The organism is Serratia montpellierensis (assembly GCF_020858655.1).
In the GTDB taxonomy this organism is placed as follows: Bacteria; Pseudomonadota; Gammaproteobacteria; order Enterobacterales; family Enterobacteriaceae; genus Serratia; species Serratia montpellierensis.
In genome coordinates this window covers 113255-168461 of sequence record NZ_VOSN01000018.1, presented here as the reverse complement: position 1 = coordinate 168461, position 55207 = coordinate 113255, and the positions used below count along the sequence as shown (strand labels likewise).

Annotated in this window: 57 protein-coding genes and 1 pseudogene (2 of these 58 cut by a window edge); 15 read left to right on the top strand and 43 right to left on the bottom strand. The window is 61.5% G+C overall.

Annotated features, from left to right (window positions below):
* The 3 genes from FUU19_RS19170 to FUU19_RS19160 form a co-directional block, all read right to left on the bottom strand.
* Positions 1-907 carry the 5' portion of a PTS ascorbate transporter subunit IIC gene (locus FUU19_RS19170; protein WP_004936074.1) on the bottom strand. Its footprint begins 473 nt before the window's first position, so only the first 907 of its 1380 coding nucleotides appear in the window; its start codon is at positions 905-907; its stop codon lies beyond the left edge, outside the window.
* A gap of 23 nt (positions 908-930) precedes the next feature.
* A complete protein-coding gene (locus tag FUU19_RS19165; protein ID WP_025303676.1) occupies positions 931-1212 on the bottom strand; it encodes a PTS sugar transporter subunit IIB in 282 nt (93 codons plus the stop codon).
* Positions 1213-1304: 92 nt separating this feature from the next.
* A complete protein-coding gene (locus tag FUU19_RS19160) occupies positions 1305-1748 on the bottom strand; it encodes a PTS sugar transporter subunit IIA (RefSeq protein ID WP_230490646.1) in 444 nt (147 codons plus the stop codon).
* Positions 1749-2058: 310 nt separating this feature from the next.
* Here FUU19_RS19160 and FUU19_RS19155 point away from each other — a divergent pair, with 310 nt between their 5' ends.
* Complete coding sequence (locus tag FUU19_RS19155) at positions 2059-3078, top strand: LacI family DNA-binding transcriptional regulator (protein WP_202669901.1); 1020 nt, start codon at positions 2059-2061, stop codon at positions 3076-3078.
* Positions 3079-3132: 54 nt separating this feature from the next.
* Here FUU19_RS19155 and yfcD read toward each other — a convergent pair whose 3' ends face one another.
* Both yfcD and yfcE read right to left on the bottom strand, forming a co-directional pair.
* The gene (gene yfcD, locus FUU19_RS19150) at positions 3133-3678 is read right to left on the bottom strand and encodes an NUDIX hydrolase YfcD (protein WP_025303679.1); all 546 of its coding nucleotides are present in this window, start codon (positions 3676-3678) and stop codon (positions 3133-3135) included.
* Positions 3679-3777: 99 nt separating this feature from the next.
* Positions 3778-4329, bottom strand: coding sequence for a phosphodiesterase (gene yfcE, locus FUU19_RS19145; RefSeq protein WP_033653755.1), 552 nt, complete (start codon positions 4327-4329; stop codon positions 3778-3780).
* 233 nt (positions 4330-4562) lie between these two features.
* Between yfcE and yfcG the strand changes: the two genes are divergently transcribed.
* The 3 genes from yfcG (at position 4563) to FUU19_RS19130 (ending at position 6606) form a co-directional block, all read left to right on the top strand.
* Entirely contained in the window at positions 4563-5192 is a 630-nt protein-coding gene (yfcG, locus tag FUU19_RS19140) for a GSH-dependent disulfide bond oxidoreductase (protein ID WP_141967573.1), read from the top strand.
* A gap of 111 nt (positions 5193-5303) precedes the next feature.
* Positions 5304-5675: a dihydroneopterin triphosphate 2'-epimerase gene (folX, locus tag FUU19_RS19135; protein ID WP_063988979.1), complete on the top strand. Its 372-nt coding sequence runs from the start codon at positions 5304-5306 to the stop codon at positions 5673-5675.
* A gap of 16 nt (positions 5676-5691) precedes the next feature.
* Entirely contained in the window at positions 5692-6606 is a 915-nt protein-coding gene (locus tag FUU19_RS19130) for a TIGR01777 family oxidoreductase (protein ID WP_202669903.1), read from the top strand.
* 7 nt (positions 6607-6613) lie between these two features.
* On the opposite strand, the gene hisP is transcribed toward FUU19_RS19130, so the two are convergent.
* The 15 genes from hisP to FUU19_RS19055 form a co-directional block, all read right to left on the bottom strand.
* Positions 6614-7387 carry a histidine ABC transporter ATP-binding protein HisP gene (gene hisP, locus FUU19_RS19125; RefSeq protein WP_004936098.1) on the bottom strand — a complete coding sequence of 258 codons (774 nt, stop codon included), beginning with the start codon at positions 7385-7387 and terminating at the stop codon, positions 6614-6616.
* Between the two features lie 21 nt (positions 7388-7408).
* Positions 7409-8113 (bottom strand): ABC transporter permease, encoded by a 705-nt coding sequence (locus tag FUU19_RS19120; protein WP_087763411.1) that lies wholly within the window; start codon positions 8111-8113, stop codon positions 7409-7411.
* Positions 8110-8796 (bottom strand): histidine ABC transporter permease HisQ, encoded by a 687-nt coding sequence (locus tag FUU19_RS19115; RefSeq protein WP_141967570.1) that lies wholly within the window; start codon positions 8794-8796, stop codon positions 8110-8112. The genes FUU19_RS19120 and FUU19_RS19115 overlap by 4 nt, the downstream gene beginning before the upstream one ends.
* Before the next feature lie 82 nt (positions 8797-8878).
* Positions 8879-9661 (bottom strand): histidine ABC transporter substrate-binding protein HisJ, encoded by a 783-nt coding sequence (hisJ, locus tag FUU19_RS19110; RefSeq protein ID WP_141967568.1) that lies wholly within the window; start codon positions 9659-9661, stop codon positions 8879-8881.
* Between the two features lie 303 nt (positions 9662-9964).
* On the bottom strand, positions 9965-10537 hold the full coding sequence (locus FUU19_RS19105; RefSeq protein WP_019453741.1) for a UbiX family flavin prenyltransferase: 573 nt from the start codon (positions 10535-10537) through the stop codon (positions 9965-9967).
* 131 nt (positions 10538-10668) lie between these two features.
* Complete coding sequence (gene purF / locus FUU19_RS19100) at positions 10669-12186, bottom strand: amidophosphoribosyltransferase (RefSeq protein ID WP_141967566.1); 1518 nt, start codon at positions 12184-12186, stop codon at positions 10669-10671.
* Positions 12187-12207: 21 nt separating this feature from the next.
* Entirely contained in the window at positions 12208-12708 is a 501-nt protein-coding gene (cvpA, locus tag FUU19_RS19095) for a colicin V production protein (protein ID WP_004936119.1), read from the bottom strand.
* Positions 12709-12942: 234 nt separating this feature from the next.
* On the bottom strand, positions 12943-13692 hold the full coding sequence (dedD, locus tag FUU19_RS19090; protein WP_197834064.1) for a cell division protein DedD: 750 nt from the start codon (positions 13690-13692) through the stop codon (positions 12943-12945).
* Complete coding sequence (gene folC, locus FUU19_RS19085; RefSeq protein WP_197834063.1) at positions 13693-14958, bottom strand: bifunctional tetrahydrofolate synthase/dihydrofolate synthase; 1266 nt, start codon at positions 14956-14958, stop codon at positions 13693-13695.
* A 191-nt stretch (positions 14959-15149) separates the two neighbouring features.
* Positions 15150-16058 (bottom strand): acetyl-CoA carboxylase, carboxyltransferase subunit beta, encoded by a 909-nt coding sequence (gene accD, locus FUU19_RS19080; protein ID WP_141967560.1) that lies wholly within the window; start codon positions 16056-16058, stop codon positions 15150-15152.
* Positions 16059-16290: 232 nt separating this feature from the next.
* A complete protein-coding gene (locus tag FUU19_RS19075) occupies positions 16291-16953 on the bottom strand; it encodes a DedA family protein (RefSeq protein ID WP_019453745.1) in 663 nt (220 codons plus the stop codon).
* Between the two features lie 78 nt (positions 16954-17031).
* Positions 17032-17853 (bottom strand): tRNA pseudouridine(38-40) synthase TruA, encoded by an 822-nt coding sequence (gene truA / locus FUU19_RS19070; protein ID WP_197834062.1) that lies wholly within the window; start codon positions 17851-17853, stop codon positions 17032-17034.
* Positions 17853-18863, bottom strand: a complete 1011-nt coding sequence (locus FUU19_RS19065) for an aspartate-semialdehyde dehydrogenase (protein ID WP_197834061.1) — start codon at positions 18861-18863, stop codon at positions 17853-17855. Before FUU19_RS19065 ends, truA begins: the two co-directional genes overlap by 1 nt.
* 110 nt (positions 18864-18973) lie before the next feature.
* Entirely contained in the window at positions 18974-20095 is a 1122-nt protein-coding gene (gene pdxB, locus FUU19_RS19060) for a 4-phosphoerythronate dehydrogenase PdxB (RefSeq protein ID WP_230507305.1), read from the bottom strand.
* A gap of 53 nt (positions 20096-20148) precedes the next feature.
* Positions 20149-20922 (bottom strand): AraC family transcriptional regulator, encoded by a 774-nt coding sequence (locus FUU19_RS19055; protein WP_230490641.1) that lies wholly within the window; start codon positions 20920-20922, stop codon positions 20149-20151.
* Positions 20923-21039: 117 nt separating this feature from the next.
* Here FUU19_RS19055 and FUU19_RS19050 point away from each other — a divergent pair, with 117 nt between their 5' ends.
* Positions 21040-21960: a DMT family transporter gene (locus tag FUU19_RS19050; RefSeq protein ID WP_049207333.1), complete on the top strand. Its 921-nt coding sequence runs from the start codon at positions 21040-21042 to the stop codon at positions 21958-21960.
* On the opposite strand, the gene FUU19_RS19045 is transcribed toward FUU19_RS19050, so the two are convergent.
* The 3 genes from FUU19_RS19045 to FUU19_RS19035 all read right to left on the bottom strand — a co-directional run bounded on the left by FUU19_RS19045 (position 21957) and on the right by FUU19_RS19035 (position 24449).
* Complete coding sequence (locus FUU19_RS19045; protein ID WP_230490640.1) at positions 21957-23375, bottom strand: sensor histidine kinase; 1419 nt, start codon at positions 23373-23375, stop codon at positions 21957-21959. The two genes, FUU19_RS19050 and FUU19_RS19045, sit on opposite strands and share 4 nt — an antisense overlap.
* Entirely contained in the window at positions 23362-24036 is a 675-nt protein-coding gene (tctD, locus tag FUU19_RS19040; RefSeq protein WP_123892214.1) for a transcriptional regulator TctD, read from the bottom strand. Before tctD ends, FUU19_RS19045 begins: the two co-directional genes overlap by 14 nt.
* Positions 24037-24203: 167 nt before the next feature.
* Positions 24204-24449, bottom strand: a complete 246-nt coding sequence (locus FUU19_RS19035; RefSeq protein ID WP_230490639.1) for a hypothetical protein — start codon at positions 24447-24449, stop codon at positions 24204-24206.
* Positions 24450-24809: 360 nt separating this feature from the next.
* Here FUU19_RS19035 and FUU19_RS19030 point away from each other — a divergent pair.
* The 3 genes and pseudogenes from FUU19_RS19030 to FUU19_RS19020 all read left to right on the top strand — a co-directional run bounded on the left by FUU19_RS19030 (position 24810) and on the right by FUU19_RS19020 (position 27767).
* Positions 24810-25791 (top strand): annotated as a pseudogene (locus FUU19_RS19030) (Bug family tripartite tricarboxylate transporter substrate binding protein).
* Between the two features lie 15 nt (positions 25792-25806).
* On the top strand, positions 25807-26238 hold the full coding sequence (locus FUU19_RS19025; protein WP_230490638.1) for a tripartite tricarboxylate transporter TctB family protein: 432 nt from the start codon (positions 25807-25809) through the stop codon (positions 26236-26238).
* An 11-nt stretch (positions 26239-26249) separates the two neighbouring features.
* Positions 26250-27767, top strand: a complete 1518-nt coding sequence (locus FUU19_RS19020) for a tripartite tricarboxylate transporter permease (RefSeq protein ID WP_016926872.1) — start codon at positions 26250-26252, stop codon at positions 27765-27767.
* Between the two features lie 35 nt (positions 27768-27802).
* On the opposite strand, the gene FUU19_RS19015 is transcribed toward FUU19_RS19020, so the two are convergent.
* Entirely contained in the window at positions 27803-28432 is a 630-nt protein-coding gene (locus FUU19_RS19015) for a CatB-related O-acetyltransferase (protein ID WP_141967546.1), read from the bottom strand.
* 156 nt (positions 28433-28588) lie between these two features.
* A complete protein-coding gene (locus tag FUU19_RS19010; protein WP_230490637.1) occupies positions 28589-29584 on the bottom strand; it encodes a DMT family transporter in 996 nt (331 codons plus the stop codon).
* A gap of 172 nt (positions 29585-29756) precedes the next feature.
* Between FUU19_RS19010 and pdxR (FUU19_RS19005) the strand changes: the two genes are divergently transcribed.
* Complete coding sequence (gene pdxR / locus FUU19_RS19005) at positions 29757-31223, top strand: MocR-like pyridoxine biosynthesis transcription factor PdxR (RefSeq protein WP_197834057.1); 1467 nt, start codon at positions 29757-29759, stop codon at positions 31221-31223.
* Here the strand turns inward: pdxR (FUU19_RS19005) and FUU19_RS19000 are convergent.
* Genes FUU19_RS19000 through FUU19_RS18985 form a run of 4 tightly spaced genes read right to left on the bottom strand, consistent with a single transcriptional unit; the run spans position 31220 to position 34874 of the window.
* A complete protein-coding gene (locus FUU19_RS19000) occupies positions 31220-31720 on the bottom strand; it encodes a protein disulfide oxidoreductase (RefSeq protein ID WP_047730177.1) in 501 nt (166 codons plus the stop codon). The two genes, pdxR (FUU19_RS19005) and FUU19_RS19000, sit on opposite strands and share 4 nt — an antisense overlap.
* Complete coding sequence (locus FUU19_RS18995) at positions 31713-32429, bottom strand: DsbA family protein (RefSeq protein WP_230490635.1); 717 nt, start codon at positions 32427-32429, stop codon at positions 31713-31715. The genes FUU19_RS19000 and FUU19_RS18995 overlap by 8 nt, the downstream gene beginning before the upstream one ends.
* Entirely contained in the window at positions 32426-34462 is a 2037-nt protein-coding gene (locus tag FUU19_RS18990; protein WP_230490634.1) for a protein-disulfide reductase DsbD family protein, read from the bottom strand. Before FUU19_RS18990 ends, FUU19_RS18995 begins: the two co-directional genes overlap by 4 nt.
* 49 nt (positions 34463-34511) lie before the next feature.
* On the bottom strand, positions 34512-34874 hold the full coding sequence (locus FUU19_RS18985; RefSeq protein ID WP_141967532.1) for a copper resistance protein: 363 nt from the start codon (positions 34872-34874) through the stop codon (positions 34512-34514).
* A 205-nt stretch (positions 34875-35079) separates the two neighbouring features.
* On the opposite strand from FUU19_RS18985, the gene flk reads away from it, so the two are divergent.
* Positions 35080-36108, top strand: a complete 1029-nt coding sequence (gene flk / locus FUU19_RS18980; RefSeq protein ID WP_197759457.1) for a flagella biosynthesis regulator Flk — start codon at positions 35080-35082, stop codon at positions 36106-36108.
* Positions 36109-36112: 4 nt separating this feature from the next.
* Here flk and FUU19_RS18975 read toward each other — a convergent pair whose 3' ends face one another.
* The gene (locus FUU19_RS18975; RefSeq protein WP_141967528.1) at positions 36113-36568 is read right to left on the bottom strand and encodes a rhodanese-like domain-containing protein; all 456 of its coding nucleotides are present in this window, start codon (positions 36566-36568) and stop codon (positions 36113-36115) included.
* 93 nt (positions 36569-36661) lie between these two features.
* Between FUU19_RS18975 and pdxR (FUU19_RS18970) the strand changes: the two genes are divergently transcribed.
* Complete coding sequence (gene pdxR / locus FUU19_RS18970; protein ID WP_230490633.1) at positions 36662-38095, top strand: MocR-like pyridoxine biosynthesis transcription factor PdxR; 1434 nt, start codon at positions 36662-36664, stop codon at positions 38093-38095.
* Positions 38096-38122: 27 nt separating this feature from the next.
* Here pdxR (FUU19_RS18970) and FUU19_RS18965 read toward each other — a convergent pair whose 3' ends face one another.
* Positions 38123-39019: an endonuclease/exonuclease/phosphatase family protein gene (locus tag FUU19_RS18965; protein WP_230490632.1), complete on the bottom strand. Its 897-nt coding sequence runs from the start codon at positions 39017-39019 to the stop codon at positions 38123-38125.
* 217 nt (positions 39020-39236) lie between these two features.
* On the opposite strand from FUU19_RS18965, the gene pepT reads away from it, so the two are divergent.
* Positions 39237-40484 (top strand): peptidase T, encoded by a 1248-nt coding sequence (gene pepT, locus FUU19_RS18960; protein ID WP_230490631.1) that lies wholly within the window; start codon positions 39237-39239, stop codon positions 40482-40484.
* On the opposite strand, the gene FUU19_RS18955 is transcribed toward pepT, so the two are convergent.
* Positions 40481-41593: an SLC13 family permease gene (locus FUU19_RS18955; protein ID WP_230490630.1), complete on the bottom strand. Its 1113-nt coding sequence runs from the start codon at positions 41591-41593 to the stop codon at positions 40481-40483. The genes pepT and FUU19_RS18955 overlap by 4 nt on opposite strands.
* Positions 41594-41747: 154 nt before the next feature.
* Between FUU19_RS18955 and apbE the strand changes: the two genes are divergently transcribed.
* Entirely contained in the window at positions 41748-42779 is a 1032-nt protein-coding gene (gene apbE / locus FUU19_RS18950; RefSeq protein ID WP_230490629.1) for an FAD:protein FMN transferase ApbE, read from the top strand.
* Between the two features lie 62 nt (positions 42780-42841).
* Here the strand turns inward: apbE and FUU19_RS18945 are convergent, their stop codons facing one another.
* Together FUU19_RS18945 and fabB are read right to left on the bottom strand one after the other, a co-directional pair.
* On the bottom strand, positions 42842-43063 hold the full coding sequence (locus tag FUU19_RS18945) for a putative periplasmic lipoprotein (RefSeq protein WP_004936201.1): 222 nt from the start codon (positions 43061-43063) through the stop codon (positions 42842-42844).
* A 212-nt stretch (positions 43064-43275) separates the two neighbouring features.
* The gene (fabB, locus tag FUU19_RS18940) at positions 43276-44496 is read right to left on the bottom strand and encodes a beta-ketoacyl-ACP synthase I (RefSeq protein ID WP_060447962.1); all 1221 of its coding nucleotides are present in this window, start codon (positions 44494-44496) and stop codon (positions 43276-43278) included.
* Between the two features lie 170 nt (positions 44497-44666).
* Between fabB and mnmC the strand changes: the two genes are divergently transcribed.
* On the top strand, positions 44667-46688 hold the full coding sequence (mnmC, locus tag FUU19_RS18935; RefSeq protein ID WP_202669918.1) for a bifunctional tRNA (5-methylaminomethyl-2-thiouridine)(34)-methyltransferase MnmC2/FAD-dependent 5-carboxymethylaminomethyl-2-thiouridine(34) oxidoreductase MnmC1: 2022 nt from the start codon (positions 44667-44669) through the stop codon (positions 46686-46688).
* Positions 46689-46729: 41 nt separating this feature from the next.
* Here the strand turns inward: mnmC and FUU19_RS18930 are convergent, their stop codons facing one another.
* From FUU19_RS18930 to prmB, 6 genes are all read right to left on the bottom strand, one after another.
* Complete coding sequence (locus tag FUU19_RS18930; protein ID WP_016926855.1) at positions 46730-47011, bottom strand: YfcL family protein; 282 nt, start codon at positions 47009-47011, stop codon at positions 46730-46732.
* A 32-nt stretch (positions 47012-47043) separates the two neighbouring features.
* Positions 47044-47601 (bottom strand): elongation factor P hydroxylase, encoded by a 558-nt coding sequence (locus FUU19_RS18925; protein WP_202669919.1) that lies wholly within the window; start codon positions 47599-47601, stop codon positions 47044-47046.
* 74 nt (positions 47602-47675) lie between these two features.
* Entirely contained in the window at positions 47676-48482 is an 807-nt protein-coding gene (locus FUU19_RS18920) for a sulfite exporter TauE/SafE family protein (RefSeq protein ID WP_141967513.1), read from the bottom strand.
* Positions 48483-48485: 3 nt separating this feature from the next.
* Entirely contained in the window at positions 48486-49313 is an 828-nt protein-coding gene (mepA, locus tag FUU19_RS18915) for a penicillin-insensitive murein endopeptidase (protein ID WP_141967511.1), read from the bottom strand.
* Positions 49314-49318: 5 nt separating this feature from the next.
* The gene (gene aroC, locus FUU19_RS18910) at positions 49319-50404 is read right to left on the bottom strand and encodes a chorismate synthase (RefSeq protein WP_004936219.1); all 1086 of its coding nucleotides are present in this window, start codon (positions 50402-50404) and stop codon (positions 49319-49321) included.
* A gap of 65 nt (positions 50405-50469) precedes the next feature.
* Positions 50470-51402, bottom strand: coding sequence for a 50S ribosomal protein L3 N(5)-glutamine methyltransferase (gene prmB, locus FUU19_RS18905; protein ID WP_028127753.1), 933 nt, complete (start codon positions 51400-51402; stop codon positions 50470-50472).
* A gap of 170 nt (positions 51403-51572) precedes the next feature.
* Here prmB and smrB point away from each other — a divergent pair, with 170 nt between their 5' ends.
* Positions 51573-52097 carry an endonuclease SmrB gene (gene smrB, locus FUU19_RS18900; protein ID WP_230490628.1) on the top strand — a complete coding sequence of 175 codons (525 nt, stop codon included), beginning with the start codon at positions 51573-51575 and terminating at the stop codon, positions 52095-52097.
* A 68-nt stretch (positions 52098-52165) separates the two neighbouring features.
* Here the strand turns inward: smrB and sixA are convergent, their stop codons facing one another.
* From sixA to fadI, 3 genes are all read right to left on the bottom strand, one after another.
* Positions 52166-52648: a phosphohistidine phosphatase SixA gene (gene sixA, locus FUU19_RS18895; RefSeq protein ID WP_004936230.1), complete on the bottom strand. Its 483-nt coding sequence runs from the start codon at positions 52646-52648 to the stop codon at positions 52166-52168.
* Between the two features lie 388 nt (positions 52649-53036).
* Positions 53037-55202 (bottom strand): fatty acid oxidation complex subunit alpha FadJ, encoded by a 2166-nt coding sequence (fadJ, locus tag FUU19_RS18890; RefSeq protein WP_197825227.1) that lies wholly within the window; start codon positions 55200-55202, stop codon positions 53037-53039.
* On the bottom strand, positions 55202-55207 hold the final stretch of the coding sequence (gene fadI / locus FUU19_RS18885) for an acetyl-CoA C-acyltransferase FadI (RefSeq protein ID WP_141967509.1). The gene runs 1305 nt beyond the window's last position; only the last 6 of its 1311 coding nucleotides appear in the window; its start codon lies beyond the right edge, outside the window; it ends in the stop codon at positions 55202-55204. The genes fadJ and fadI overlap by 1 nt, the downstream gene beginning before the upstream one ends.

Sequence of the window (55207 nt, the reverse complement as noted above, 5' to 3'; positions counted from 1 at the left end):
GCGCGTTAGGCACCAGTTTTTCCGAGAAGCCGGTGAACGCCGGCACGATTTCCGCCAGAATCAAGCGCACGCCCTGCAGGATGATGAACACCCCGGCGGCGAAGGTGATGGCCTGAATGATCGAATACACCAGGTAATTCTGGCCGCCGCTGAGCTCGCTCTCCACATAGGCCCGCCCGGCGCAGATCGCCAGGATCAGGTAGATGACGATCATGGTCATCGAGATCGAAATGGAACTGTCGCGCAGGAAGCTGAGGTTTTTCGGCAGGTTCATCTCCTCGGTCGAGCGCGAATTTTTACCCACCTTCGAGCCGATCCAGCCGGACAGCACGTAGCCCAGGGTGCCAAAGTGGCCGAAGGCGATATCGTCGTTGCCGGTGATGCGACGCATATAACGCTGGGCGATCGCCGGGAAGAACGCCATCACCAGCCCCAGGGTCAGCGCACCGGTAAACACCAGCTGCACGCCCTCAAAGCCCGCCACCGTCAGGATGATGCCAATCATGCAGGCCATGTAGAAGGTGTGGTGGCCGGTGAGAAAGATGTATTTCAGCCGGGTAAAGCGCGCCACCACGATATTCGCCACCATGCCGAACGCCATGATCAGCGCAGTGGAGGCGCCGTATTTCTCCAGCGCGATGGAGACGATCGCCTCGTTGTTCGGAATGATGCCTTGAATATTAAACGCATGTTCGAACATGCCGCCCAGCGGATTGAGCGACCCGACCAATACCGTGGCGCCACCGCCCAAGACGATAAAGCCGAGAATGGTTTTTACCGTGCCTTTCACCACGTCGGAAAACGATTTCTTTTGCGCCAGCAAACCGATCAGCGCAATAAGCCCGACCAGTACCGAAGGCACCTTTAATATATCCACCACAAACTTAAGCGTTTCCTGGATAAACATATCCACCTCGCCAATCGTTTTATTCAGATGATTGAGTGGGCTTCGAAGTAAGCGCGCAGCTTGGCTTCCAGCTCATTGATGTCGATGATGTTGCTGATCACTACCAGCTGCTCGGCCGGTACGCTGGCGCTGTCGGCGATGTCTTTCGCCATTACGAACACGTCAGCAGCGCCGGGGGTAGCAGACGACAGATCGGAGTGTTCGACCTCGGCCTCCACCCCCATCTTTTTCAGCACTTTTTTAATGTTCATTTCCACCATAAAACTGCTGCCGAGACCGGAACCGCAAATCGCCATGATTTTCATAATATCCACCTGTTGAATTTAGCGTGTAGGGTAGCGCCGCCGGTCCTATTCCCGGCGTTGTTAGCATTAATCGTGTTCCTGGTGATTAAACGTTAATAGCGGGCGATAATATCCTCAATTTGCCGTTTATCTGTGGCGTGAAATAACGCCTCCATCGCCGAGTTATCTGAAAATAATTCCGCCAATTGCGAAATCATTTCAATGTGGCTGTTGCCGTCGGGCGCCGAAAGCATCACCACCACCTGAACCGGATCGTTATCCGCGGAATGGAAGTTCACGCCCTGGTGGATCTTCAACAGCGACAGCCCCAGCGCATTGGCGCCCTCCTCCGGCCTGGCGTGCGGCATCGCGATGCCCGGCGCCAGGACGAAATAGGGGCCGAGCTTCTCCTGCTGATGAAAGATGGCCGTCAGGTAATTCGGCGTAATCACGCCACGTTGCAGCAGTGGCTGTGCGCTCAACGTTACCGCCTGGCGCCAGTCCTCCACCCGTTCGCACAGCTGTATATGATCGGCGGTCAGCCACTCTTTCAGCACGTTCCCCTCCCAAGCGTTGATGGTTTCGGCCGGTGATTAATTCACCGACGACGGTAAAACTTTAATCAACCCCTCTCGGCGACACAGTGACTGACATCACAAAGATAGCGCTACCAAAGCGCTATCATGCAGATCTGTGATATCGCTATCAAAACACCGCGCTGCAGTATGGCGTTAACCACAATTTTTTCTCGCTCTTTCGGGTAACGGGGTAGAATGTGCCGCATACTGGGATCGTCGAAGCCGCGCCGTCGGCTTCCCACCCTCACCATTTTTATGCGCCGCTCGCGCATTTCAGTCGGGATTAGGCATGTCGATCGGTAAAAAACGACGCAGCACAGGCAGGGTGACGTTGGCTGACGTAGCGCAGCTGGCGGGCGTCGGCACCATGACGGTGTCGCGCGCGCTGCGCACGCCGGAGCAGGTTTCAGACAAACTGCGCGAGAAGATCGACGCGGCGGTAAACGAACTGGGCTACCTGCCCAATCTGGCCGCCAGCTCGCTGGCGTCAGCGTCCTCTTACACCATCGCCATGGTGGTGCCCAGCCTGTCCGAATCCGGCTGCGCCGAGATGTTCGCCGGCCTGCAGAAAGTGCTGCAGCCGGCCGGTTATCACATCATGCTGGCGGAATCGCAGCATCACCTCGAACGCGAAGAAAAACTGCTGGAGACTCTGCTTTCTTACAACCTGGCGGCGGCGGTGCTGCTCAGCGTCGAGCATTCGCAAAATGCCCGCAACGCGCTCATCGCCGCCAACATTCCGGTGGTGGAGATCGGTGCCGTGCGCGCCGATCCGATCGACATGAGCATCGGCATCGATTACGTGGCGGCGATGTATCAGCTGACGCAAACGGTGATCGCCAGCGGCTACCAGAATATCGGGCTGCTGTGCGCCAACCAGGAACAGTGGATTTTCCAGCAGCACCTGCAGGGCTGGCACAAGGCGCTGCTGCGCAACCATATGTCGCCGCATCGGGTCATCAACGCCGCGCAGACCGCCAGCTTCAGCACCGGCGCGCAGCAGCTGCCGGAATTCTTGCTCGCCTGGCCGGAGCTGGACGCGCTGGTGTGCGCCTCGGACGAACTGGCCGGCGGCGCGCTGTATGAATGCCAGCGGCGGCGCATCAAGGTGCCGGACAATCTGGCGGTGGTGGGGTTCGGCAACAGCGAGTTCAGCCGGGTGTGCCAGCCGCCGCTGACCACCATGACCATTCCGCATCGCGATATCGGCATTCAGGCCGGCCAGGCGCTGCTGGCGCGGCTGAACGAGCAGCCCTGGCTGCCGGAAGGCATCCTGCCCGCCACGCTGTGCCGCCGCGACAGCTGCTGAATCAGCCCCAAAAAAAAAGCCGGTCGATGACCGGCTTTCTCACGCGTTGGCGTCTCAGTGGTTATCGAGCGGCTTACCGTAATCCTGTTCGTTGTTGCGCGTCAGCCACAGCGACAGCGCCTTCAGCGAATCCGGGGTAAACTCGTCGCAACGCGCAGTGATCTCTTCCGGCGTCAGCCAGCATACCTCGGCCACTTCTTCTTCCTGCAGCGCGAACGGGCCGTGCGATACGCAGCTGAACAGCGCGCCCCACACCCGGCACTGATCTTCTTCGAAGTAGAACAGACCGTGCTCGGCGAAAGGCACGCCGGCGATGCCCAGCTCTTCTTCCGCTTCGCGACGCGCTGAATCCAGCACGTTTTCACCGCTTTGCACTACGCCACCCGCCGTCGCGTCCAACCAGCCCGGGTAGAAGTCCTTGATCTCGGTGCGACGCTGCACCAGAATTTTTCCCATCCCATCATGCACCACAATATAGGTAGCACGATGGCGCAGCCGCTCCGCCCGCATCTGTTGACGACTGGATTGAGCAATCACCTCGTTTTGCTCGTCGACGATATCAACCCATTCGGTATCTGCAGCCTGACCCTGTTCCGCCATCCTCTAAAACCTTCTATTTTGGCGCGATGCATCCCGCGCGCTGGTTAATCAATGAGTGTTTTTCAAAGATTTTTATTGTGTGTGTATAAATTAGTGCGTTTAGCGTGTTAACGCCACCTCCGCGACGACCTTGCCGTCGTCGAGCGTCAGCACGCTCAAAGTGCCCCGATCCAACATGCCGTAGCTGGCCGGAAAGCCCCCTTTGGGGATGCTGACCGAGCCCGGATTGAAGCAATAGATCTCACCCTGCCGCTCCGCCTGCGGCAGATGCGTATGGCCGTAGGCCAGGACGTCACCGCGGGATAACGGCGGCAGTGCCGAGGGATGATAAAGGTGACCGTGGGTCAAAAACAATCGTCTTTTTTGCAGTAAAACCTGTTGCCAGGGCGCCTCGATGGGAAACGTCAACAGCATCTGATCGACCTCGCTGTCGCAATTGCCGCGAACGGCGATGATCTTGTCGCTATAGCGATTCAATCGTTCGGCAACCTGAGCGGGCTGATACCCGGCGGGCAGCGCGTTGCGCGGGCCGTGATTCAGCAAATCACCCAGAAGAATCAACCAGTCGGCGCCGTTTTGTGCGAACAATTCCAGCACGCGTTCTGTAGCAGGCAGCGATCCGTGAATATCTGAGGCGAACATCAGCTTCATAACCTTGTCCTATAGAGGGAAATAAGCGCCATTTTACCGCGCTGGCGCCGTGCGGCAAACCGCCGCCCGCCCCGGTGGAGAATTGTGATCCAACCGAGCAGATAGCATCGGACGAATCCCACATAGCCTGCTATCCTTAGCTGCTATTGTTGGATCTCTGATATACCTTTGTGCGCGGCGAAGACCGCAGCAACGTGTAATGAATTACAGATCACCTTACCGCAGGAGGCAACATGATTGACCTGTATTACGCGCCTACTCCCAATGGTCACAAGATCACCTTGTTTTTGGAAGAGGTCGGCTTACCCTACCGTATCCATCGCGTAAACATCAGCGCCGGCGAGCAGTTCAAACCGGACTTTCTGAGCATTTCTCCCAACAACAAAATCCCGGCGATCGTCGATCAGCAACCGGTGGACGGCGGCGCGCCAATCAGCCTGTTCGAGTCCGGGGAAATTCTGCTGTATCTGGCGGAGAAAACCGGCAAGCTGTTGAGCAAGGGCCTGCGCGAACGCGCCGCCACCCTGCAGTGGCTGTTCTGGCAGGTGGCCGGTTTCGGGCCGATGCTCGGGCAGAATCACCACTTTAACCACTACGCGCCGCAGCCGGTGCCTTACGCCATCGAGCGTTACCATCTGGAAACCAAGCGGCTGTACGGCGTGCTGGAAGCTGAACTGCAAAAACACCCGTACCTGGGCGGCGACAACTACAGCATCGCCGATATCGCCACCTACCCGTGGGTGGTGTCACATCCGCGCCAACGCATCGATCTGGCAGATTACCCGGCGGTGCGCAACTGGTTCGAGCGTATCAGCAACCGCCCGGCGACCGAGCGCGCCTACAAAGTGGCCGAACAAGGCTAAGCGCCTTCCCCGACTCCCCGTCGGCCGGGGAGTCACATCGTCCCCACGTTATCTTTTCCTTACTTTCCGTGTATTCTGAACGCTAATAATCAGACCTATGGAGAATCTCTGATGTCTTTCAGTCAACCCGACGCCGTTATTCGCATTAAAAATCTGCGGCTGCGCACGTTCATCGGTATCAAGGAAGAAGAAATCAACAACCGACAGGACGTTCTGATCAACGTGGCGATCCATTACCCGGCGGACAAGGCGCGCAACAGCGAAGACATCGCCGATGCCCTCAACTACCGCACTATCACCAAAGCGATCATCCGCCATGTGGAAGATAACCGTTTCGCGTTGCTGGAAAAATTAACGCAGGATGTGCTCGACATCGTAAAAGAACACGCCTGGGTGACCTATGCTGAAGTGGAGATAGATAAACTTCTGGCCCTGCGCTACGCCGACTCGGTCTCCATGACCATGAGCTACCGCCGGGACTAACTCAGGGAGGTCGACCATGCGGATCCTGATCACCGGCGCAACGGGATTGATAGGCAGCAGCCTGACGGCCAGGCTGCTGGCGCTTTCTCACCACATTACGGTGCTGACGCGAGACGAACGGCGAGCCCGGGCCAGGCTGGGCGACCAGCCAAGCTATTGGCAAACCCTGGACGACCGGCAGTCGCTGGATGACTTCGATGCGGTGATCAATTTGGCCGGCGAACCTATCGCCGACAAGCGCTGGAGCGCGCAGCAGAAAGAGCGCCTGTGCCGCAGCCGTTGGGATCTGACCGAACGGTTGGCGCAGCTTATCAAGGCCGGCAGTACGCCGCCCGGCGTGCTGATTTCCGGTTCCGCCGTCGGCTACTACGGCGATCAGGGGCAGGCGGTGGTCACCGAAGAGGAGCCACCGCATGACGAATTCACCCACCAGCTGTGCCAACGCTGGGAAACGTTGGCGCTGCAGGCGCAGAGCGATGCCACCCGCGTCTGCCTGCTGCGCACCGGCGTGGTGCTGGCGCCACAAGGCGGCGCACTGGCCAAAATGCTGCCGCCGTTCCGCTTCGGGCTGGGCGGCCCGATCGGCGACGGCCGCCAATATCTGCCGTGGATCCATCTCGACGACATGGTCAACGGCATTATTTATCTGCTGGATCACGCCACGCTGACCGGCCCGTTCAACATGGTCGCTCCCTACCCGGTGCATAACGAGCAGTTCGCCGCCCAATTGGCCAACGTGCTCGATCGCCCGGCGTTTCTGCGGGTGCCGGCGTTCGTCATGCGTTTGTTGATGGGGGAAGCGGCGGTGCTGGTGCTCGGCGGCCAGCGGGCGGTGCCGAAGCGGCTGGAAGAAGCCGGCTTCCACTTCCGCTATCTGGAATTGGAACAGGCGCTGGATGACGTGATTAATCAGCGGGCCGAAGCCCGCTGATCTGACGTTACTTCAACGCGCCGGACAGGAACTGCTGCAGGCGCGGGCTTTTGGGGTTGCCGAACAGCTCGGCCGGCGGCCCCTGCTCTTCGATCAACCCTTTGTGCAGGAAGATCACGTGGTTGGAAACGTGGCGCGCAAATTCCATTTCGTGCGTCACCACCACCATGGTTTTTCCCTCTTCCGCCAGCTTCTGCATGATGCGCAGCACCTCGCCCACCAGCTCGGGATCCAGCGCCGACGTCGGTTCGTCAAACAGCAGCACTTCCGGCTCCATCGCCAGCGCGCGGGCAATGGAGACGCGCTGCTGCTGGCCACCCGACAGGTGCACCGGGTACTTGCCGCGCGCCCGCTCGTCGATGCCCACTTTATCCAGGTAACGCACCGCGCGCTCATGCGCGTCGGCCTTGCTCAGCCCCAGCACCTGCACCGGCGCCTCCATCACGTTCTCCAGCACCGTCATGTGGCTCCACAGGTTGAAATGCTGGAACACCATGGTCAGGCGGGTGCGCAGCAGCTGCAGCTGCTTCTTGTCGAACACCTTCAGCTGGCCGTCTTTGTCACGCACCATGCGAATGTCTTCGTTGTTCAGGCTGATCGAACCTTCGCTCGGCTTCTCGAGGAAGTTGATGCAGCGCAGAAAGGTGCTTTTGCCGGAGCCGGAGGAGCCGATGATGCTGATCACATCCCCGGCGTTGGCCGCCAGCGAGACGCCCTTCAGCACTTCGTGGTCGCCATAGCGTTTGTGCAGTTCCGTGACGGCTAATTTATTCTCAGACATGGTTTTTCTTCCCGTCATTTATCAGTGACTAACGTGTGCCATCCAGCGTCTTTCAGCCTTGCGGAACAGGCTGATTAACACGTAGGAGATGATCAGGTACAGCACCGCCGCGATGCCGAAGGCGTAGAAAGGCTGATAGGTCGCGGCGTTGATGTCGCGCGCGATTTTCAGCAGATCCGGCACGGTGGCGGTAAACGCCAGCGCGGTGGAGTGCAACATCAGGATCACTTCGTTGCTGTAAGCCGGCAGCGCGGTGCGCAGCGCCGAAGGTAAAATGATGCAGCGATACATCTTGAAGCGCGAGAAACCGTAGGCGTTGGCGGCCTCAATTTCACCGTGCGGCACCGAGCGGATGGCTCCGGCGAAGATCTCGGTGGTGTAGGCGCAGGTGTTGAGCGTCAGCGCCAGGATGGTGCAGTTGAGCCCGCTGCGGAAAAACGCGTTGAGAAACTCGCTGCCGCGCACGATCTCAAGGCTGTACATGCCGGAGTAGAACACCAGCAGCTGCACGTACAGCGGCGTACCGCGAAACACGTAGGTATAGAGCCACACCGGGAAACGCACCCAACGAATGGAAGAGACGCGTGCCACCGCCATCGGGATCGCCAGCAGCCCGCCCATCACCACCGAGGCGATCAGCAGCCACAGCGTGACCGCCACGCCGGTGAAACGGTAGCCGTCGCTCCACAGCAGCGACTGCCAATACTGTTGCAGGATATCGATCATAACTCAGCCCTCTTGACGCCCAGCGAGTAACGCCGTTCGAGCCACAGCAGCACGCCATTGGAAACGGTAGTGAAGATCAGGTACACCACGCCGGCCACAATGGCGAAGAAGAACGGCTGATAGGTGCCTTTCCCCGCCAACTGCGTGGCTTTCACCACGTCGTTCAGGCCAAGGATCGACACCAGCGCCGTCGCCTTCAGGATCACCTGCCAATTATTGCCGATACCCGGCAAGGCAAAGCGCATCATCGCCGGGAACAGAATGCGCCGGAAGATCTGCGCGCCGCTGAAGCCGTAGGCCGTTGCCGCTTCGATCTGCCCTTTCGGCACCGCCAGATAGGCGCCGCGGAAGGTCTCAGTGAAGTAAGCGCCGTAGATAAAGCCAAGGGTCATGATACCGGCGCCGAGCGGATCGATATCAATCTGCGAGAAGCCCAGCAGCGTGGTGATGTTGTTCAGCGCGATTTGCAGGCCGTAAAAGATGAGCAGCATCAGCACCAGATCGGGCACGCCGCGGATCAGCGTGGTATAAGCGCCGAACAGACCGGAGATAAAGGGGTTATGAGACAGTTTGCCACCGGCGCCGATCAAACCGATCACCACCGCCAGCACCACGGAACTGAGGGCCAGCTCCAGCGTCACCAGAGCCCCCTCGAAAATCAGTTGGGAATAGCCTTGCAGCATCTACTTCACCCTGTGGTCTAGGATCCGAACCATCGGGGCCGGCGCACCGGCCCCGCAGTCACAACATGGAACGGGAAGCGGATTACCCGCCGTAGACGTCAAAGTCGAAGTACTTTTTCGCGTATTTATCGTAGGTGCCGTCTTTACGCATCTCGGCGAAGGCCTTGTCCAGCGCCGCTTTCAGCTCGGTATCGGTCTTGCGCAGCCCCATGCCGGTGCCGACGCCGAAGAACTTGTCATCCTTCACCGATTCGCCGGCGAACGCATAGTCTTTGCCCGGCGGCTGTTTCAGGAAGCCGTCGCTGCCCGCCACTTCATCCTGGAAAGCGGCGTCGATGCGGCCGGAGGCCAGGTCAGCATAGGCCAGATCCTGGTTCTGGTAAGGCACGACGGTGACCCCCTTCGGCTGCCACATAGCGTTGGCATAGGCTTCCTGAGTGGTGCCCTGCAGCACACCCACGCTCTTGCCTTTCAGCGCTTCGGCGGTCGGCAACAGCTTGGAGCCCTTCGGTGCGATCAGACGCGCGTTGGCGGCATACAGCTTGTCGGTAAAAGCAATTTCCTGCTGGCGTTTGTCAGTGATGGACAGCGAAGAGATGATGGCGTCGATTTTCTTCGCCTTGAGGGATGGGATCAGCGCGTCGAAGTCGCTCTCCACGAAGGTGCATTGGGTATTGATGCGTTTGCACAGCTCTTTGGCCAAATCAATGTCAAAGCCGACCAATTCGCCTTTGGCATTTTTAGATTCAAACGGTGCGTATGTCGGATCGGTGCCAATCTTCAGCGTGGAAGGAATGGCGGCAAAGGCGCTGCTGGCGGCGCTCAAAGCCAGAACTAACGGCAAAATCAAAACCCGCTTTTTCATAAATTACCCTCAAATTGATTTTTTTGATGCCACTACGGGCATTACTTTCCCCACCAAATCAATTTGCAGTAATCGTGCCACATTAGGTGCTACGGGCGGAGGGAACGGCTCCGGCCTTCACAATACTGTTTCCTGGGACGATAACCGCAAAATTAAATCGGCCGATCGGGGCCGCGCCACTGGCTGCCGCAACAGGACGGCGCCATGAAACAGTGAACGTGATGAAGTGGGATCATTATGGTGCATACGCCGCCCCAATTCAGTGCGGTGTTGCACAAATGTACCAATTTAGGGATAAAATTGTTAATTAGCACCCTGCCAACGGGTGAACAGATCGGTAGGCAGCTCGATATCAAACTGGTCGATCACCCGATTGACGGTTTGATCGATGATGTCTTCCACGCTTTTCGGCTGGTGGTAAAACGCCGGCACCGGCGGCATGATCACCGCGCCCATCTCCGCCGCCTGCGTCATCAGCCGCAAATGACCAAGATGCAACGGCGTTTCACGCACGCATAAGACCAAACGGCGGCGCTCTTTGAGCACCACATCGGCGGCGCGGGTCAGCAATCCGTCACTGTAGCTGTTAACGATGCCGGACAGGGTTTTGATCGAACAAGGCAGGATCGCCATGCCCAACGTTTTGAAGGAGCCCGAGGAGATGCCGGCGGCGATGTCGCGCGCATCGTGCACCACGTCGGCCAGCGCCTGCACTTCCCGTAGGCTGTACGGCGTTTCCAGCGCCAGCGTCTGTCTTGCAGCATTACTCATCACCAGATGGGTTTCCACCTCTGCGACGTCGCGCAAAACCTGTAACAGGCGCACACCGTAGATGGCGCCGCTGGCGCCGGAAATGCCGATGATGAGTCGTTTCATGAAGAATGGCCTCTGCCGTAAAAAGTAAGATCAGGCAGACTTTGCCGCAATGGCGAGGGATAAGCAAGTCAGAGGAACAAGGTGCACCGCCGCAGACGCGGCGATGCACCTTGAGGGATCAACGCAGACCGTTAGCCTTCGTTGTGCAGTTCCAGATTTTCCGCTTCGGTTTGCACCCGCATCGCCTTGGCATCGTCGCTGCGCAACGACTCCAGGTATTCCAGATAGCTTTGGTCGACGTCTTTGGTCACGTAGATGCCGTTGAATACCGAGCATTCGAACTGGACGATGTCCGGGTTCTCTTCGCGCACCGCCTCGATCAGATCGTCCAGGTCCTGGAAAATCAGCCCGTCGGCGCCGATGATCTGACGGATTTCATCCACTTCACGCCCGTGGGCGATCAGTTCGTTGGCGCTCGGCATGTCGATGCCGTAGACGTTAGGGAAACGCACTTCCGGCGCGGCAGAAGCCAGATACACACGTTTGGCGCCCGCTTCGCGCGCCATCTCGACGATTTGCTCAGAGGTCGTGCCGCGCACGATGGAGTCATCCACCAGCAACACGTTCTTGTCGCGGAACTCGGCACGGTTGGCGTTCAGCTTGCGACGTACCGACTGACGACGCGCCTGCTGGCCCGGCATGATAAAGGTGCGGCCAACGTAGCGGTTTTTCACGAAGCCCTGGCGGTATGGCTTCTCGAGAATACGCGCGATCTCCAGCGCGATATCGCAGGAGGTTTCAGGAATCGGGATCACCACGTCGATGTCCAGATCTTCCCACTCGCGGGCGATCTTCTCGCCCAGCTTCTGGCCCATGCGCACGCGGGCGCTGTAGACCGAGATTTTGTCCATAAAGGAGTCCGGGCGCGCGAAATAAACGTATTCGAACAGGCACGGGTTGGTTTTCGGGTTCTCTGCGCACTGGCGGGTGAACAGCTGGCCCTTGGTGGTGATGTACACCGCTTCGCCCGGCGCCACGTCGCGCAGGAACTCAAAGCCCAGGGTATCCAGCGCCACGCTCTCGGAAGCCACCATGTACTCGCTGCGGCCATCCTCCAGCGTGCGCTTGCCGATCACCAGCGGGCGAATGCCGTTCGGGTCGCGGAACGCCAGCAGGCCGTGGCCGATGATCATCGCCACGCAGGCGTAAGCGCCGCGCAGTTGCTGATGCATGGCAGCGACCGCGGTAAAGATGTTGTCGGCCTCCAGCGGATAGTGCGGGAAGCGATCCAGTTCGCTGGCCAGCACGTTCAGCAGGATTTCCGAGTCGGAGGTGGTGTTGACATGACGACGGCCGCTTTCGAACAGATTTTGGCGCAGCTCATGGGCGTTGGTCAGGTTACCGTTGTGGGCCAGCGTAATGCCGAACGGCGAGTTGACGTAGAACGGCTGGGCCTCTGAGGCGCTCGAGCTGCCGGCCGTCGGGTAACGCACATGGCCAATGCCCATGTTGCCCTGCAAGCGTTGCATATGGCGCGCCTCAAACACATCTTTCACCAGGCCGTTGGCTTTACGCAAACGGAACCCGTTGTGGGCGTCAATGGTGACGATGCCTGCGGCATCCTGGCCACGGTGCTGAAGCACCGTCAGCGCATCATAAATCGACTGGTTTACCGGCATGAAACCGGCGATACCGACAATACCGCACATGTTGTCTTTTCCTCATCAGCGCTACCGCCCCGGCAATTGGGTCGGCAAGAAACTCGACGTGCTCTGCAGGTAGTCAAAGAACCACCTGATGACGTAACTGAACTGGGGAATGAGCTGCGACTGTTTCCAGTCGGCGCTTTGTGAGAAGCCGGTAAAGGTGTCCAGGAAGAACAGGATCGCCGCGACGATCAACACGCCGCGCAGCGCGCCGAAGCAGATGCCCAACACGCGGTCGGTACCCGACAACCCGGTTTTCTCTACCAGTGAGCTAATCACATAGTTAACAATAGCCCCTACGATCAAGGTCGCGATGAACAAAATCGCGATCGCGATGCCGTTTCGCACCAGTTCATCTTCAAAACGAGTGAAATAGACCGCAAGGTAAGAGTAGAAATGGCTGGCAACAAAAAACGCACATCCCCATGTCACAAGTGACAATGCTTCGCGAACAAACCCTCGGATCAGGCTCACCAGAGCCGAAAATCCAATCACCGCTATAATGACGTAATCAATCCAGACCATGAACTATTCCAATGATGAATCGCCCCTGCATCCAATTCGCGGCGAATTCTAACAGAAAAAGAAAACGTTTGCGTAGGGGATTTCCTACCACGTTACAAATAAAAAGCGGCGATTAAAAAATTCCCAATCGCCGCGCCTACATAGGTGATTTAGCCTGTAAAAGGCGCGGTTTTTCTCGCTTTCTCTCCACCACTCCTTAATTCAGGGGCGCATCCTGCTGCGCCCCTGCGGGGTTTAACGGCCGTACGGCTTCACCTGCCCGCTCAGCCCGCTGATCGAGTTCAGCGACGGCAGCGCCGCCTGCAGCTTCTGCTTGGACGCGTCCGGGCCGACGTAGATGCGGGTGATCTGCCCCTGCACCGGCGTTGACGGCACGGTAAAGGCGCGATAGCCCGAGAGGCGCAGCGAGGCGACAATCTCATTCGCCTTGGCGGCGTTTTTCAACGCCCCGAGCTGCACGACATAAGCTTGCCCGGCCGGCGCTTTTTCTTCCGCCGGTTTCGGCTGCGGTGCCGGTTCAGGTTTCGGCGTCGGTTCCGGTTTCGGCTCCGGCTTCGGCGCCGGTTTCACTTCCACCGGCTTCGGCTGCGGTGCCGGTTTCGGTTTTACTTCTGCCGGTTTGGTTTCCACCGGTTTCGACTTGGGCTGCGGCACCGGCTGAGGACGCGTTTCAACCGGCGGCGGTGCCACCTGCGTCGGTTGCTGAGCAGTCTGCCGCACCGCCTGTTGCGCTGCCGCTTCGTTGGCCGCCTGCTGCTCGACCAGCGCGCCCGCCCCTTCCGGCGGCTGCGCCGGCAACGGCTGCGTCACCGGTGGCAGCACGTCGTTTTCTTCGACATCGCCCGCCTTCGGCACCAAAGGAATGGCCGCGAATTCATCCTCGTAATGCTTCTTTTTGCCGTCCAGCAGCCCTGGCAGGATGATTACCCCCAGCGCCACCAGAATCACGGTTCCGACCAGTCGGTTCTGAAATTTACTCGCCACTCACACTCCCCGCATCTCGTCTAACGCCGCCATCACCTGCGCCACGGTGTGGAACGATCCACAGACGATCACAATATCCTGTTTATCAGCATCCTGCATAGCCTGCCGCCAGGCAGTTTCGACATCATTAAAGCGGCGCGGTTCCGTCAGATGCTGCGCCAGCTGTTCGACGCTGGCACCGCGCGGCCCATCAAGCGGCGCACAGTACCATTCATCCACCTGCTCGCTGAGGCAGGCCAGCGTGCCGGCGATGTCCTTGTCCGACAGCATGCCCACCACCGCGCGCACCTTACCGCCGTCGCGCGGCAGCCTGGCCAGACGCCCGGCCAGATAGCCGGCGGCGTGTGGGTTGTGCGCTACGTCGAGGATCAGCGTCGGCTCCCGCCGCACGATCTGGAAGCGCCCCGGCAGCGTCGCCTGCTGTAGCCCGGTGAAGATCGCGCGTTCGTCAATCTCCAGCGGGGAGCAGTTCAGCGCCGCCAGCGCGGTAGCGGCATTGGCCAGCGGTACGTTCGGCGTCGGCAGATCGGTCAGCAGCGTGTCGCCGCCCTGCCACTGCCAGCGATCGCCCTGCTCGCTGAAGCTCCAGGCTTCACCGCGGCGATACAGCGGCGCGCCCAGCGTTTCGGCGACCTGGCGAATGCTGTCCGGCATGTCGGGCTCACCCACCACCGCCGGCTTGCCGCTGCGGAAAATGCCGGCCTTTTCGCGGCCGATGCTTTCACGATCGTTGCCCAGCCAGTCGGTGTGATCGAGCGCGATGCTGGTGATCACCGCCACGCTCGGATCGACAATGTTGGTAGCGTCGAGACGCCCGCCCAGGCCCACTTCCAGGATCACCACGTCGAGCCGTGCCTGTTTGAACAGCTGCAACGCCGACAGGGTGCCGAACTCGAAATAGGTCAGCGACGTTTCGCCGCGGCCGGCTTCAATGGCAGCGAACGAGCGGCTGTGTTCCGCTTCGCTCAGCTCTTCCCCCTGAATGCGCACGCGTTCGGTATAGCGCACCAGATGTGGCGAACTGTAGACGCCGACGCGCAGGCCGGCAGCCAGCAGAATGGCTTCGAGGGTGCGACAGGTGGTGCCTTTGCCGTTGGTGCCGGCAACGGTGAACACCGTGGGAGCGGGGGTCAGTAAATCCAGATGCGCCGCGACGCGCTGTACGCGCTCAAGGCCGAGTTCGATCGCCTGGCTGTGCAGACGTTCCAGATAGTAAAGCCACGAGCTCAATGGCGACGTGGCTTGGGGAATTTGGTGGTTTTGCATGAGTCCCATCACTGAACTTGGGTTCATTAATCCATCAGGGCACCACCCTCACCGCGGTAAAGGCGATGCGCTTCGTTACCGCCGCCAGCCTGCAAACCGCAGCGAGATAGGCTACGGCTGGCAGGGAACGGGCATCAGCCGTCACTTAGCCACAAAGTGGCGGCTGAACCCGGGCGGGATCTGTCTTTGCCTCAGGCGTCGGCCTGCTGCTCCGGCTCAATGACCGGCGCGACCTCATCGAAATGCGGCTGCGGCTGGTTGGTCAGCTTGGACAGAATGCTCGCCAACGTCTGGCGCATTTCCGGACGGCGAACGATCATGTCGATCGCGCCTTTTTCGATCAGGAACTCGCTGCGCTGGAAGCCCGGTGGCAATTTCTCGCGCACGGTCTGCTCGATGACGCGCGGGCCGGCAAAGCCGATCAGCGCTTTCGGCTCGGCGATGTTGATGTCGCCCAGCATCGCCAGGCTGGCGGAGACGCCGCCCATGGTCGGATCGGTCAGCACGGAGATGTACGGCAAGCCGCGCTCCTGCATCTTAGCCAACGCCGCGCTGGTTTTCGCCATCTGCATCAGCGACATCAGCGCTTCCTGCATGCGTGCGCCGCCGCTGGCGGAGAAGCACACCAGCGGACAGTTGTCCTCCAGCGCCTGCTCAACCGCACGCACGAAACGTGCGCCGACCACGGAAGACATCGAGCCGCCGATGAAAGCGAATTCGAAGGAGGCCGCGACGATCGGCATGCCGTACAGCGTGCCCTTCATCACCACCAGCGCATCTTTCTCGCCGGTCGCTTTCTGTGCGGCGACCAGGCGATCTTTATAGCGCTTGGAATCCTTGAATTTCAGAACGTCCTTCGGCTCCAGATCGCTGCCCAGCTCCACTTCGCTGCCTTCGTCCAGCAGGGTATGCAGACGCGCGCGCGCGCCCATACGCATGTGGTGGTCGCACTTCGGACACACTTCCAGATTACGCTCCAGCTCGGCGCGGTAGAGAACCTGGCCGCAGCTGTCGCATTTGGTCCAGACCCCTTCAGGAATGCTCGCCTTACGGGTTTGTGTGATATTGCTCTTGTTAAGAATTCGTTCAATCCAGCTCATCGATGACCTTTCTGTTTGAACCTGGCACACGCCAGTCCGCTGTTCATGCTTTAACAATCCCCCCGAAAACACCCCAATGAAAAAATGCCCGTTCGCGGCGCGGCAAGCGCGGCGACTGAGGCATCGGCTTCAGGGTTGTTCGCAGGAACAGACCATAATGTCGCTCATTAAACCATATCGGCCCGACGCTGTGGACAAAAAACTGGTCGAACCGACAGGTTAAGCGATGTTTTTACTGTTTTTGCTGGCGGGCAGCCGCGCGCTTGTGGCGCCAAATTTCAATCACACCCGGCAGAATCGAAACGATGATGATCCCGACGATCAGCAGTTTCAGGTTCTCCTGCACTACCGGCAGATCGCCGAACAGGTAGCCAGCATAAGTGAAGAGCAGCACCCAAACCAGTGCGCCAATCACGTTGTAGGCGGCGAAATGGCGATAGGACATATGCCCCATACCGGCGACGAACGGCGCAAAAGTACGCACGATCGGCACGAATCGCGCCAGAATAATCGTTTTCCCACCGTGTTTCTCATAGAACTGGTGCGTCTTGTCCAGATAGCTGCGGCGGAAAATTTTCGAATTCGGGTTGCTGAACAGCTTTTCGCCGAACAACCGCCCGATAGTATAGTTCACCGCATCGCCGAGGATCGCCGCCACCACCATCAACGCCACCATGGTATGCACGTTCAGATCGTTGGTCGGCAACGCCGCCAGCGCACCAGCGACAAACAGCAAAGAATCCCCCGGCAGGAACGGCGTCACCACCAGACCGGTTTCGCAAAACAGGATCAGGAACAGAATAGCGTAGACCCACATGCCGTATTGTGCGACCAGTTCGGCCAGGTGCACATCAATATGCAGAATGAAATCAATAATAAACTTGATGATGTCCATAAATTCTCTCATTGATGCCGGGTGTTTCAATCACCCGGCAGAAGCACAAGGGAGCGACGCTTTCAGGCGTGCCGGCGTTTAATCGTCGGGCAAAAACAGCGGCCCCATCGGCGGCCGCGGCAGACCAAAGTGGTCGGGATAATCCACGGCAACCAGATACAGCCCCTCGGCTCGCGCCGTCGCCGCCGCCAGATTGCGATCTTTCAGCGCCAGCAACTCGGCCATCCAGTTCTCATCCTGATTGCCGCAGCCGATCTCCATCAGGCTGCCGACGATGTTGCGAACCATGTGATGCACGAAGGCATTCGCCTTGATATCTACCACAATATATTCGCCGTAGCGCGTAACCTTAACGTGTTTTACGCAGCGCCACGGGGTGCGCGACTGACATTGCACCGCGCGGAACGAAGTGAAGTCGTTCTCGCCCAGCAGCGCCTGCGCCGCCCGATGCATGCGTTCGGCATCCAGCGGGTGATAAAAGTGCGTCACCCCCTGTTGCAGCACCGCCGGCCGGTAGCGATGGTTGAAAATAATATAGCGGTAGCGACGCGCGGTGGCGCTGAAGCGCGCGTGAAAATCGTCGGCGACGGGGCTCACCCAACGCACCGCGATATCCGGCGGCAGATGGGTATTCACCCCCATCGTCCAGGCGGCGTCCTTGCGGCGCGCGGTGGTTTCGAAATGCACCACCTGCCCGGTGGCGTGCACCCCGGCGTCGGTACGCCCGGCGCACAGCACGGTAATCGGCGCATCCGCCACCTTGCTCAACGCCTGCTCCAGGCGCGCTTGCACGCTGGCCACTTCTTGCTGCCGCTGCCAGCCGTAGTACCGGCTGCCGTCATATTCGATGCCCAGCGCGATCTTCAGCGTCGGCTGAACGGGCGAGACCACCTCAGACATCAGTACATCTGCTCCTGCACCAGACGTTCGGCGGTTTCGATAGCCATCAGCGCGCCGCCGAAACGCACGTTGTCCGCCACCGTCCAGAACTGCAGCAGCTCAGGGATGCCGTAATCGTTACGCAGACACCCGATGCTGAGCACATCGCTGCCGGAGGCTTCGGTGACCTGAGTCGGGTAATCGTCCTCTTCGCTCAGCTGAATGTCCTCGGCCTCTTCGAGCTCGCTGCGCGCCTCTTCGGCGGACAGCGGGCGCAGCGCTTCCAGGTGCACCACCTGCGCGTGGCCGTAAAACACCGGCGACTGAACGCAGCTCACCGAAATCGGCAGCCCTTCATCCTGCAACACCTTGCGCACCTGATCGACGATCAGGCGTTCTTCGCGCACGCTGCCCTGCTCGTCGGCGACAAGCGGCAACAGGTTGAACGCCAGCTGCTTGCCGAAAACGCCCTCCTCGGCCGGGATGCCGTTCAGCAGGCGCGCGCTCTGGCCGGCCAAGTCGTCCACCGCCACCTTGCCGCGCGACGATACCGACATCAGCGTGGTGACGTGCAGGCGCGACAGCCCCGCCTGTTCGGTCAGCGGTTTGATCGCCGTCAGCAGCTGGCTGACCATGCTGTCGGCCACCGCCACGATATTGCGGTTGCGGTAATCCGCCAGCACCTGCGGGTTAACGCCCGGCACCACCAGCGGCACATCCGGCTCCATGGCGAACAGGCCGCTGGTGTCGATCACCAGGCAGCCCATGTTGCCGGCTTCTTCGGCATAGCGCGCGGAAGCTTCGCTGCCGGCGACGAAGAAGGCCAGCTGCGCCTGTGACCAGTCGAACTCTTCGGCGTTTTGCACCAGAAGAGACTTGCCGTTGAAGCGCACATTGGCGCCCGCGCTGCGTTCGCTTGCCAGAGGATAGAGCTCACCCACCGGGAACTGGCGTTCCTGCAACAATTCCAGCAACGCTTCACCTACCGCGCCAGTGGCGCCGAGCAGCGCGATATTCCAGCCGTCAGACATCGGGTTTTCTCCAGAGTATTTCATTCATAAAAGCAGACGGGCAGTGCAGCCACCGCCCGATAATCTTTGCCGCTCACTGTAGCGGCGTTGGCTTAAGACAACCTTACGCGCTATGCCACGCTGAAGCCCAGCTTGCCGAGCAGCTCGGCGCTGGCGCTGTCATCGCATTGCACGGCCAGCGAAGACCACTCGCGGCGTTCCTGATAGTGCTTGCGCAGGCGATCGAATTCGCCCGGTTGCCCGGCGACTTTGCGCAGCGGCGCATCATCGCGGCGCACATCATACACCAAGTGCATCAATCGTTTTAACCGCGCTTCATCCAGCGGCCCGTTGAGGCGGATCTGGCTGAACTCCGGCACCGGCAGCAGCGAGGCCAACGCCACCTGCTGCGGCTGCCCCAGATGGTGGCTGAACGCTTCGAACACCTGAGTGGTGCCGCGCGCCTTGCCTTCCAGCGTATACCCGGCGATGTGCGCAGTGCCGATATCCACCCGCGCCAGCAGCGGCAAGGAGAGATCCGGCTCCGGTTCCCACACGTCCAGCACCGTGCTCAGCTTTTTGCCCTTTTCCAGCACCTGCAACAACGCGGCGTTATCCACCACCGGCCCGCGGCAGGCGTTGATCAGAATGCGGTTGTCCGGCAGCGCCGCCAACAGCTCGGCGTCCGCCAGATGCAGCGAATGGTATGGGCCGGATTTATTCAACGGCGTATGGAAGGTCAGCACATCGGCCTCGGCCACCAGCTTCTCCAAAGGCCAGAACTCCCCGGCGTCGCCGCGATCGGCACGCGGCGGATCGCACAGCAGCGTGCGCACACCCAGCGCTTTGAGGCGCGCGTCCAGACGGGAACCGACGTTGCCCACGCCGATGATGCCGACGGTTTTATCCCGCAGATGGAAGCCATCGCGTTCGGCCAACAGCATCAAGGCAGAGAACACATACTCGACCACCGCGATGGCGTTGCAACCCGGCGCGGCGGAAAAGCCGATGCCCTGCCGTTGCAGCCAGGCGTCATCGACGTGATCTGTGCCGGCGGTGGCGGTGCCGACAAAGCCGATGCGGCTGCCGGCCAACAAGGCTTCATTGACCTTGGTGACCGAGCGCACCATCAGCGCATCGGCATCCGCCAGCGCCTCACGCGGGATCGGGCGGCCCGGCACCGCCTGCACGTCGCCCAGGCGGCTGAACAGCTCGGCCGCGTACGGCATATTTTCATCAACCAGAATTTTCACTGCGTTCTCCGACGGTTTACGGCTATTTGTCTGCGAAATAGTGTGCCACTGAATCAGGCACGGCGAAAGCGCTCAGGGGTGGTGCCGGCGATCTGCTGGAACATGACGATAAAGGCCGACGCGGAGCTGTAGCCGACGTCCAACGCCACGTCCTGCACGGTCTTGCCCTGCTCGAGCAGCGACACGGCATGCAGGAAACGCAGGCGCTGGCGCCATTCGCTGAACGACATGCCCAGATCCTGCTGGCAGCGGCGCGACAGCGTGCGCTCGGTGGTGTAGACCCGAGCCGCCCACGCCGCCAGCGAGGTGTTGTCCGCCGGGCAGTGCTCCAGCGCTTCCAGCACCGGCGCCAAAAATTTGTCGTCCGACGACGGCAGATAGGTTTGTTGGCGCGGCGACAGGCGCAGCTGGTCGATCAGCACCTGGCACAGACGCAAATCCTCCTCCGCCTGCGGAATGTACTGCTTGCGCGCATAGAAATCCTCGGCGATGGCGCGGAAGATCGGCGTTACGCTCACCAGACAGGGGTCGGCCGGCATGCCGGTGCACAGCGCCGGCGTGATGTCCACCATGCGGCACTGCGCCAGCCGCTGGTTATAACAGGAGTGTTCGATGCCGGTCGGCGCCCACAGCACGAACTCCGGCGGCGCCAGAAAGCGCTGCCCGCCGATGCGCAGCACCATCACCCCGGCTTTGACCCACATCAACTGGCCCCAGGTGTGGCTGTGCGGCTGAAATTCGGTGCGCGCGTTGAACTCCTCGCAGCGGAACTGCACCGGGTTGGGCGCCGGGATCAACGACTCAGGGAAATGGCGGATTTCTGGCATGGTTTCGTCCCGTGATTTGTCTTGTTTACGCCGATTTTTGTCTGGATATCGCTATATATGATAAACCGGACACGCGTAGACTAGCCAGCATGTTGGACGTTATTGAGAATAATTATCATGAATATGCTCTTCCCACTGTTGGCCGTGCTGATTTGGTCGATTAACGCCGTCGTCAGCAAACTCTCCGCCACCGCCATCGATCCGGCGGCCATCTCGCTCTACCGGTGGCTGTTGGCGCTGATTGCCCTCACGCCGTTCGTGCTGCCGGGCGTGCTGCGCAACTGGGCGCAGGTGCGCGCCAACTGGTGGAAATTGATGATCCTCGGTTTGCTGGGCATGGTGCTGTACCAAAGCCTGGCGTATTACGCCGCGCACAGCGTCAGCGCGCTGTTTATGGGCATCATCGTGTCGCTGATCCCGCTGCTGACCATCCTGATCAGCATCGTACTGCTGCGCATTGCGCCGACCGTCGGCGTGCTGCTCGGCAGCATACTCTCCTTCTGCGGCCTGATCTGGCTGGTCAGCGGCGGTCAGCCCGGCGTGCTGCTGCAGCACGGTATTGGCAAGGGGGAATTGATGATGCTGCTCGCCACTGCCTCTTACGCGCTGTATGGGGTGTTGACCAAACGCTGGGCCATCGCGCTGCCGAACTGGCAATCGCTGTATGTGCAGATCCTGTTCGGCGTGCTGTTGCTGCTGCCTAATTTCCTGATGGCGGAGGATGTCGGATTGAACGGCCATAACCTGCCGCTGGTGCTGTTCGCCGGCATTCCGGCTTCGATCATCGCCCCGTTCCTGTGGATCCAGGGCGTGATGCGCCTGGGTGCCAACACCGCCTCGATCTTCATGAACCTGGCGCCGGTGTTTACCGCCGCTATCGCCGTGCTGTTCCTGCATGAACAGCTGCACGGTTACCACCTGATCGGCGGCGGCATCACCTTGCTGGGCGTGATCCTGTCGCAGCGGCTGCGCACGCCGCTGACGCGTAAAGCCAAAGCCCCGGCGGCCAACGCAGAGTCCTGCAAAGAACAGGCTTAAGGCAGCAGCCTGAAACGCACCCGCACCAACAGGCCGCCCAGCGCGGCGGAGCTCAGCAGCTCCGGGCGGGTGCCGTGATACGCGGTGATGTCTTTCACCAACGCCAGTCCCAATCCGGCGCCCGGCTGATCGCCCACGTTGTCCAGCCGGTGAAACGGCTGCAGCGCCAGCGCCTTGTCCTGCAAGGCGATGCCGGGGCCGCTGTCTTCTATCTCCAGCACGCCTTCCCCTGCCGCCTTATCCTGAGTGAGGCGCGCGGTCACCACGCCCTGACGCGGCGTGTATTTCAGCGCGTTGTCCAGCAGGTTGGCGCACAGCTCGGCCAACAGCAGCGGCTCCCCTGCCACCTGACACGCCGCCTCGCCTTCGAACCCGAGATCGATCTGTTTACTGCGCGCCTGCGGCAAGCGGGAAAAGCAGGCGTCGCGCAGCACCTGCGTCAGGTTGACCGGTTGCAACTTACGATCGGCCTGGTGCTCGCTGGCCTTCAGGCGTGAAAGATGCAGCAGGCGGTCGGTCAACGCCACGGTATTATCCAGCGTCGCGCTCATCGCCTGCAGGCTTTCGCGCCACTGCTGTGGCCGGTCGCTGGCCAGCGCTACCCCAACCTGAGTCTTCAACACCGCCAGCGGCGTGCGCAGTTGGTGCGAAGCGTCGGCGCTGAAGCGCTCCTGACGCGCCACCATCAGCCGCAGCCGTCCGATATAGCGATTGAACGCCACCAGCAGCGGCTGCATCTCCGACCATGGCAATACCCGCGGCAAGGGCGTCAGCTCGCCCGGATCGCGCCGCAGCATGATGCCGGAGAGCTTACGCATCGGCTTCAACACCCGCTTGAGCAATGCGAACGCCAGGATCAGGGTTAACGCCACCACCGTGCCCTGGCTCAGCAGCGCCGCGATCATCATCTGCCGCGCCAGGTAACGGCGCGACTCCAGGGTTTCCGCCACCAGAATGGTCGCCATGCCGCTCACGCCCGACTCGTTGACCGGTTGAAACAGCGCCGCCACGCGGATCGGCCTGCCGAGGTATTCCGCATCGTAAAAATGCACCAGCGCCGGGTAGAGCGTGGAACGCGGGATATGGGGCGGCAAAGGCGGCAAATCGTCATAGCCCGAGATGCTTTTCCCCTGCGGCGAGATCACCTCGTAATAGAGCTGATCGTTCATGTTGCGCTCGAAGCTGTCGAGCACCACATAGGGCACATCGACCGCCAACTTGCCTTCACGCACCACCAGCCGCTCCGCTACGGTGCGCGCCGACGCCAGCAGCGTGCGATCGTAAGCCAGGGTAGCGGCGCTCATGGCGCTAAAATAGTGGGTGTAGATCGAGATGCCGCCCAACGCCACCAGCGGCAGGCCAAAAAACAGCAGCAGTTGATAGAACAACGAACGCGGCGCGTTAAACCACCGCATTGCACAGCTCCAGGCTGTAACCCAGACCGCGCAGCGTGATGATTGCCACGTCGCTGCCCTGCAGCTTTTTCCGCAAACGGTGTACGTAAAGCTCGATGCTCTCCGGATTGGCCTCGTCAGACAGCGTAAACACCTGCTCAAACAGCTGCTGCTTGGCCACCGGGCGGCCGCGCCGGTGCATCAACGCGGTCAACACCGCCAGCTCGCGCGGCGTCAGCGCCAGCGGCTTGCCCTCCAGCAGGAAATAGCCTTCGTCGTGATAGGTCAACGCACCGTACTGCAACGCCGGCTGCGCGGCGCCGACGCTGCGGCGCAGCAGCGCCCGAATGCGCGCTTCCAGCTCGTCCAGTTCGAACGGCTTGGTGAGGTAATCGTCCGCCCCCAAATTCAGGCCCTTCACCCGATCGGCCACGTCGGTGCGCGCCGTCAGCAGCAGTACCGGCAGATCCTGCCCGCGCTTGCGCAGGCGCGCCAGCAAATCCAGGCCGTTTAAACGTGGCAGCGCCACATCCAATACCGCCAGCGCATAGCGTTCGTTGAGCAACAGATGATCGGCCGCCACGCCGTCCGGGGCGACGTCGACGGCAAAGCCGGCGCCGGTCAGCGCCTTTTGCAACCAGTGAGACAGCTCGGGGTGATCTTCAACCAATAACAGTCGCATGTTTCCATTCCATTGATTTACCTGAACAACCTGGCGCCAACAGCGCGCTTGTTAACAGGTCGATAACAGAGAATGGCATGGAAAATAAGGGGATAAAAGAGCGCCGCGCCGCCAGTTTTGGGAGCTGGCACACAATTATGCGTATGGAGCGCGATCGCAGGACGGTATCAGATCAGCGGAATGGGGCTATCGGCAACGGCAATGTCCAGCACCGGGCGCAGCTGGTCGGCGGTAAACGGCGAAGAAACCAGCACGGAGCGATTGTTGGCGGCAAACACCAGATCGATGCCGGTCACGCAGGCGGTCATCTGGCAAGCATACTTTTCACCGTCGGCGTTAACGAAATGCAGCTCAAACACGCCAATATCGGCACGCAGCCGCTTTAAACGGCACTGCCCGGTTTCACCGGTCATCTCTGCATAGACCTTTGGCAGCCGTTTAATCGCGCACACTTTGGCGCTGTCCCTGCCACCAAACAATTTCCCTAACGAAAACATATTGCTGCGTCTCTATTCATTTCATTGCTCATGATTTTATCGCGAAAGCAGAACCGCAAACCTGATATTACGCAGGATTTTTGCCGGTTTTGCCCCCTGTTCTTCTCTTCCTTTCTATGGTAGCGCACCTGTGATTCGCTGGCGACAAGCGACCCCAATCACAGACTGGAAACTTTTCCGGCCGCTGAAAGGTAAATGAAAGGTTGTTGTTTTAACAATCCTGCAACCGCATCCAGCGGGATTTCACAACCAGAACAATACCGAGGGCAAGTCACAATGAAAAAAATAATGACCCGTACCTTTACCGCCGCCGCCCTGCTGCTGGCGGCCAATCAGGCCTTTGCCGTGGAAGCGCCCAAACGCACCGAATGTATCGCGCCGGCCAAGCCCGGCGGCGGCTTCGATCTGACCTGCAAGCTGATTCAGGTGTCACTACAGGACACCAAGGCCATCGATAAGCCGATGCGCGTCACCTATATGCCCGGCGGCGTCGGTGCGGTGGGCCTATAACGCCATCGTCGCGCAGCGGCCGGCGGAGTTCGGCACCGTGGTGGCCTTCTCCGGCGGCTCGCTGCTCAACCTGGCCCAGGGCAAGTTCGGCCGCTACAACGTGGACGACGTGAAATGGCTGGCGGCGGTCGGTACCGACTACGGCATGATCGCGGTGCGCGCCGATTCGCCTTACAAGACCCTGAAAGACCTGATGGACGCCTTCCAAAAAGATCCCAACAGCGTAGTGTTCGGCGCCGGCGCCTCCATCGGCAGCCAGGACTGGATGAAAACTGCGCTGCTGGCGCGCGAAGTCGGCGTGGATCCGCGCAAGATGCGCTATGTGGCATTCGAAGGCGGCGGCGAACCGGTAACCGCGCTGCTGGGCAACCATATCCAGGCGGTCTCCGGTGACCTGAGCGAGATGGTGCCTTATTTGCAGGGCGACAAGATCCGCGTGCTGGCGGTATATGCCGAGCAACGTCTGCCGGGTCAGTTGGCCGATATTCCCACCGCCAAAGAGCAGGGATACAGCCTGGTGTGGCCGATCATTCGCGGCTTCTACGTCGGGCCGAAAGTCAGCGATGAAGAGTATCAGTGGTGGATCGACACCTTCCAGAAAATGATGGCGACCGACGAATTCAAGCAGCAGCGCGATCTGCGCGGCCTGTTCGAGTTCAACATGACCGGCAAAGAGCTGGACGCCTACGTGAAGAATCAGGTTGCCCAATACCGTGAGCAGGCGAAAGTGTTCGGCCTGGCCAAATAACCGCAGGGGAAAACCATGAGCGATCGTATTTTTGCCGGCTTCTGGCTGCTGCTGTGTATCGGCGGGCTGTTCATCGGCTGGGGCATCCAAAGTGAATACAGCTATGAACCGCTGGGGCCGCGCCCGTTCCCGCTGGCGATCCTCAGCCTGATGGCGCTGTGCGCGGCCCTGCTGTTGCTGCGCCGCCCGCAGGCGGTGGAGTGGCCGCACAACACGGTGCTGCAGCGGCTGCTGGTGCTGGTGATCACCCTGGTGCTGTATGCCTGGGGCTTTGAATGGCTGGGCTTCCCGCTGGCGACCGCGCTGCTGACGTTCAGCATCGGCCTGCTGTTTCAGGCCAGCCTGCCGGCGGCGGCCATTTCCGGCGTCGTCATGGGCGCAGCGCTGTATTACGCCTTTGACCAACTTCTCGATGTCACACTGCCGCTCGGCGCCTGGCTGAGCTAACGGGAGCGATGATGGATACCTGGATGTATTTGACCCAAGGGTTCGAAGTGGCACTGGTGCCGCAGAACCTGATTATCGCCCTGATCGGCTGCTTCGTCGGCACCATCGTCGGCCTGCTGCCGGGCCTCGGGCCGATCAACGGCGTAGCGATCCTGCTGCCGCTGGCGTTTGCCCTCAAGCTGCCGGCCGAATCGGCGCTGATCCTGCTGGCGACGGTGTATATCGGCTGCGAGTATGGCGGGCGCATCTCATCGATTCTGCTCAACGTGCCGGGCGACGCGGCGGCGATCATGACCGCGCTGGACGGCTACCCGATGGCACAGCAGGGGCGCGCCGGCGTGGCACTGTCCATCTCGGCGGTCAGTTCGTTCGTCGGATCGATGATCGCCATCGGCGGCATCATCCTGTTCGCGCCGCTGCTGGCCCGCTGGTCGCTGGCCTTCGGCCCGGCGGAGTATTTCGCCCTGATGGTGTTCGCCATCGCCTGCCTCGGCAGCATGATGAGCCAAAACCCGCTGAAATCCCTGCTGGCGGCGCTGATCGGCCTGGGGCTGGCGACGGTGGGCGTCGACGCCAACACCGGCGTTTACCGCTTTACCTTTGACAGCGTGCACCTCTCCGACGGCGTGCAGTTTATCGTGGTGGTGATCGGCCTGTTCTCGGTCAGCGAGATCCTGCTGATGCTGGAAAGCACCAGCGCCGGGCAAAAGCTGGTGCGTAAAACCGGCCGGTTGCTGTTCAACCGCAAAGAGGCGGCGCAGTGCGCAGGCCCTACCCTGCGCTCGTCGGTGATCGGCTTCTTCGTCGGCATTCTGCCAGGCGCCGGCGCCACTATCGCCAGTGCGCTGACCTACATGACCGAGAAGAAAATCAGCGGCAACAGCGACACCTTCGGCAAGGGCGACATCCGCGGCGTAGCGGCGCCGGAAGCGGCCAACAATGCCTCGGCCTGCGGCTCGTTCATTCCGATGTTGACGCTGGGGGTGCCGGGTTCCGGCACCACGGCGGTGATGATGGGCGCGCTGACGCTGTACAACATCACCCCTGGCCCGGCGATGTTCACCGAACAGCCGGATATCGTCTGGGGGCTGATCGCCGCGCTGCTGATCGCCAACGTCATTTTGCTGATCATGAACCTGCCGCTGGTCGGCCTGTTCACCCGCATGCTGACCATCCCGCTGTGGTTCCTGGTGCCGGCGATCGCCGCGGTATCGGCGGTGGGGGTTTATGCGGTGCACAGCACCACCTTCGACCTGCTGCTGATGGTCGGGTTGGGCGTGTTCGGCTACATCCTGCGCAAAATGCACTTCCCGATGTCGCCGCTGATTCTGGGCTTTGTGCTGGGTGAGATGCTGGAGCAGAATCTGCGTCGTGCGCTGTCGATCAGCAACGGCGAATTCGGCATTCTGTGGAGCAGCAGCATCGCGCAAACGCTGCTGGTGCTGGCGGTCGCGGTACTGGCGCTGCCGCCGCTGCTGCGCCTGATGCGCAAACGCCGCCAACCGGCGGCCGAGGCCAAGGCCGAGTAACGCAAAACGGGCGGGGAGTTCCCGCCCGTTTATTTTTAACGGCGTAGCGCCGCCACTCCCTTTTCCAGCGCCCCGATATCGTCATCGGCGAGCAGAGGTTGAATCACCGCAAAGTCCGCCTCGGACAAGTCATAGAGGCGCAGGGCAAGCAAACGCGCGATGATTTCCGGCGCGAATCGCCAACGGATAAACTTCGCCGGATTACCGCCGACGATAGCATAGGGTTCAACATCGCCGGCCACCACGCTGCCGGCGGCGACGATCGCCCCCTCGCCTATCGAGACCCCTGGCATCAACATCGCCCGCATGCCAATCCAACAACCGTCGCCCAGCCGGGTATCGCCTTTGGGGCGGTACGCCTGTTTGATGGTTGCCATAAACGGATACAGGCTCAGCCAGTCGATGCGATGGGTATGGTTGCCGCCCATCAGGATCACCGCTTCGGCCGCGATGCACACGTAATCGCCGATCAGCAGGCGGTCTATTTCGCCCAGCGGCTGCCATTGCCGGCTGACCGCGTCGCCGTGCAGATAGCGCACTACCGAGCGTTCGAAGCCGTTATCCCAGCAGTCGCTGTAGTAGCTGTGGGTGCCTTTGACGATGATATTCGGGTTGGTCACCGTCTGATGCAGCAGCTCGGTTTTGGACCAGTGTTTTTCGGACATGGCGTATTCTCTTGTTACGGGAATAAAAGCCACGGAACGGAATGTCTGTGGCCGTGTTGTCGTTCACTCAACACGGCCATTCAAGCGATAAGCGCTCGTTTCAATCTCGGGTTATTCATCATTACGACCTCTCTTGCGAGGCGTAATGGTAACCGATCACGCCTCGGCGGTCTTGCTTTTCAACAGCAGCACCCCGCCCATCACCAGCGCGCTGCCCAGCAGCTGCAGCTGATTCATACTCTCCCCCAGCAGGAAATAGGCGATCACCGCGGTGAACACCAGTTCCAGCGACAGGATCAGGTTGGCCACCGCCAGCGGCAGCGTTTTCAGGCTGATATTGTACAGCCCGAAGCCCAGCAGCGTCGGCCCGGCGGCCAGCGCCAGCAGCAACAGCCAGCCGCTCCACTGGATGCCCTGTGCGCCGTGCGACAGGAACCACAGAGAGCCGGCCATGCCGTGGAACGCCGCCAGCGGGAACGCCGTCAGCGCCGCGTTGAACACCAGCTGGTACAGCGCCGAAAACCCGAACACGTACAGGATGGTGTTCCACACCGGATAGCCGCGTTCGCTGGCCACCCGCCCGCCGAGGGTATACAGGGTATAACCGATGCCCGACAGCATCCCCACCAGCAGCCCCAGCAGATCAAAGTGGCTGTTCCCCATGCTGTCGCCGTTGCTGACCAGGAAGCAGCCGCCCAAGCTGATGGCGATCACCAGCAATTGGCGCAGCGTCAGGCGTTCGCTGTACATCACCCAGCCAAGGAACACGGTAAAGCCCACCGAGCAGTAGGTCAGAATGGTCGCCACCGACGCGCCGTTCAGCGCCACCGACAGTGTCCACAGGCTGTTGAACAGCGCCAGCAGCAGCCCGTAAAGCGCGTAGAACACCACCTGTTCACGGCGCAGGCGCGCCCACTGCGGTTTCACCAGCAACAGCAGCGGCAACAGCACCAGCGCCACCAGCGCCGCGCGCCAGAACGCCAGCACGAAGGTCGGCAGGTGATAGTACTCGGTCAGCGCGCGGATGATGATGGCGGTAAAGGCCAGCAGCATGGCGCTGATCATGGCGATGACGTAACCCTGGTGGCTGCCCTGAAAGAGGCGCGCGCCGGGCAGCGCCGGCCGGGCGGAAACGTCTGACGGTAATGACATGAGATCCTCGGAAAAATGGCGACGTAAATGCTCAGGCGGACAGTGTAACGCGGCCATTTTTTCTCACTATAGCCACTTTACGGCGTTGTCATGCAGGCCACTTTTCTGCGCTTGAAGCCCTGTTGACATGGGGTATAGTAAAAATCACTCTCCATAACCGGGCCAATTTCGCATGCATATCCCGTTGGATCGCGAGCAGGACGTTCCGCTCTATTTACAGATCGAAGAAGCGCTGCGGCGCGCCATCCTCACCGGCGTGTTCGTCGATGGCGACAAACTGCCCTCGACGCGCACGCTGGCGGCCGAACTGGCGGTCAGCCGTTTAACGGTGGACAACGCCTACGCCGAACTGGCGGCCAAGGGCTTTTTGCATCAGCGGCGCGGCAGCGGCGCCTATGTTGCGCACCCGCAGGCGCAAACGCGCCCGGCCCGGCCGAGCAGCGATGCCCCATTCCCGCTGGAGAGCTTCACCACCCTCACCTCGCGGCTGGACGGCTACGCCGACGCCCCGCTGCCGGAGGGGCTGATCAACTTCGCCGCCGGCGTCGGCAGCCCTAAGGTGTTTCCGCTGGAGGCGTTTCGCAAAGTGCTGCTGTCGGTGCTCAGCCGCCATGCGGAAGAGGCCTTCAGCTACGGGGAATACTGCGGCTACTACCCGCTGCGCGATACGCTGAGCCGCATTCTCAGCGCGCAGGGCATCCCCACGCAGGCGGAACAGGTGCTGATCACCAACGGCTCGCAGCATGCCATCAGCCTGGTGGTGCAAAGCCTGCTGGCGCCGGGCGATACGGTGATCGTCGAAGAACCGACTTATGCCGAAGCGCTGGGCCTGCTGCGCCAGCACCGTATCAATATCGTCACCGTACCGGGCGACCGCCACGGCATGCGGGTGGATTTGCTGCCGGAATTGTTAGAACGCCACCGCCCCAAACTGATCTACACCATCCCCAATTTCCACAACCCGACCGGCCGCTGCCTGAGCGAGGCGCGTCGGCGACGCCTGCTGGCGATCGCCCAACAGGCCGGCGTGGTGATCCTGGAGGACGATTTCGTCGGCGATCTGCGTTACCAGGGCAAGCAGCTGCCGTCGCTGCGCGCGCTGGCGCAGCCGGGCGCGGTGATCTACGTCAGCACCTTCTCCAAGATGCTGCTGCCCAGCATGCGCATCGGCTATCTGGTGGCGGACAGCGAACACTATCAGCGTTTCGCCAGGCTGAAACACGTCGACAGCTTCACCAGCTCCAGTCTGATCCAGCGCGCGCTGGACGCGTTCGTCACCGTCGGCCGTTACGACAAGCAGCTGCGGCGCGCCGGGCGCGTCTACCGCCGCCATCTGGAAGTGATGATCGACGCGTTGCAACGGCGGTTGCCGCCGGGGTGCCGTTTCGAAACGCCACAAGGCGGCTTGTTTATCTGGCTGACGCTGCCCGCGACGGTAACCACCACCGAACTGATGCCGGTGGCCTGGCGACACGGCGTCACTTTCGCGCGCGGCGAATGCTTTTATGCGCAGGAACAGCTGGGCGCACACGGCCTGCGGCTGAACTTCGCCGCCAACTCGCCGCCGCAGATTGAAGAAGGTATCGCCCGGCTATGCCGGGCGATTGAGGAGGTGATAACGGAGAAAAACGCCGGTTAGACGGCGGCCCACCACAGCCGCAGCTTCATCCCCCAGTAGCTGGTCCAGCCGGTGGTGCTCTGCACCACCTTGCCCTGCGAGACCACCACGAAGGTCGGCGTCACGCCAATCTGCCACTGCGCCGAGAGCGTACCAGCCGGATCGTTGACCACCGGCAGCGCCAGCCGTTTGCGCGCCAGCCAGTGTTTCACCTGGGTATCGTCGCCCGAACGCAGCGCGACGGTCAGCACGTTGCCGCCCGCCGCCTGCAAACGGGCGACGTCCGGCGTAGTGAAGCGGCAGACTCCGCACCAGCTGGCCCAGAAGTAAACCAGCAGCGGCCGCTCATGGCTGAGCTGCGCCAACGACACGCGCTCGCCGTCCAGCGTGGTCAGGGTCTGAGCATCGAAGGCCGGCGGCGCCTGCGGCGCGTTCAGCCAATCCATCACCGTCACCACCGCCAGCGCGATCAGCGCCAGCAACAACAACTCGCGCCCCCAGCGCTTGAGCTTAGCCATTGTTTGCCTTCGCCAGCTGCTGTTTCACCATCGTTTCCAGCTCTTCATACGACACCGCCCCCGGCAGCATCCGATCGCCGATCAGCGTCGCCGGCGTCCCCTGCACGCCCAGCTGTTCCGCCAGCTCCATATTGGTGCGCAGCGTGCTCATGCTCTGTTCGCTGGGCGCCACCGCCTTGACGCCGGTTTTTTCTTGCGCGGCGGCGATGCTGGCGTTGTCGTGGAAGCCCTTTTTCGCCATCAGCCGCTGGTGCAGGGCCCAGAATTGATCCGGGTGCTGTTGCCAGGTGGTGAGCGCTACGCGCGCCGAACTGACCGAGCTTTCGCCCTTGAACGGCAGCAGCTTCACCACCAGCGCCACGTCCGGGTATTGCTTGACGATCTTCTCCAGCATCGGATCAAAACGCTTGCAGTACGGGCAGTTATAGTCGGTAAAGGTCACCAGCGTCAGTTTGGCGTTGGCGGCGCCCAGGCGCGGGCTGGCCGGATCCTGGTACAGCGTTTTGGCGTTCTGCTTGATAGCCTGGCTGATTTGCTGGCCGGCGGTTTGCTGCTGCCAGGCGTCCACCGCCTGCGCCAGAATGTCCGGGTTGGACACCAGCGTTTCGCGGATCATCTCTTTGATACGCGCCTCTTGTGCCGGGGTGAAAGGCTCGGCGGCCCACACCGGGGCGGCGATGATCATCAGTAAAATCAGTAGCTTTTTCATTGTTCGGTTCCTTTGGCATGGGAAAGCGTTTGCAGCACGGCGTCACGGGTCAACAGCGGGGATAACACCTCGCCGTCCGGGCTGCCGGGGCCATAGATTTGGTTGAAAGGCACGGCGACGCTGCCGCGCTTTTGCAAGAAGGCGCTGATGTCGGCCGACGGGCGGCTCCAGTCGCCGCGCAGCGCGACCACGTCATCGGCGCTCAGCGCACGCTGTACGTCATCGCGCAGCAGCACATTGAATTTGTTGGCTTTACAGGTCACGCACCAGTCTGCGGTCACGTCGACGAACACCCGCTTATGCTGGGCCAGCGCCTCGGCAATCGCCTGTTCGCTCAGCGGTTGCCACTGCACCCGATCCTGCAACGGTTGGCGCCACAGGCCGGCGGTCAGCGATCCGGCCAGCAAGGCCACGCCTGCCAGCACCAACGTGCCCGCCGCCAGCTTGGCCGCCAACCGTGCGCCCTGCTGACACCATACCGCCAGCAGCAACGCCAGCAGCGCCAATGCCCCCAGCCACAGCGTAGCCTGCACGCCGATATGGTTGCTCAGCAGGCTCAGCAGCCACAGCGACGACGCCAGCATCAGCAGCCCCATCGCCAGCTTGACGGTATTCATCCAGCGGCCGGGGCGCGGCAAACGCAGCGCCAGCGATGGCCAGGCGGCGATCAGCAGCCACGGCAGGCTCATGCCGATGCCGAGCGCGATGAACATGCCCCACAGCACCGGCAGCGACGCCGCCAGCGCGAAGGCCACCGCCGTGCCGAGAAACGGCGCCGAGCACGGCGTCGCCAGCAGCGTGGCGAACGCGCCCTGCCAGAAATGGCCGCTCAGCCCGTGCCCGTTATGGGTGGCCAGCGACGTGTTCAGATCGGACGAGAGGCGCAGGTGGAACAGGCCGAACAGGTTGGCGCTGAACAGCAGCGTCACCAACACCATAAAGCCGATAAACCACGGATTCTGGAACTGAATGCCCCAGCCGAGCGCGTGATTGCCGAGGCGCAGCAGCGTCATCAACAGGGCCAACGCCATAAACGAGGCGACGATACCCAGCGACGATGCCAGGAACTGCAGCCGTACGCTGCGCCGATCGCGCCGCTCCACCTGCAGGATGGAGCCGAGCTTGATACCCAATACCGGCAGGACGCACGGCATCAGGTTGAGGATCAACCCGCCCGCCAGCGCCATCAATACCGCCTGCCATAACGGGAACGCCGCACCGGCGGGCGCGGCCAGCGGATCGCCAATCGGTAGCGTAATCTGCTGCGCCATGCCGCCGTCGTCGATCACCAGCGTCAGCGTTTTGCCGCGCAGATCCGGCGCTGCATCGCCCCAGCCATCGCTGACCGGCACTCGCGCCAGCAGCTGAGCACCGTCGGTCTCGACCTGCGGTTTGCCGAGATCGGCATCCGCCAGCGTATCGAAGAACAGCGCGGGCTGTTGCCAGCCATCGGCGCGTTCGGCGGCAATCTGCAGCTCGCCGTTGCGGTAACCGGCCTTGACGCTCTCCGCCACCCCGGCGGCGATCGGCACCTGCCCCATCGCCTGCGCGAAGTCGTGGTTGAACTGCGGATCGTTCGGCGTCGTCAGATCCAGGCTGAACGGATAGTCGGTCAGAATGCAGACGTTGCTGCAGGTAGATAGCGTCAGGGTGCCCGCCAGCGGGCCGGATACCTGGCCTGGCATCACGATCGGCAGCGTGACCCGATCGTGATAGCCCTGGGTGGAAATACCGGCCACCTCGAAACGCTGCGGCGTCGGCCAGTGCCAGGTCGCCGGCGGCGGGTTGCCCTGCCAGACGATAGCCGGCGCGATGCCGCCTTCGCCTGGGGAACGCCAGTAGGTTTTCCAGCCCTTTTGCAGCTCGACCGACAGCAGCAAGCGGGTCTCCCCCGGCTGTGACGTGTCGGCACGCAGCCGCACCTTGGCATGATCGTTGGCCGGATTTTGCAGCCAGCCGCTGTCCGCCGCCTGCAAGGCAGGCAGCCACAGCATAAACAGGCAAGCGCAGGCCAGCCTGATAATTTTCAACATGTTAATTCTCCATAAATGATTAATTCACCGCGAAAAACGGGCGATTAACTCATTCACGGAAAACGCATAATCGAAGGTGCACCCTGAGGGTGGGCGGTGAAATGGCACGAGGAGGAGGGATGCGCAGGCGCGCGGCGATGGTCGGCGCCAACAGCGCCAGCAGCAGACCCAGCCCGAACAGCGCGGTTTCGAACATCACCGGCGGCGCGGCCAGCAATGATTTGGCGCTCAGTTCACAGGGCGTCGGCTGCGCTTCGGCGGCGACGTCACCGGATTGAACGGCGATGGCCGCCGGGATCCCCAGCGTTTGCTGCAGCGCATGCAGGCCCGCCATGCGCTGGGTCATGCACGTCAGCACCACCAGGCAAGCCAGGCATAAAAACCATTTTGCAATCCGCTGCCGTTTAACCATGCCATCCTCATGTTCGGGTCTGGGGTTATCTTAGCGACGCGGGCGCGATTAGCAACGTTTTGTCGGTAAAGAAATGTCTGAGCGGCGGTATTGATGGCGGCGATTTACAGGTATCATAGTGGGTAAACCTGCGCTTTTCGCCGGGTACGATGACGATTCTCTCCTCCAGGCACACTGCGGGGATACACAGCGAAGGACAGGTGATATGCAACCTTTGAGTGGGCCGGGCACCCCAATCGCCGGCGAACGCCCTCCCTCCCCGGGCAAAACGGCGGCCACTGACGATCAACCCCTCTCTCCAGCGCAGCGCACGACGCTGGAAAAACTGATCGTGAAAATCATGACGCTCAGCCCGGCAAAATCGGCGGAGATCTGGGCGTCTCTGCGTCACGATCTCGGCGCCGACAACGGCGGTGAACTGCTGGCGCGTCATTTTCAACCGGCGGAACAGCTGCTGCAAACACGCCTGACGCAGGCCCAGCAAAACCACGCCGGGCGCCAACTGTTGCAACAGCTGGCCGAATTGCTGCCGCAGGGCAACAACCGCCAGGCGGTCAGCGACTTTATTCGCCAGCAGTTCGGCCACACGGTACTGAGCCAGCTGAGCCCACCGCAGCTGCAGCAGGTGCTCAATCTGTTGCAGACCGGCGGCCTGACCATTCCTCAGCCGCAGCAAACCGCCACCAGCGATCGCCCGCTGCTGCCCGCAGAGCATCAAAGCCTGCAGCAGCAGGTTACCAAACTCAGCGCTGCCACCGGCGAAGCGCCGGCTAAAATCTGGCAAACGCTGTTTGATCTGGCGGGCGTGAAAACCAACGATCCGCTGCCGGCGCGCCACTTCCAGCTGCTGAACCAGTTTTTACAGGTGAAGGTGGCGCTCAGCCCACAGAGCGCGCCGACGCTGAACAACCTACTGGCGACGCTCAAACAACCGGCGGACGAGCAAGAGCTGCAGCAGATGAACGACTACTGCCAGGCGCGCTTCAACTGCGGCGCCAATGCGCCGCTGACGCATCCGCAAATGAGCGACGCCATTCATCAGCTGTTTGCCCGCCGCCTGGAAAAAGCCGGCCAGGCCCAGCCTATCGTCAGCCACGCTGTCGAGCCGCAGCCGCTGCTCAACCCGCTGATCGCCGCCCTGCCTCTGCCGCTGCAGAAAGCGCTCAGCAAGCCGGCCGTGGCGCTGATCCTGTTGCTGTTGGCGCTGGCGGTCGTGCTGGCGCTGGTGTTTTAACGCCTCAGGCGCAGCCGCAGTCCACCACAGCCGCCCGATCGCGCAGCGATCCCGGCTGTTCGCCGATGGCCAACGGATGGCCGTCGCGCAGCCAGAAGTCCAGCCCGCCAATCAGCTCCTTCACCCTGAATCCCAGCTTCGCCAGCTTGTAAGCGCCTTTGGTAGAACCGTTGCAGCCGATGCCGTCGCAGTAGGTCACATACACCTTTTGGCGATCCAGCTGCGCCGTGCCGGCTTCATCCATCAGGCGATGCGGCAAACTGAGCGCACCGGGAATATGCCCGGCGGCGTACAGCGCCTCCGCGCGGGTGTCGATCACTACCATCCCGTCCACGCCATTGCGCAGATCTTCCGCCACGTCCCAGGCATCCGCATAGCGGCTCAGTTTGGCCGCCAGGTAGGCCAGGCTCTCTTCCGGTGCCGCCGGAGGAAAAGCCAGCACCAATGATTCTTTCGACATACCGCCCACTCCCGTGCATCAAGACAGATGACAATAGTGCCCCATTTTGGTCTTATGATTGATACCCATTTCCCAACCGTAATAAGGCCCATTATGCGGCACTCGCTGGTCACGTTGTTTCAGCAATCGCCCCACGCCCTCGGCACGCTGCGCGATCGCCTGTGCGGTGCATTGCGGCAGGCCATTCACCAAGGTGCATTGAGCGTTGGGCAACGCCTGCCTTCCAGCCGGGTGCTGGCCAGCGATCTGGGCCTCTCGCGGGTGACCGTCGAAGCGGCCTACGGTCGGCTGGAGTCAGAGGGATATTTGCAGCGCCGCGTCGGCCAGGGCACGTTTGTGGCGATTACCATCGCCAAATCACCGCCGCCGGCGACCAGCTCCGGCATGCCGCGTCTTTCGCAGCGCGGCCAACAGATCGTGCAAACGGGCGGCTGCCGCGATCCGCAGCAGCCACAGGCGTTTGCCGCCGGCTCGCCGGATCTGCGGGCGTTTCCGCTGGCCTTGTGGAAGCAACTGACCGCACAGCGCCTGCGGCTACAGGGAGAAAGCCTGCTGCGCTACGGCGATCCGCAGGGCTATTTACCGCTGCGTGAAGCGATTGCCGCCCACGTCAATCAAACGCGCGGCGTGATCTGCGATGCACGGCAGGTTATCGTGCTGACCAGTTCGCAGCAGGCGCTGCAGCTGATCGCCACGCTGCTGCTGGACGGCGGCGACAGCGTCTGGATGGAAGAACCGGGTTACACGGGGGCAAGAAACGCCTTTATCAGCGCCGGTGCCGCCCTGACGCCGGTCGCAGTGGACGACGACGGCCTGCGTGCTCGCCCCTCCTTGCCCGACCCACGTTTGATTTATCTGACCCCCTCGCACCAATATCCGACCGGCGCAGCACTCAGCCTGGCACGCCGATTGGCGTTGCTGGCGCTGGCGGAAAGGCAGCAGGCCTGGATCATCGAGGACGATTACGACAGCGAGTTTCATTACGACGGCCTGCCGATACCGGCGATGCAGGGCCTGGATCGCCGTGGCCGGGTGCTGTACCTCGGCACCTTCTCCAAATCGCTGTTCCCCTCGCTGCGGTTAGCGTACCTGATCGTCCCGCCCACGCTGGTTGACGCGTTCGTCACCGCGCGCACGGTCTATGACGGCCACAGCGCGCAGCTGATGCAGGCGGTCACCGCCGAATTCATCCACCAGGGGCACTTCGCCGCACATATTCGCTACATGCGCCAGCTCTACCGCAGCCGGCGCGATGTGTTGCTGACGGAAGTACGCGAAAAACTCGGCCACTTCGCCACGCCCGCTCCCACCGCCGGCGGCCTGCAGCTTAGCGTCTGGCTACCGACCGGCCAGGAGGCGGCGCTCAGCCGGCAGGCGCGGCGGCTCGGCATCCTCACGCCCGGATTGACGGCACAATACCAGACGGCGCAGGCGCAGCGCGACGGCTGGCTGCTAGGCTTTTCGGCCCTGGCGCCGGGCGAGATCCGCAGCGCTGTAGAGCGGCTGGCGCAGATTGTGGCGGCTTAACCCGGCCCCAATGGGATGCCGATCGATTTATTGCTCGGTCAGGCGCATCTCCACCACCAGCGGCAGGTGGTCGCTCACCGCTGGCCAATGCACACCGTTCCACTCGCCGCTGGCGTTCGGCACCGTCAGGCTGTCCAGATGCCAGCGCTGCGCGTTGCCGGTGAAGATGTAATCCACCTTGATCTCGGCGTTTTCCGCCGGCCAGCTGCGGCCATCTTGCCCGTTAGGCATGATGTCGTTCCAATAGCGGCTCAGCTCCAGCCAGGTCACGCTGCCCGGCACGTCGTTCATGTCGCCGAATAGCAGCTTGATGCCCCGCACTTCGATGGCGCGATCGTTCAGCTCCCGCACCTGATCCAGACGCATCGTCGGATCTTCCTTGGTATCGAGGTGAGCGTTGAACAGGGTGATCGGTGCCGGGAACTCCGGCACGTCGACCTTGGCGCTAAAGGCGATGCGCTGTTCACGCTGGCCGGACGGCAGCGGATAGATCACCGCATCGTGCAGCGGATATTTCGAGAGAAACGCCAGGCCATATTCACCGCCGTCGAAATCGATCGCCCGGCCGAACACCGCCTGCATGCCGGTCAGCTTCGCCAGCTCTGCCGCCTGATCGACCCGGCCGCTGCGGGCGGTGAGTTTATCCACCTCTTGCAGCGCCACCACGTCGACGTTCATCGCGCGAATCGCCTTGGCGATGGCGGTCATGTCGCTGACCTTGCCGGCGGCGATATTGAAGCTGGCGACGCGGATCTTCGGCGCCTGCTCCAGCTCGTAGGTTTTGTTTTTCAGGCCGCCCAGCGCGCTGGCCACTTCGCGGCTGTTGGCGTTGCTGTTGGCATGCCCGGTATCGGCAGACGCCCAGGCGCTGTGAGAAAGGCCAAGGGACAATAAGGTGATAAGCAGAGCGTGACCGGTGTGCATGAATTCTCCTTGAGGGACAGATAAGTGTTATGCGGGCGCTTCCCGGCCCACAGCTAACACCGATTTTGCCGCAGAAACCTGCGACGATTTCCTAGTTTCACCGCTATTTTTCGTTTCTGCGCGATGCTTCGCATTCTGGCGGTTTACGCATTGCATCGTTGGACAAACGGCTGATTTCGTTTTAAAACCGGTAGATTGCCAACCGCGAGGAGTTCCGATGACGAGCCCGATTGCCGAACAGCTCACCGAACGTTTCTTCCGCTACCTGGCGGTCACCAGCCAGAGCGACGCCGCCGCAACCACCCTGCCCAGCACGCCGGGGCAGCATGAGATGGCGCAACTGCTGGCGGAAGAGCTGCGCCGGCTCGGCCTGGCCGAGGTGCAGATAGACGAACACGCCACCGTCACCGCCCGCAAGCCCGGCACCCAACCCGGCGCGCCGCGCATCGGCTTTATCACCCATATCGACACCGTGGACGTCGGCCTGTCGCCCGAGATTCGCCCGCAGCGCCTGCGCTTCACCGGCGAAGATTTATGTCTGAACGCCGAGCAAGACATCTGGCTGCGCACCGCCGAGCACCCGGAGATCCTGCCCTACCGCAACGAAGAGATCCTGTTCAGCGACGGCACCAGCGTGCTGGGTGCCGACAACAAGGCGGCGGTCACCGTGGTGATGACGCTGCTGGCCAACCTGACCGCGGCCGATCGCCACGGTGATATCGTGGTGGCGTTCGTGCCGGATGAAGAGATCGGCCTGCGCGGCGCCAAGGCGCTGGATCTGCAGCGTTTCGCCGTCGATTTCGCCTACACCATCGACTGCTGCGAGCTGGGCGAAGTGGTGTACGAGAATTTCAACGCGGCGTCGGCGGAGATCCGCATCGAGGGGGTGACTGCCCACCCGATGTCGGCGAAAAACGTGTTAATCAACCCGATACGCATCGCCAACGACATCATCAACCGATTCGACGTGCAGGATACTCCGGAACACACCGACGGGCGCGAGGGCTATTTCTGGTTCACGGATCTGGCCGCCAATGCCAATCAGGCGACGCTGAAGGTGTCGATTCGAGACTTCGATCGCGCAACCTTCGAGGCGCGTAAAGCTCGCCTTGAGGAGACGGTGCGTCAGGTGGCGGCCAACTATCCGCGCGCCAACGTCAGCTGCAGCATCAGCGACATTTACAGCAACATCAGCAACGCCATCGGCGAAGATCGGCGCGCCATCGATCTGATCTTCGGCGCCCTTGCCGCCCACGGCATCCCGCCGAAGGTGATCCCAATGCGCGGCGGCACCGACGGCGCGGCGCTCTCGAGCCGCGGCATCCTGACGCCCAATTACTTCACCGGCGCGCATAACTTCCACTCGCGCTTCGAGTTTTTACCCGTCAGCGCCTTCGTGAAATCCTACCAGGTGACCCGCAGCATTTGCCTGTTGGCCGCCCGGCAGAGCGGTAATCAGAGTTAGCTCAACAGCCAGCCGACCAGCGCGGCCCACGCCAGCAGCGGCAGCGAGTAATAGTGGAAGCGCAACCAGATCTTGCGCTCCCCCGCCATGCGCAGCGCAATCAGGTTGGCGAGCGATCCGATGGCCAACCCGAAGCCACCGGCGTTGACCGCATAGGCCAGTTGCGCGCTGGAGGGCACATAGTTGAGCAGCAAAATGGTGGCCGGCACGTTGCTGACGATCTGCGACAGCCCGACGCCCAGCGCATACACCCCGCCGTCGCTCAGCCCGGTTATGGCGGCAAACGCCGGCTGAAGCGGCGGCAGGCGGGTAAACAGGCCAACATCGATAAACATGGCGGCGAACACGAAAATCAGGCTCCAGTCGATCTGCAGCAGTACCCGGCGCGCCAGCAACAAAAAGCCGGCGAACACCACCAGCAGCCCATACAGCGGCAGACCGATATCCAGGCACAGCAGGAAAATCGTATACAGCCCTACGCAGCTCAGCAACAGCGGCCGCTGATAGGGGTAGCCCTCAGTATTCGGCGTTTTCACGATGTCGCGCGCCGGGAAGCTGAACCAGGTCAACGCCAACAGGCTCAGCATCATCGCGGCGCCAAACGGCGCCATCTGGCCGATGAAGCCGAGGAAAGAAAGGCCGGAGCGGCTCCACAGCAGGATATTTTGCGGGTTGCCGATCGGCGTCAGCAGCGAGCCGGCGTTCACCGCCAGCGCCTGAAAGATGATCAAACGGCCAACCGGCAGCGACGACAGCTTTTTCAGCGTGATGGTGAGCGGAATGACGATAAACAGCGCCACGTCGTTGGTCAGAAACGACGACAGCAGCGCGGCGGAAAACACCAGAAACAGCGCCAGCCGTCGTTCGCTGTGCAACCGGTTGATAATCTTGCGGCCAACGAAGTCGAAGTAGCCGCTGACCTCAACGCCTTTGGTCAGCAGCATCAGCCCCAGCAGGGTAATGAGAGTGCGGCCGTCGATAAAGCCGCCCAACGTCGCCAATGGCTGCGGATGAAAGACGAACATCGCCACGCCGGCCAGCAGCAATACATGCAGGAAACGGTCTTTGACAAAGGGATGGATAAGCCGGGAAATGGCGGTTGCACTCATGGTGGCAGCTTGAAACCTCAGCGAAAAGCATGAGCGAGACGTTAGCTCAGGCACAGCCGCAACGCCAGCAAAATGCTATTTTACCTTTATCCGCTTTCCATTTGCCGCGCTTTACTTTATTTGTAGCGGCTTTCTCGTTTTCAAAGGACATGTTATGGCTTCCCTGTTCGCCAAAGGGGCGTTGCTCAGCGCCTTATGCGCCCTGCTCGCCGCCTGCGACGATGCGTCCTCCCGCCCGCAAATCGATATCGACGGCAAGACCATGGGCACCTTCTACAGCGTTAAAGTCAGCGGTAACGTCGCGATCGGCAAGCAAGAACTGCAGCGGCAGATCGACGCGGTGCTCGAACGGGCCAACGACGATATCTCCACCTACCGCGCCGACTCGGTGCTGTCGCAGTTTAACCGTAGCGCCAGCCTCGAACCGCAGCCGATCCCGCGCGGCATGGCGGATATCGTGCTGATGGCCCAGCGCATCGGCCGCGATACCGGCGGTGCCATGGACATCACCGTCGGCCCACTGGTGAACCTGTGGGGATTCGGCCCCGACAAGCATCCGGTCAAGGTGCCGGAACAGGCGCAGATCGACGCGGCGAAGCAGCGCATCGGCCTGCAGCACCTGAAGCTGATCAGCGACAATCGCGGAGAGTGGCTGCAAAAAGATCTGCCGGACATGTATGTCGATCTCTCGACGCTGGGCGAAGGCTACGGCGCCGACGAGCTGGTGCGCCTGATGAACCGCAACGGCATTACCAACTACCTGGTCTCGGTCGGTGGCGCAGTCTCTTCACGCGGCGTCAACGGCCAGGGCAAACCCTGGCGGGTGGCAATCCAAAAGCCGACCGACCGTGAAAATGCGGTGCAGGCGCTGGTGGATCTGCACGGTTACGGCATCAGCACCGCCGGCAGCTACCGCAACTACTTTGAACAAAACGGCCAGCGCTACTCCCATGTCATCGATCCGACCACCGGCAGGCCGATCAATCACCGGTTGGTTTCCGCCACGGTGATCGCCCCCACCGCGCTCGAGGCCGACGGCTGGGATACCGGCCTGATGGTGCTGGGCACGGAGAAAGCGTTGAAGCTCGCCGAAGAGAAAGGGCTGGCGGTCTACCTGATCAGCAAAACCGACGAGGGCTTTAGCGCCGTGATGACGCCGCAATTCAAGGCGTTTTTGGTGCAGTGAAATAAAAAAGCCCGGCACACAATGGCCGGGCTGGTTGCATGCGCCCACAGGCGCCGCGCCGATCACTTGGTCAGCGCGATGATACCGAGGGTCAGACCGGCAACCGCCGCCGCGCCGCCGGCGATCGCGCCCGCGGTTTCCCAGTTATCCTGAGTGGTGCCCTTCATGCAGGTGTTGGTGTGCACCAGACGCCCCTGGTCATCGTAGACCGGAACGCAGGGAGAATCGGTGGCGCATCCGGCCAACACGGCCGACAGTAACCCAACCGCAATTAACTTTTTCATACTTCTTGCCTCAATGTTCGATCACTTTAAAAAGCCACACCGAGCGCTGATCACGCTACCTGGCTATTGTATGCCCAACGCGTGTAATGGCGAGGTAATGATGTGTCAGGGGATGTGATTTGGGAAAACTCCGAGCGCTCGCCCAGCGGGCTTTGAGCAGTAAAAAGCCCGCGAAAACGCGGGCTTGATGGCGAGATGAAGCTCAGGCGGCATTATTTCGCCAGTTTGCGCATCACCAGGGTGGCGTTGGTGCCGCCGAAGCCGAAGCTGTTGGACATCACGGTGGTCAGCTCGCGCTGAGTCGGCTGAGTCACGATGTTCATGCCGGCCGCCTGCTCATCCAGGGTTTCAATGTTGATGCTCGGCGCGATAAAGCCGTGCTCCAGCATCAGCAGGCTGTAGATCGCTTCCTGCACGCCCGCGGCGCCCAGCGAGTGACCGGTCATCGCCTTGGTGGAGGAGATAGCCGGGGTATTGTCGCCGAACACTTCGCGAATAGCGCCCAGTTCTTTCACGTCGCCCACCGGAGTAGAAGTGCCGTGCACGTTGATGTAGTCGATCGGCGCATCCAGATCCTGCATCGCCATCTTCATGCAGCGCACTGCGCCTTCGCCCGAAGGGGCAACCATGTCGGCACCGTCTGAAGTCGCGCCGTAGCCAACGATTTCTGCATAGATGTGCGCACCGCGCGCCAGCGCGTGCTCCAGTTCTTCAACCACCACCATGCCGCCGCCGCCGGCGATGACGAAACCGTCACGATCGGCATCGTAGGTGCGGGAGGCTTTTTCCGGCGTGTCGTTGTACTTGGTGGACAGCGCGCCCATCGCGTCGAACTCGCAGGCCATTTCCCAGCATAGCTCTTCACCGCCGCCGGCGAACACGATGTCCTGTTTGCCCAACTGAATTTGCTCAACCGCGTTGCCGATGCAGTGCGCGGAGGTCGCGCAAGCGGAGCTGATGGAGTAGTTTACGCCGTGGATTTTGAACGGCGTTGCCAGGCAGGCGGAAACGCCGGAAGCCATGGCTTTGGTCACCACGTACGGGCCAACCGCTTTCAGGCCGCGCGGGCTGCGCATCGCATCGGCGCCGAATACCTGGAAGCGCGGAGAACCACCGCCGGAACCGGCAATCAGGCCCACACGCGGGTTGTTTTGATACTCTTCGTCCTTCAGGCCGGAAGAAGCGATCGCTTCTTGCATCGCCAGGAAGGCATAAATGGAAGCATCGCTCATGAAACGCACCGCCTTGCGGTCGATCAGGCCGGTCGTGTCGAGCTTAACTTGCCCCCATACGTGACTACGCATGCCGGAATCTTTCAGTTCCTGGGAGAAAGTGATCCCAGAACGTCCTTCCTGCAGGCTTGCCAGGACCTCCTGCTGGTTATTACCAATGCTGGAGACAACTCCCAGGCCAGTAATCACTGCACGTTTCATTCAATACCTCTTCCACTATTTACCTACGGGATTTTGCATCGCACTTTAGCGTACAGATGTAAGCCGAACAAGTCCGATCAGCGTTTTTCAGCTTTATTGTTGTCCAGTTTGCGCCGGGGCGCCAGCGCCGTTAGAATTCGCGGCATCCCTTGAATTTCGAGCCATTGACCGTGAACCACGCCCCCATCCAAACCGCAACGCTAACCTGGAACGAACAGGGTACACCTGTTTCGAAACAGTTTGATGACGTCTATTTTTCCAATCAGGATGGGCTGGAAGAAACCCGCTACGTCTTCCTGCAGGGCAACCAACTGCCGCAGCGTTTCGCCACCCATCCGCGCCCGTTGTTGGTTGTGGCGGAAACCGGATTCGGCACCGGGCTCAATTTCCTCACGCTGTGGCAGGCCTTCGCCGGCTTCCGCCAGGCCGAGCCGGACGCCGCGCTGAAACGCCTGCACTTTATCAGCTTCGAAAAATTCCCCCTGCAGCAGGCCGATCTGGCGGCGGCGCATGCGCGCTGGCCGGAGCTGGCGCCTTATGCCGACGAACTGCGCGCTCAATGGCCGCTGCCGCTGTCGGGCTGCCATCGCCTGCTGCTGGCCGAAGGCCGCATTACGCTCGATCTGTGGTTCGGCGACGTCAACGACCTGCTGCCGCAGTTTGACGCCAGCATGAATAACCAGGTCGATGCCTGGTTCCTCGACGGCTTTGCGCCGGCAAAAAATCCCGACATGTGGACCGATCAACTGTTCGCCGCCATGGCGCGTTTCGCCCGGCCGGGAGGTAGCTTCGCCACCTTTACCGCCGCCGGCTTTGTGCGCCGCGGCTTGCAACAGGCCGGTTTTCAGGTCAACCGTTGCAAAGGCTTCGGCCAAAAGCGTGAGATGCTCGCCGGCGAGCTCCCGGCCGATGCGCAGCCCGCTCCCCACCCGGCCCCCTGGTATCGACGTCCGGCGGCGGACAACACCGCCGACATCGCCCTGATCGGCGGCGGCGTCGCCAGCGCGCTCACCGCGCTGGCCTTGCTGCGGCGCGGTGCTACCGTCACGCTCTACTGCGCCGATGAGCAGGCGGCGGAGGGGGCATCCGGCAATCGCCAGGGGGCGATTTATCCTCTGCTGAACGGCAGCGGCGACGCGCTGGAGAGCTTCTTCAGCGCCGCGTTTCCCTTCGCCCGTCGCCAGTACGACGCGCTGTTGCAACAAGGCGTCGTCTTTGATCACCAGTGGTGCGGCGTCAGCCAGTTGGCCTATGACGACAAAAGCGGCGCCAAGATCGCCAATATGCTGAAAACCGACTGGCCATCGGCGCTGGCGATGGCGGCCGACCGGGAGACGCTCAGTGAACTGTGCGGCGTCGATACCGGCTTTGGCGGCATCACCTACCCGCAGGGCGGCTGGCTCTGCCCGGCCGAGCTGACGCGCGGCGCGATTGCGCTGGCGCAGCGTCAGGGCCTGATTTGCCGCTACCGGCACGATGCGTTGGCGCTGGCGCGTGAAGAAAACGGCTGGCGCATCGATTTCGCCAACGGTGAAAGCCACCGCCATGCGACGGTGATCCTGGCCAACGGCCACCGGTTGGCCGAACTGGCGCCGACGGAAGCCCTGCCGCTGTACTCGGTGCGCGGGCAGGTGTCGCATATCCCAAGCTCGCCGGCCCTCGGTCAGTTGAAACAGGTGTTGTGTTACGACGGCTACCTGACGCCGATCAACGCCAACAACGGCCAACACTGCATCGGCGCCAGCTACCAGCGCGGCGACATCGCCACCGACTACCGCGAGCAGGAGCAACAGGAGAACCGCGAGCGCCTGCTGCGCTGCCTGCCGGAACAGGCCTGGCCGCAGCAGGTGGACGTCAGCGCTCATCAGGCGCGCTGCGGCGTGCGCAGCGCCACCCGCGATCATCTGCCCATGGTCGGCGCGCTGCCGGACTATCAGGCCACGTTGACGCAGTATCAGGATTTGCAGCGGCAACACCAGCGCGGCGAAACCGTCGCCGATGCGCCGGTCTATCCCGGCCTGTTCGCTATCGGTGGGTTGGGATCGCGTGGCCTGTGTTCGGCGCCGTTGGCGGCGGAAATTCTGGCGGCGCAGCTGTTCGGCGAACCATTGCCGGGCGACGCGCGCCTGCTGGCGGCGTTGAATCCGAATCGGATGTGGGTGCGGAAGTTACTGAAAGGGCGTGCGGTTTAATTCATGAATGAGGGGCGCGGTGACGCGCCCCGGCATGGCGGTCAGGCAGCAGGCGTTGCGGCCTGATAGAGGTTTTCCCACATGCCGCGTACCAGGATCTGATCCGGCGGCGAGAGTTCCCCAGCGGCGATTGCCTTGTGCAAGCTCTCTTCCACCCGCGCTTTCAGCGCTTCGGCAGTATGCTCGCCCTGTTCTTCCGCTTCGGCCACCGCCAGCGTCAAATGACCGCGCAGGTAGCCACCGGCAAACAGTTCATCATCGCTGGCGTGCTCTACCATGTCATCAATCAGCGCCAAAATGCGCGCTTCAAATTCTGCGATCATCAAATTTCCTCATTAAATAACGGGCTGTGGCGTCAGTTGAGATCTTCCGGATACGGAAAATGCTCGGCCGCCAACGGTGGCGTATTGTAGAACGATTGCAACGCCTGAATAAAGCGCGCAGGCCGTGTGGGTATTCCCTGCTCCAGCAGCGCCAATACCCGGGCGCGCACCTTGCGCTGGAACGCGATGCGATCCGGTTCGCAGTCGCCGTTCAGGTTGTCGCAGCTGACGTTGAACGGGAAACCGGCCGCCACGCAGAACATCCATTCCAGCGCCTGCGGTTTGATCTCCACCGCTTCGAATTCACTCTGGGTTTGCGCGTCGCGCCCGTCCGGGCAATACCAGTAACCGAAGTCCACCAGTTGGCGACGCGCTTCGCCGGCGATGCACCAGTGCGAGATTTCATGCAGGCCGCTGGCGTAGAAGCCGTGGGCGAACACGATGCGGTGATACGGCAATTCGTCGTCGGCCGGCAGGTAGATAGGTTCGTCGTCGCCCTTCACCAGGCGGGTGTTGTAGTCATCGCTGAAGCACTGATTGAAGATCTCGATCAGCTGTTCATAGCGATAACGGGTCTGCGTGTCTGACATAAAAACTCTATAACCACAAAAATAAAGAGGCCATTATACCCGATAAGACAGGGCGCGTAAGCAACGCCCCTTCTTTAACCGTGCACCAGGGCGGTCAACCACTGCTGAATTTCCGCGCCGTGATTGTCGTACAGCAGCTTGAGGCTCATCACCAGTGAAACGATCACGATCATCGGCCGAATCAGCTTCTGCCCGCGGGTCAGCACCATGTGCGCCCCCAGACGCGCCCCCAGCACCTGCCCCACCAGCATCACCAGACCGATGCTCCACACCACCTTGCCGCCGATGATGAACAGCGCCAACCCGCCGACGTTGGAGGTGAAGTTCAGCACCTTGGCATGCGCCGTGGACTTGGCGAGGTTAAAACCGCACAGCGTCACATAGGCCAGCGCGTAGAACGATCCGGCGCCGGGGCCGAAGAAACCGTCGTAAAACCCGACGCAGCCGCCGGCCACCAGCCCGAACGGCAAGGCGCCGAGGCGGCGTTGACGATCTTCCTCACCCAGCCGCGGCATCAGCAAGAAATAGAGGCCGATGCCGATCACCAGCAGCGGCAGCATCTGCCGCAGCAAATCGGCGCGCATATGCTGCACCAGAATGGCGCCGGCGATCGAGCCGATCAGCGTCAGAAAAATCGTCAGCTTCTGGTCGTTGAGATTCACCGCACGCCGACGAATAAAGTACAGGCTGGCGGAGAAGGAACCCCCGACCGACTGCAGTTTATTGGTCGCCAGCGCCTGCGCCGGGGGAACCCCCACCGCCAGCAGGGCCGGCACCGTCAGCAACCCACCGCCGCCGGCAATGGAGTCGATAAACCCCGCCAGCAGCGCTACCGCAAACAACACCCCGAGCATCTCGGGGCCAAGGACGAACCAATCCATGTGTTATTCCGCTGAGAAATGGTGATCCAGCAATGCCTGACAGGTCGGCGGTAACGGCGGCGGCACGGATTTGCCCGGTTTCGCGTTAGGCTGATGCGGTACGAACCAGCTCGCCAGTTCGGCGCCGCAACCGTCGCCCGGCGGCGGCGTATCCTGCTCCTGGCACTCCAGGCTGCCGGCCGGACAACGCAGGCGCACGTGCATGTGCGCACGGTGGCCGAACCACGGCCGCACCTTGTGCAACCAGGCGCGATCGGCGCCGGCGTCCAGGCACAGGCGCTGCTTGATCGCCGGGTTGACGAAGATGCGCGTCACGTCCGCGTCCTGCGCCGCCAGTTTGATCAGCGACTCAATTTGCGGCTGCCATTGGCTCGCCACCACCTGCTTGCCATCCCCTGACACCAGGTCGATCGGCTGTGGTTTCAGCAATTGCTGCGCGCTCCAGCGCTGACGCGGCAACTGCAGCCAGATGTCGACGTCGAGCCCCGACTGGTGGCTGGCGTGGCCGCTGCTGAAGCGCCCACCGGCCGGCATCGCCATGTCGCCGATCAGCACCGTGCCCAGCGCTTTCTGGTTCGCTTGGCTGCTGAGGCGCTGAATGAACGCCAGCAGATCCGGGTGGCCGAAATAGCGGCGCTGGTCGGTACGCATCACCTGGTAGTTCGGTGAATTCAGCGGCAACGGCTGGGCGCCAATGACGCAGCCGTTGGCAAAACCGCCCACCGCCTGTGGCGCGCCGGCCACCGGATGGTCGATTTTCTGCCACGGCGTCAGCGCCATGGCGGAAGCGGAGGCCGTCAGGGCCACCAGGCCCAACATCCAGTTTTTCATGGCGATTACCAGCGAGGCACGTCGGAAACCACATCACCGTTTTGCGCACGCTGGCGCAGCAGGTGATCCATCAACACGATTGCCATCATCGCTTCGGCGATCGGCACGGCGCGGATGCCCACGCACGGATCGTGGCGACCGCGGGTGACCATCTCCACCGCTTCGCCCTGGCGATTGATGGTGCGCCCCGGCACCATAATGCTGGAGGTCGGCTTCAGCGCCAGATGCGCGATCACCGGTTGGCCGCTGCTGATACCGCCGAGAATGCCGCCGGCATGGTTGCTTTGGAAGCCTTCCGGGGTGATTTCATCGCGGTTTTCGCTGCCGCGCTTGGTCACGACAGCAAATCCGTCGCCGATCTCCACGCCTTTCACCGCGTTGATGCTCATCAGCGCGTGCGCCAGATCGGCGTCGAGGCGATCAAACACCGGCTCGCCCAGGCCAACCGGCACGTTTTCAGCGATCACGCTGACCTTGGCGCCAATGGAGTCGCCCTCTTTTTTCAGCGCGCGCATCAGTTCGTCCAGCGCTTCCAGCTTGTCCGGATCCGGGCAGAAGAACGGGTTCTGCTCGACCTGATCCCAATCTTTCAGCTCACAGGTCACGTCGCCGATCTGCGCCAGATAGCCGCGCACCTGCACGCCGAACTTCTGCTGCAGGTATTTCTTGGCGATGGCGCCCGCCGCAACGCGCATGGCGGTTTCACGCGCCGAAGAACGGCCGCCGCCGCGATAGTCGCGCAGCCCGTATTTCTGTTCGTAGGTGTAGTCTGCATGCCCCGGACGGAACACGTCTTTGATGGCGCTGTAGTCTTGCGAACGCTGATCGGTGTTCTCAATGATCAGACCGATGCTGGTGCCGGTGGTCACGCCTTCGAATACGCCGGAGAGAATGCGCACCTGATCCGGTTCACGACGCTGGGTGGTGTAACGCGAGGTGCCCGGACGACGGCGGTCCAGATCGTGTTGCAAATCGGCTTCGGTGAGCGGAATGCCGGGCGGCACGCCGTCGACGATACAACCCAGCGCCACCCCGTGAGATTCACCGAAGGTGGTGACGCGGAAAATCTGCCCAATACTGTTTCCTGCCATCACGGCTCCTTACCGTTAGTCTTTTATCGTTATCAGGCCCGCCGTGCGGGCCCTGGAAATGCGGTTTAGCTGCGATAGAGGCTGAAGTGTTCCTTGCAATCCACCAACTGCTGTTTGGTCAGCATGAACACGCCGTCACCGCCGTTTTCGAACTCCAGCCAGGTGAACGGAATATCCGGATATTGTTCCATCAGGTGTACCATGCTGTTACCCACTTCACAAATCAGCACGCCGTCGTCGGTCAGGTAGTCCGGCGCGCAGGCCAGGATGCGGCGCACCAGCTTCAGGCCGTCGCTGCCCGCCGCCAGGCCCAGTTCCGGCTCAAAGCGGAACTCCTGCGGCAGATCGGACATGTCTTCCGCATCGACGTACGGCGGGTTGGTGACGATCAGATCGTACTGGATCGCGGGAACGTCGCGGAACAGATCGGAACGGATCGGGATCACCTGGTGTTCGACGCCGTGCGCCTGAATATTGCGCTCGGTTACCGCCAGCACTTCGCTGGAGATGTCCACCGCGTCCACTTCCGCTTCCGGGAAAGCGTAGCCGCAGGCGATGGCGATGCATCCGCTGCCGGTGCACATGTCGAGGATATGACGAGGCGGGTGTGGGATCAGCGCGCTGAAGCGATCGTTGATCAACTCGCCGATCGGCGAACGCGGCACCAGCACGCGCTCGTCGACGTAGAATTCCATGCCGCAGAACCAGGCCTTGTTGGTCAGGTAAGCGACCGGGATGCGTTCGTTGACGCGGCGGATCACGCGCTCAACGATGCGATGACGCTCGCTGGAGGTCAGACGGGCGGTGTGCATGTCCTCCGGAATGTCCAACGGCAGGAACAGGCTTGGCAGCACCAATTGCACCGCTTCGTCCCACGGATTATCGGTTCCGTGACCATAGTAGATATTGGCAGCGTTGAAGCGGCTTACCGTCCAGCGCAGCATATCTTGAATGGTGTGCAGTTCGTTCACTGCTTCGTCGACGAAAATTTTGTCCAATTTGCCCTCCGGCAGGCGCTGTGTTTCATGATTTAGCCGCATAGTTTGCCATGAAGCCCGCGACAAATCACGCTTGCCCCTCGCGCTTTTCACTCTGGCCCGAGTTTTGCGTCGACAGCGCTCATTCACAAGGTAAACTAGCGAAATAAACGATTTCCGGTGAATGAAGCATGAAGAACAAGCCTCCTCTGAGCAAAGACGAACAACAGCTCTTCAGAGAGTCGGTGGCGGGCGCGAAAAAGCTGCGCCAGGACACCATCGTCCACCGCCCGCCCAAGGTCAAACAGATTGCGCCGCAGCGGCTGCTGCAGGAGCAGGTCGATGCCAGCTATTATTTTTCAGATGAGTACCAGCCGCAGCTGGAAGAGGAAGGCCCGACGCGCTACGTGCGCCCCGGCAGCAGCCCGTATGAGTTGAAGAAGCTGCGACGCGGCGATTATTCGCCGGAGCTGTTTCTCGATTTGCACGGCCTGACCCAGCTGCAGGCCAAGCAGGAGCTGGGAGCGCTGATCGCCGCCTGCAAACGCGAGCACGTGCACTGCGCCTGCGTGATGCACGGACACGGCAAGCACATTCTCAAACAGCAAACCCCGCTGTGGCTGGCACAGCATCCCGACGTGCTGGCGTTCCACCAGGCGCCGAAGGAATGGGGCGGCAACGCCGCCATCCTGCTGTTGGTGGAGCTGGCCGAGTAACCCTGCAGAAACGAACTCAGGGCGATGTCAGACATCGCCCTGAGTTTATTCCGCACCGCATCCGCGGCTCACACTTTGGCCATCACCTGCGACGGGCTGACCTGCCATTCAAACTTGCCGTAGCTGCCGTCCGCCGGCAGATCGACGTTGGCAATCGCCGAGGTCGCGAACATCGGCGGGCACTCACCCGGGCACAGTTCGGCCACCAGATAGCCCACCAGCGGCAGGTGTGACACGATCAGCACCGAGCTCACCCCTTGCATCGCCAGCGCCTGCAGATAGCTGCCGACCTGTTCGGCGTTGCCGCCCGGCGTCAGCTCGGGCAGCACTTCTTCGCCCTCCGGCAGCGTCAAGGCTTCACGCACCGTCGCCAGCGTCTGTTCTGCCCGCAGATAAGGGCTGACCAGCACGCGTTCAATATCCACAGACTTGGTGTTCAACCAGGCCGCCATCTGACGGGACTCATCGCGGCCGCATAGGGTAAGGGGCCTTACCGCATCGCTGGCTGCCTCGAGCGCCGCCTCTCCGTGACGCATAATCAAAACTTGCATATTGCACCGCTGTTGTTGACAAAGTAACGCTATACAGAAACGCCGTGCGTGCTGTACCGCCGAGTTTTACAACCCAAAGCCAAAGCTTTAAAACGATAACGCGCCGTCTCTTTATGGCGGCCGGGCATTTTGCCTGAAAGTTTGCCTAAAGAAAACGCTGTTTTTTACAGCAACCCTCCCCGGGCAAACCTCGATTGCTCACAGAACAAGCAATTCAACGGGTTAAATTTTAACCTTACCGCCATGAAATTTATTGATGGCGGTCAAGCTAACTTACCGCTGCCTGCGCCTTGCTGTACAGCCTCACCGGATGACGCTGTTGCAAGGAGTGATGGCGATCACAACGCGGCCCTGTTGCAACTATAGTGCAAATCGGGCCGCCCTGCGCTCAGCTCCCCAGCGGGTAAAAGCGCTCGCCCTGCTGCGCCATGCGCTGCAAGCGTTCGCACGGCGCGAAGTGCTCGCCGTGCTGCTGGCGCAGGTAGTCCAGCGTCTTCACCACTTTCTCGGCGCCGAGTTCGTCCATATAGCGGAACGGGCCGCCGAGGAACGGCGGGAAGCCGATGCCGAACACCGCGCCGATGTCGCCGTCGCGCGCGCTGCGGATTACGCCTTCGTCCAGGCAGCGCGCCGCTTCGTTCAGCATCATCATCACGCAACGCTGGGCGATGGTCGCCGGCAGCATGTGCGCCTTCGGCGTGACGCCGAGCAACGTATACAATGAGGTATCCGCACGTTTACGCCGCTGCCGCTGCTGGCCTTCACTCGGGTAGAGATAGAAGCCGCGGCCGTTCTTACGCCCTTTGCGCCCGTCTTTCAGCACCGCATCGAACGCGGCCGGCGCGGCGAAGCGCGGCCCCAGCGCCTCGACCAGTACCGGGATGATTTTGGTGCCGACGTCGATGCCCACTTCATCCAGTAGGGTGATCGGGCCGACCGGGAAACCGAAGTCCACCAGCGCCTTGTCCAGCGACTCCATCGGCTCGCCTTCCAGCAGGCAACGGGCCGCTTCGTTGATGTACGGCGCCAGGATGCGGTTGACATAAAAACCGGCGCTGTCGCCCACCACGATGGCGGTCTTGCCCTGCTTGTGCGCCAGCGCCACGGTGGTGGCGATGGTCTCTTCGCTGGTGCCGGCGTGCGGGATCACTTCCACCAGCGGCATCTTGTCCACCGGGCTAAAGTAGTGCAGGCCGATCACCTGCTGCGGCCGCTGGGCTTTTTCGGCGATGTGACCGATAGGCAACGAGGAAGTATTGGAGGCAAACACGGTATGCGGCGCACAGTTCGCTTCGACCTCGGCCACCATCTTCTGCTTCAGCGCCAGATCCTCAAACACCGCCTCGACCACGATATCCACCTGCTCAAAGCCGGTGTAATCGGTAGAGCCGGAGATCAGCATCATCTGTTTTTGCCGTTCCGCCGGGCGCATGCGCTTGCTGCGTACCCGTTTGCCAAGCACGTCCCAGCTGTATTTCAGCGCGTGATTGATGCCGGTTTCATTAATATCTTTGATACGAACCGGCAAACCGCCGCGCGTGGCGGTGACGCAGGCGATGCCGCCGCCCATCAGGCCGCCGCCGAGAATGCCGACGCGGTGCAGGGCATGCGGCTTGGCATTGCCGCCCCGCTCTTTTTTCAGCGCGGTGGAGGCGAAGAACAGACTGCGCAGCGCCGCCGACTGCGGCGTCATCGCCAGTTCGCCAAAGGCGCGCGCTTCAGCCTCATAGCCGCTGGCGCTGCCGTGATCCAGCCCGGTGCGCACTACCTGAATGATGCGTTCCGCCGCCGGGTAGTTGCCGTGCGTTTTCGCCATCGTTTTCTTGCGCACGATGCTGAACAGCAGATTTCTGCCCAGCGGGCCGTTGAGCAGGCGATCCTGCCACGGCAGCTCGCGCTGATGCTTCCAGCCCTGCTTCACCCGCTCAATGGCGGTCTGCAACAGGATCGACTGCGGCACGGCGTCATCCACCAGCCCCATGCGCAGCGCCTGGCGGGCGCGAATATGCTTGCCGGTCAGAATCATGTCCAGCGCCTTGGCGGCGCCGATCAGGCGCGGCAGGCGCTGAGTGCCGCCGGAGCCCGGCAGCAGGCCCAGTTGCACTTCCGGCAGACCGAGCGCGGTTTTGTCATCCAATGAACAGACGCGGCCGTGGCAGGCCAGCGCCAATTCCAGGCCGCCGCCGAGGCAGGCGCCATGGATGGCGGCCACCACCGGCACCGGGAAGGCGGCGATCTGCGCCAGCGTGCTCTGCCCTTTTTTGGCCAGCGTTTCCGCCTCTTTGGCGCTGGTGCAGGCGGCAATCATAGTGATGTCGGCACCGGCGATAAACGAGTCCGGCTTGCCGGAAACGATCACCAGCCCTTCCAGCGCGGTATGCTGCTGCGCCCGGATTAGCACATCGTTCACCTGTTCGACGAACTCGGCCTTGAGCGTATTGACCTTGTCGCCCGGTACGTCGATGGTGATCACGCCGATGTTGTCGGGGCGAATCGTCAGCTGAAAGGCCGACGGTTTGGCACGCTGTTCGTGCAATGCGTTTTCGGCACTCATCATTC

Excerpts from the sequence above, each read along its gene's own strand:
- FUU19_RS19165 (WP_025303676.1), bottom strand. The coding sequence starts at position 1,212 with ATGAAAATCATGGCGATTTGCGGTTCCGGTCTCGGCAGCAGTTTTATG.
- FUU19_RS19155 (WP_202669901.1), top strand. The coding sequence starts at position 2,059 with ATGTCGATCGGTAAAAAACGACGCAGCACAGGCAGGGTGACGTTGGCT.
- yfcD (WP_025303679.1), bottom strand. The coding sequence starts at position 3,678 with ATGGCGGAACAGGGTCAGGCTGCAGATACCGAATGGGTTGATATCGTC.
- yfcE (WP_033653755.1), bottom strand. The coding sequence starts at position 4,329 with ATGAAGCTGATGTTCGCCTCAGATATTCACGGATCGCTGCCTGCTACA.
- yfcG (WP_141967573.1), top strand. The coding sequence starts at position 4,563 with ATGATTGACCTGTATTACGCGCCTACTCCCAATGGTCACAAGATCACC.
- folX (WP_063988979.1), top strand. The coding sequence starts at position 5,304 with ATGTCTTTCAGTCAACCCGACGCCGTTATTCGCATTAAAAATCTGCGG.
- FUU19_RS19130 (WP_202669903.1), top strand. The coding sequence starts at position 5,692 with ATGCGGATCCTGATCACCGGCGCAACGGGATTGATAGGCAGCAGCCTG.
- hisP (WP_004936098.1), bottom strand. The coding sequence starts at position 7,387 with ATGTCTGAGAATAAATTAGCCGTCACGGAACTGCACAAACGCTATGGC.
- FUU19_RS19120 (WP_087763411.1), bottom strand. The coding sequence starts at position 8,113 with ATGATCGATATCCTGCAACAGTATTGGCAGTCGCTGCTGTGGAGCGAC.
- FUU19_RS19115 (WP_141967570.1), bottom strand. The coding sequence starts at position 8,796 with ATGCTGCAAGGCTATTCCCAACTGATTTTCGAGGGGGCTCTGGTGACG.
- hisJ (WP_141967568.1), bottom strand. The coding sequence starts at position 9,661 with ATGAAAAAGCGGGTTTTGATTTTGCCGTTAGTTCTGGCTTTGAGCGCC.
- FUU19_RS19105 (WP_019453741.1), bottom strand. The coding sequence starts at position 10,537 with ATGAAACGACTCATCATCGGCATTTCCGGCGCCAGCGGCGCCATCTAC.
- purF (WP_141967566.1), bottom strand. The coding sequence starts at position 12,186 with ATGTGCGGTATTGTCGGTATCGCCGGTTTCATGCCGGTAAACCAGTCG.
- cvpA (WP_004936119.1), bottom strand. The coding sequence starts at position 12,708 with ATGGTCTGGATTGATTACGTCATTATAGCGGTGATTGGATTTTCGGCT.
- folC (WP_197834063.1), bottom strand. The coding sequence starts at position 14,958 with ATGCAAAACCACCAAATTCCCCAAGCCACGTCGCCATTGAGCTCGTGG.
- accD (WP_141967560.1), bottom strand. The coding sequence starts at position 16,058 with ATGAGCTGGATTGAACGAATTCTTAACAAGAGCAATATCACACAAACC.
- FUU19_RS19075 (WP_019453745.1), bottom strand. The coding sequence starts at position 16,953 with ATGGACATCATCAAGTTTATTATTGATTTCATTCTGCATATTGATGTG.
- truA (WP_197834062.1), bottom strand. The coding sequence starts at position 17,853 with ATGTCTGAGGTGGTCTCGCCCGTTCAGCCGACGCTGAAGATCGCGCTG.
- FUU19_RS19065 (WP_197834061.1), bottom strand. The coding sequence starts at position 18,863 with ATGTCTGACGGCTGGAATATCGCGCTGCTCGGCGCCACTGGCGCGGTA.
- FUU19_RS19055 (WP_230490641.1), bottom strand. The coding sequence starts at position 20,922 with ATGCCAGAAATCCGCCATTTCCCTGAGTCGTTGATCCCGGCGCCCAAC.
- FUU19_RS19050 (WP_049207333.1), top strand. The coding sequence starts at position 21,040 with ATGAATATGCTCTTCCCACTGTTGGCCGTGCTGATTTGGTCGATTAAC.
- FUU19_RS19045 (WP_230490640.1), bottom strand. The coding sequence starts at position 23,375 with ATGCGGTGGTTTAACGCGCCGCGTTCGTTGTTCTATCAACTGCTGCTG.
- tctD (WP_123892214.1), bottom strand. The coding sequence starts at position 24,036 with ATGCGACTGTTATTGGTTGAAGATCACCCCGAGCTGTCTCACTGGTTG.
- FUU19_RS19035 (WP_230490639.1), bottom strand. The coding sequence starts at position 24,449 with ATGACCGGTGAAACCGGGCAGTGCCGTTTAAAGCGGCTGCGTGCCGAT.
- FUU19_RS19025 (WP_230490638.1), top strand. The coding sequence starts at position 25,807 with ATGAGCGATCGTATTTTTGCCGGCTTCTGGCTGCTGCTGTGTATCGGC.
- FUU19_RS19020 (WP_016926872.1), top strand. The coding sequence starts at position 26,250 with ATGGATACCTGGATGTATTTGACCCAAGGGTTCGAAGTGGCACTGGTG.
- FUU19_RS19015 (WP_141967546.1), bottom strand. The coding sequence starts at position 28,432 with ATGTCCGAAAAACACTGGTCCAAAACCGAGCTGCTGCATCAGACGGTG.
- FUU19_RS19010 (WP_230490637.1), bottom strand. The coding sequence starts at position 29,584 with ATGTCATTACCGTCAGACGTTTCCGCCCGGCCGGCGCTGCCCGGCGCG.
- pdxR (WP_197834057.1), top strand. The coding sequence starts at position 29,757 with ATGCATATCCCGTTGGATCGCGAGCAGGACGTTCCGCTCTATTTACAG.
- FUU19_RS19000 (WP_047730177.1), bottom strand. The coding sequence starts at position 31,720 with ATGGCTAAGCTCAAGCGCTGGGGGCGCGAGTTGTTGTTGCTGGCGCTG.
- FUU19_RS18995 (WP_230490635.1), bottom strand. The coding sequence starts at position 32,429 with ATGAAAAAGCTACTGATTTTACTGATGATCATCGCCGCCCCGGTGTGG.
- FUU19_RS18990 (WP_230490634.1), bottom strand. The coding sequence starts at position 34,462 with ATGTTGAAAATTATCAGGCTGGCCTGCGCTTGCCTGTTTATGCTGTGG.
- FUU19_RS18985 (WP_141967532.1), bottom strand. The coding sequence starts at position 34,874 with ATGGTTAAACGGCAGCGGATTGCAAAATGGTTTTTATGCCTGGCTTGC.
- flk (WP_197759457.1), top strand. The coding sequence starts at position 35,080 with ATGCAACCTTTGAGTGGGCCGGGCACCCCAATCGCCGGCGAACGCCCT.
- FUU19_RS18975 (WP_141967528.1), bottom strand. The coding sequence starts at position 36,568 with ATGTCGAAAGAATCATTGGTGCTGGCTTTTCCTCCGGCGGCACCGGAA.
- pdxR (WP_230490633.1), top strand. The coding sequence starts at position 36,662 with ATGCGGCACTCGCTGGTCACGTTGTTTCAGCAATCGCCCCACGCCCTC.
- FUU19_RS18965 (WP_230490632.1), bottom strand. The coding sequence starts at position 39,019 with ATGCACACCGGTCACGCTCTGCTTATCACCTTATTGTCCCTTGGCCTT.
- pepT (WP_230490631.1), top strand. The coding sequence starts at position 39,237 with ATGACGAGCCCGATTGCCGAACAGCTCACCGAACGTTTCTTCCGCTAC.
- FUU19_RS18955 (WP_230490630.1), bottom strand. The coding sequence starts at position 41,593 with ATGAGTGCAACCGCCATTTCCCGGCTTATCCATCCCTTTGTCAAAGAC.
- apbE (WP_230490629.1), top strand. The coding sequence starts at position 41,748 with ATGGCTTCCCTGTTCGCCAAAGGGGCGTTGCTCAGCGCCTTATGCGCC.
- FUU19_RS18945 (WP_004936201.1), bottom strand. The coding sequence starts at position 43,063 with ATGAAAAAGTTAATTGCGGTTGGGTTACTGTCGGCCGTGTTGGCCGGA.
- fabB (WP_060447962.1), bottom strand. The coding sequence starts at position 44,496 with ATGAAACGTGCAGTGATTACTGGCCTGGGAGTTGTCTCCAGCATTGGT.
- FUU19_RS18930 (WP_016926855.1), bottom strand. The coding sequence starts at position 47,011 with ATGATCGCAGAATTTGAAGCGCGCATTTTGGCGCTGATTGATGACATG.
- FUU19_RS18925 (WP_202669919.1), bottom strand. The coding sequence starts at position 47,601 with ATGTCAGACACGCAGACCCGTTATCGCTATGAACAGCTGATCGAGATC.
- FUU19_RS18920 (WP_141967513.1), bottom strand. The coding sequence starts at position 48,482 with ATGGATTGGTTCGTCCTTGGCCCCGAGATGCTCGGGGTGTTGTTTGCG.
- mepA (WP_141967511.1), bottom strand. The coding sequence starts at position 49,313 with ATGAAAAACTGGATGTTGGGCCTGGTGGCCCTGACGGCCTCCGCTTCC.
- aroC (WP_004936219.1), bottom strand. The coding sequence starts at position 50,404 with ATGGCAGGAAACAGTATTGGGCAGATTTTCCGCGTCACCACCTTCGGT.
- smrB (WP_230490628.1), top strand. The coding sequence starts at position 51,573 with ATGAAGAACAAGCCTCCTCTGAGCAAAGACGAACAACAGCTCTTCAGA.
- sixA (WP_004936230.1), bottom strand. The coding sequence starts at position 52,648 with ATGCAAGTTTTGATTATGCGTCACGGAGAGGCGGCGCTCGAGGCAGCC.
- fadJ (WP_197825227.1), bottom strand. The coding sequence starts at position 55,202 with ATGAGTGCCGAAAACGCATTGCACGAACAGCGTGCCAAACCGTCGGCC.